This window comes from Mycoplasmopsis iners ATCC 19705, from assembly GCF_000701805.1.
GTDB lineage: Bacteria > Bacillota_I > Bacilli_A > Mycoplasmatales > Metamycoplasmataceae > Mycoplasmopsis > Mycoplasmopsis iners.
The window spans coordinates 57,672-115,342 of sequence record NZ_JNJW01000001.1 but is presented as its reverse complement, the minus strand read 5'-3'; the positions used below and the strand labels follow the sequence as shown (position 1 = coordinate 115,342).

The window sequence follows — 57,671 nt, the reverse complement described above, 5'->3', positions numbered from 1 at the left end:
CCATCTTCCAAAATATTGCTAAACAAACCAATGGTAGAGGTGGCGGTTCACCTGTTGTAGCAATGGGTAAAGTTGATAATTTAAGCAACTTAAAAGAAATTGTTATTAATAACTTATAATGCGTAAATTAGCTTTAGATTTAGGAACAAAAACATGTGGATTTGCCATTAGCGATGATAACGCTATTATTTCCACAGGTTTAAAAACAATTCGCTTCGAAGAAAACGATTTCGAAGCAGTAATTCAAGCTATAAAAGACATCAATGTCAAAGGTGACATTGATGCTTTAATTTTAGGATACCCATTAAGAAGCAATGGAAGCAAAAGCGAAAGAACAATAATGGTTGATGAATTTGCTCAAAAATTAAAACAAATTTTTGACCAAAAAGTCTATTTAGTAGATGAATATGGTTCAACAATCAAAGCACAAAATATTTTAAAAAGCGCAAAATTATCAATCCAAAAACGCAATGAAATTAAAGATACATTGGCAGCAAAAATTATTCTGCAAGACTTTTTAGATTACGGCGGAATGGAAGTTAAATAATGAACAAAGATGTAATTCGTATAATTTTACTTGTGTCAATTTTTGTTGTAATGGCAATTGGTGCTATTGTTTATTTAACAATGTTTGTCAAAGCAAAAAAAATTAAAAGAAAATTAGTAGATGAAGAAATTAGACAAGCCAATGAAGCAATTGATAGACTAAGAGGCGAAGATTTAGAGCCAATTCCAATGGAGCTAAAAAATATTTTAAAGCCAAATATTGACGATTTAGATTTAGATAACATTGTCAATACTTCATACATTAATCAAGCCGAAAATAACTTGTTTATAGGTCAAAACGTTGAATATGAATATGCGATAATGCAATATTTAGGCTATGGCAAAAACTACATTTTCAAAAGCGATTTTAATGGCAAACTTTGAAATCAAGCTGTATTAACCTATCCAAACTGTTTTAAAAAACCTGTTGAATTTATAAACGAAGAAGAAATTAAGCAAGGTAAAAAATTCAATTTAATTGTTGCTATCAATAGCCAAATTAGCAATTATGAAATATTTGAAAATTATTACAACAATTTGGCAACAAAAGGTATGTTAATTGTTGTACAAAACAAAATCACCAAAGGTGATTTAAGATTGCTTGCTAAACATCTAAAAAATGAAAAAATAATTTATGAAATAAGCCAAATAAAAAACAAATTTTTATACATCGTTAAAAAATAAATTTATTTATATACATAAATAAAAACTATAAGTAAAATAATAACAATTAACAAAAGGAGTCAAAATGGCAAATAAAGATACAGAAAGAATTGTTTTAACTCAGGAAACTTACGATAAGTATAAAGCCGAATATGATAATTTAATTTTAGTTCAAAGGCCAGCTGTTCAAGCTGAATTAAAAGAAGCTCGTGCACAAGGTGACCTTTCAGAAAACGCCGAATATGATGCTGCTAGAGATAAACAAGCGCAAATTGAAGGTAGAATTCTTGAACTTGAAAAAATCTTAGACAACGCAGATGTTTATGAAGCGGTTGTTAATTTTCAAACTGATGCTGAAAAAACAGCAGGTATTGGTGCGACAGTTACCTACTTAAATTTAGAAGACAATAAAAAATACGTAGTAACAATTATGGGTAGCCACGACAGCAATCCTTTTGAAAACAAAATTTCTAATGTTTCGCCAATTGCATTGGCAATTATGGAAGCAAAAATCGGTGAAACGATTGAAGTTGAAGTACCTAACAAATACTCAATTCAAGTGTTAGACATCGAATACAAATAAGACTATTTTATAGGCTTATTTTTTAAAACTATTTTTTAAGGAGTTGAAATGATTATTGGAATTAGTGGCATGATTAGTAGCGGAAAAAGCACATTAACAGAAAGATTAGTAAAAGAATATTCAAATTCAATGATGCTTGCTGAATTTGGTGAAAACGATGAAGTTTTTAACACATTTTTAAAATGATTGTATGAGAAGAAACCTAATTTAACCATTGGTTTTCAATCTTATGTTGTTGAAAACCATACCTCAAAATTAGCTGAATGTGTTGAAGATTTCAAAGCAAAGGGTTATAAATTCAAGACTAACCATTTATTTTTAGACCGTTTTAGTATTGAACATTATATTTTTGCTAATGTCAATTTAAAACCAAAGGGTGAAAAATATTTAAAAGGCTATGATGCGCTTTTTTCACATTTAATAACCGAGGATGAAACTCCTGATTTAGCAATTTATTTAGATATGACTTTTGAAACTTTCAAAAATCGTCTTTTTACTAGAGGTAGAGAAGTTGAAGTTGAAAACTGAACTTTAAATGAAAGTTATTTCAAAGAGTTATATGACTTATACAAACCATTGTTTTTAAAACAAGCTAAAAAATATAATCTTGATTATGTTGTAATCAACACAGATAATTTAACAGAAGAAGAAGTTTATCAAGAAGCTAAAAAAATTATTGACAATTATGATTTTTCAAACAAAAAACGTTATAAGGAGTAAAAATGATAATTGCAATAAGCGGAATGATTAGTGCGGGCAAAAGCACTTTGGCTAAAGGCTTAAACAACTTTTACCAAGATTCAATTTTGTTAGAAGAATTTCAAAAGGATGATCAAGTTTTTAATACATTTTTAAAATGATTGTATGAAAAACAACCAAATATTGACATCGGCTTTCAAGCTTACATTTTAGAAAATTTATCTCATAGCTTTGGCGAAACTATGAAACTATTTAACCAAAAAGGCTATAAAAAAGAGAAAAACCACATTTTTTTAGATCGCTTTAATTTGGAACATTATATCTTTGCTGTTGCCACATTAGCTAATAAAAAACCTAAATATTTAAAAGCTTTTGATGCGATGTTCAACGAAATCTTTGATGTTAAAGAAAATCCAGATTTGGCTATTTTTCTTGATATTTCATTTGAAACATTTACTGAAAGAATTTTTGCTAGAGGAAGAAAAGAAGAGATTGATAACTTCGAAATTAATAAAGCTTATTTTCAACAATTGCATGATTTGTACAAGGAACTTTTTGTTGCTTTAGCTCAACGTTTCAATATTCCTTACAAAATAATTGATTGCAACAATAAGACTAATGTTCAAGTTTTAAGTGAAGCAATCCAAATTATTGAAACATTCAATTTTGCAAAATAACTTAGGAAATTATTATGATAGACAAAAGAATTACAAAAGTTTTATACAGCCAAGAAGAAATTGAAGACAAAATCAAAGAATTGGCAGTTTGAGTAAATGCCACTTATCAATTTAGTAAAGATTTAATAATTGTTGGATTGCTTAAAGGTTCAATTCCCTTTTTAGCACAATTAATTAAAAATGTAAATGTGGATCACAAATTAGATTTTATGACAGCTTCATCATATTTGGGTGGCCATCAATCAACTGGAAGTGTCAAAATTATTATGGATTTAGCCAATGACATAGAAAATAAAGACATTTTGGTTGTTGAAGATATTATTGATTCAGGAATTACCTTAAACAAAATTAAAGAATTATTATTAGCAAGAAAGCCTAAAAGTTTAAAAATTATTACTTTGCTTGATAAACCAATTAATCGCAAAGTTAATTTACAAGCAGACAAAAGCGGTTTCATTGTGCCTGATGTTTTTCTTGTGGGATTTGGCTTAGATTACAAAGAAAAATTACGCAATTTACCTTATATCGGTATTTTTAACCAAGATTACCTAGATAAAATGGATTAATTATTACTCTAAAGCTTGTGTTTACTAGCATTAGTTTTGAGGTAATTTTTATTTTTGCCTAAATATTTAAGAGCATCATTTACCTTATAGTTCATTTTTGCCAAAAGTGCTATGAAAAAGTTATTTTAGCAATTTAATAATTATCATTTTTTAACAAAACATGGTTATTAATGGCTGGTAATAGAAAAATCCTAGATGAACTACCATCCAGGATTTAAAGCAGAAGTTTTTTTCTAAAAGCTTAATTAACTTTTAGTTTCACATAAACTGTGCTGCCACTTTTTTTGACTTCGACATAATTATTCAATGGACTTTTGTTTAGGTCTTTAGCTTTAATCTTTTTGTTTAAGCCAAATTTTTCAAAATTAATTTTATGTTTTTTAAAATATGTACCTAAGCCAGCAAATAAAACAAAACCATTTTTTTCTTCTGGTATTGTGCTAAAAGCTTCTTTTAACATATCTAACAAACCATTTTTGTCTTCATTTTTAGGATTTTGTACGCCAGTATCATTATGTTTTAATAAACCAATATAAAGCTCTTTTGATGCTTTAGCAAAAGTAAAAGATTTACTAAGCATTTTTATAAAAATTTTTTGAACTGTTTTTCCATATTTGCTAAATTTTTTCTTAATGTTTTCTGCTGAATATTCAGGAAAACATTTAACAAATTCTCCAAAGAAAACGCTAAATGGAAAAAGTGTTTCGTTTTTGCGTAATTCGGTCATTTTACTTAACACTTTATTAGTTAAACTAATAATTTCGTCTTCTACGGTCAATTGTTTTTCATCATTTTTTGTTTCTTCTTTTGTTTCTTCAACAATTAGATTGTTTATTGATTTAATGAAATAAGCACTTTCAACTTTTTTTAATTTGAAATGCTTTTTTAAATCAGCAGATTCAAAAAATGATTGAACTCTTCTGTTTGATGCGCCATAGTTTTTAGGTGAGAAATCACGCATTTCTTCTTTTAAGCTTTGGATAACTTGTGAAAAATCTGCATAGCCTTCATTATCTTTTCTTTGGTTAATAAGTTTATTTACCGTTAAAATAAGTTTTTGGAATTCTGCTGATGTTTCTTTTGTCGCAACAGGATTAGAGAGCTTTGAAACATTAATAAAATGGTCAAAAAAGTTAATATACGATGGGTTTAAACGCTTGTCACCAGCGCCTATGATATGTTTCCCATGTTTTTTAAGTGTTTGAACTAAATATGAAAAGTCATTGTCACTTGACGCAATACAAAATCCATCGATATGATCATTTCTTATTTGTTCCATAACATCTACGGTTAAATTGATGTCAGTGGAATTTTTGCCTTTTATTCTAACACCAACTAAGTTTAAGTTAATGTTGAAATCAACTAACATTTGCTTTTGAGTTTCAGTTAAATTGCTAGAAAAATAAGCTGCTGAATACAATAAGTCATAATCGCTTTTTAATTCTTCAATTACTCTTGTAATGTTATCTTGAGTATTAAAGTTATCGAAATCAATAAAAAGGGCAACTCTCTTTTTATCTGAAATCATTGAATTTCCTTTTTTAAAAAATTTTACTTATCGTTTTCAAGACTACATAAAACGAAAAATATAGTAATAAAAACAATAGCAGGATTGGAGTTAAAAATAAATCCATGAAAATTTTATTAATTTTTATTTAGTTTTGATACAAGAAACAATAACTCTAGTTAATTAAAAATTTTTTAAGCTTTTTTGGCATTTTTATTCTTAATAGTTGATGAAGTTTTTGCTTTTTACTAATCACTTTTATATTTAGTTTTAATCTTAGTTTTAATAATTAATATAAAATTAAAACATGAAACTTTTTAATATTAAATCAACAGAAATGCGTATAGCTGAAAAAACTTTAAAAAAGATTAATGATTATGAACCTTTAATTTCTAAATTATCTGATCAAGAATTAAAAGCCAAAACTGAACAATTCAAAATTAGAATAGCAAACGGAGAACGTTTAGATAAATTGCGTCCTGAAGCTTTCGCGGTAGCTAGAGAAGCGACTAAGAGAATTTTGGGCAAAAGACCATATGATGTACAAATGATTGGTGGTGTTTTATTAGACCTTAGTTCTGTTGCAGAAATGAAAACTGGTGAAGGTAAAACAATTACTTCGATAGCTCCTGTTTATTTAAATGCTTTAAGTGGCAAAGGCGCAATTGTTTCAACAGTTAATGAATACTTAAGTGAACGTGATGCTTTAGAAATGGGTCAAGTCTTTAACTTTTTAGGCTTAACAGTGGGTATAAATAAAGCACAAATGGATCCGAATGCTAAGCGTGCAGCTTATGCTTGCGATATTACTTATTCAGTCCATTCAGAATTAGGTTTTGATTATTTAAGAGATAACATGGCTCAAACAATGGCTGAAAAAGTACAAAGAGGCTTGCACTTTTGTTTAATTGATGAGGCCGATTCTATATTAATTGATGAAGCAAAAACTCCTTTGATAATTTCAGGGGGAGAAACTAGTGATACACACTTGTATTTTTCAGCAGACCAATTTATTCGTACATTAAATGCTAATGATTATGAAATTGATGAAGAATCTAAAGCTATTTCATTAACTTATAGCGGAATTGAAAAAGCTAACAAATTTTTCAATATCAAAAACTTATATGACATTGAAAACTCAGAAATTGTTCATAGGGTTCAAAACGCTTTAAGAGCACATAAAGTTATGAAAAATAATGTTGAATACATTGTTAGAGATGGCAAGATTGAATTGGTTGATGCATTTACCGGACGGATTATGGAAGGTAGAGCTTATTCAGAAGGCTTACAACAAGCATTGCAAGCTAAAGAAATGGTAAAAATTGAGCCTGAAACTAAAACTTTAGCAACAATTACTTACCAAAACTTTTTCCGTATGTTTACTAAGCTTTGTGGTATGACCGGTACTGCTAAAACAGAAGAACAAGAGTTTATTGACATTTATAATATGCGTGTAAATCCTGTTCCAACTAATAAACCAATTCAAAGACAAGACTTAGATGACGCAATTTTTGGTAATTATGAAGCAAAATGAATCGCAGTAACTGAAAAAGTTAAAGAGTTATATACTAAAGGTCAACCAGTTTTAATTGGTACAGCACAAATTGAAGATTCAGAAATCTTACACCAGTTCTTAAATCATGCTGGGGTTCCTCATACGGTTTTAAACGCTAAACAAAATGCTTCAGAAGCAGAAATTATTTCTCAAGCGGGTCAAGTAGGCGCTGTAACCATTGCTACAAACATGGCTGGTCGTGGAACTGACATTAAGCCTTCAAAAGAAGCTTTAGAATTAGGCGGCTTATATGTTATTGGAACTGATCGGGCTGAAAGTCGGAGAATCGATAACCAACTTAGAGGTCGTTCGGGGCGTCAAGGAGATCCAGGAGTTTCAAAATTCTTTGTTTCTTTAGATGATCAGCTTATGCAAAGGTTTTCAAATTATGAAGAATTTAAACAAGCATATGCTAAAGAAGGCAATAAAGAAATAACCAGTAAAAATTTACAATTTGGCTTTAAACATGCGCAAAAGAAAATCGAAGGTTTCAACTATGACAGTCGTAAAAATGTGCTTCATTACGATGATGTTATTAGACAACAAAGAGATTTATTTTATGCACAAAGAGATTTAATATTAATTAGCAATGACATCAGTTTTATAGTAAAAAGAATGATTAATAATGTGACAAACAACATTGTTAAATATCAAATGTTTAAAAATAAAAATGGTGGTTTAGATTACGAAAAATTAATTAATTATCTTAATGATAATTTCATGAAATGAGCTAATGAAGAGCAAAAATTTGCTTTAAAAGAATTAAGAAAAATTCATGATTCAAATTTATCCGAATTTATTAATGAAAAATTATTAGCTTATTACGCCGAATGAGAAAAAAATGCCATTGTAAATACTGATAAAGAATATGCTTATGCAACTCAAAAAAATTATGTTCTAAACATTGTTGATAAATATTGACAAAATCACATTGATGCTATGGATAAGCTACGTTCAAACATTAATCTTGTTCAATATGCTCAAAAAAATCCTTACCAAATGTATACTGAAGAAGGTACGAAAATGTTTTATCAATTGCTTGATGATATAGCATATGATTCAACTAAGGCAATCTTAAATGATCGTTTAGGTAGGGTTTCATTAATCCCACAAGAAATTCGTCAAGACCCATTATTCCAACAATTATCAAAAGTTCTTGTTTTAAGTCATTATAGTAATGATGATGAGAAAGAAAAGTATTTATTAGACATGTATAATAATTTAAAGCAATCACAACAAAATCAACACGAACAAACTTTACAGCCAGAAGCTCAAGTGGAGAAGCAAAATAACTAAAAGCACTATAAAAAAGGCTAAAAAGAGAAATTTATTATCTTTTTTATTTTTTATTAGAAAAATTTGAACTATTAAGCAGTTTTAAAATTATTTAACTATAAAAAAGTCTTTGAAGATTAAAACATAATATAATTAGAAAAATGTAAAGAGAGGAAAAATTATGGCAAATAAAGTACTTGAAACTGAAGTTGAAAAAAAAGAAATCAAGAATTACCACATCACTCCAAAAAAAGATAGTGATGAATGACAAGTTAAAGGCGCAGGAAACGAAAGAGCTACTAAACTTTTTGCAACTCAAAAAGAAGCAATTGCTTACGCTAGAGAATTAGCTAAAAAAAGAGCTGGAACTGTGTATATCCACGGTGAAAACGGTAGAGTTAGAGACACATTGTCATTTGCTAACAAAAAAACTACAAAATAATTAATTATTGTCAAAATAAAACATGAAGAAATTAGTAAATGGTCTCATTTATTGTGTGGAAATTGTAATATTTTTTGCAATATTAACACCAATACTTTATTTTACCTATAAGACTAGCGTTAATTTCTTCGTTTTTTTTGTGCTTTTAGCTTATCTTTTAAATATCACAATTTCTTTTATTATTTTCAGTCAAACAAGAAGTGAAGCCTCTAAACTTTCTTGGCTTTTAGTTTGCATTCTCTTCCCTTTATTGGGCCATGCTTTTTACTTTACATTTGGAAGCAAATACAAAAATAAAAAAGAAAAAGCATTGGTTAAACAAGGAAAATTTAACTTAAATACCTATGAAACAGCTTTAAATGCTAAAAGTCCATTTCCAGAAAATATGGAATATTTTACCAAGTTAAATAAAAGTTTGTTTTTAGATGGCAACTATCATTTTTATCAATATACAGGTGATTATTTTGCTAATTTATATAGCAATTTAAAACAGGCTAAGAAACATATTTATATGGTTTCTTACATCTTAAAACAAGGTGAAATGCTTCAAGAATTATGTGAAATACTTTTAGAAAGAGCTAATGCCGGAGTCAAAATTTACTGATTAATAGATGATTTTGGAGTTACTTTAGTTAATAAAAGAAAATACTTTAGCAAATTACTAAAAAATGGCAATGTGGAAATTATTTTTATTTCAAAAGTAATTTATCCATTTATTCATGCTCAAAATTTCTATCGTAATCACCAAAAATTTTATATAGTTGATTCTCAAATAGTCTTTTCAGGTGGTTGCAATTTAAGTGATGAATATGTCGGCTTATCAAAAAAATATGGCGACTGAATTGATTTCAATTATCATTTAACAGGCAATGCAATTAATTCATACATTTTATTCTTCTTACGTTCTTGGGAATTATGAAGCAAGAAAAAAACTAATTTAAATTTAAACCCACTTGACGCTTTTGTCTATAAAACAAGTGAAAATGGAACAAGCAATTCTCTTTTAACTTTTGATTCACCTGTTTATGACACAAGCTATCTAGAATATAACTTATTGGGTTTAATTACTAAAGCTAAAAAATCAATCAAAATTGTTACACCTTATTTTTCAGTTCCTTCCTCGTTATTTAACTCTTTAAAAACCATTTTATTTGCTGGTATTAAAGTTGAAATTTATTTTCCAGAATACGCAGATAAAAAAATAATTTGAAACACAAGTTTAAACATGATGCTCAAATTAAAAAAATATGGTTTAAAAATTTATTTCTACAAAGATAGTTTTATTCACTCTAAATGTGGGATAATCGATGATTCAATTGCCTTTTTTGGTTCATCAAACATGGATATGCGTTCAATGTATGCTCAATATGAATTAATGGATATTATTACTGGCGAAGGCGTAAAAGAAGTTGCCAAAATTATTGATAATTATCACAAAAATTCAATTGACTATGATCAATCAAACACCAAATTTGAAGCACGTTTAGTTAAGAAAATTTTCTATGAAGCAATAAGACCATTGGTGTAAAAAATTAACATTTTTTCTAAACTATTGTTTAGAAACATCATTATCGTAATAAGATAGTGATGTTTTTTATTGTGTTTTAATTAAGGTTTATGTGTTTTTTAGAAACGTATTTCATAAACAAAACTAAATCTTCTGAACTTTTTTGCCTCATAGGTTTATAAGCATTATAACTGTGTTAAAGTCAAGGGCTTATAATTGCTTATGTGTTTTCTACTTTGTTAGATTTTTTTTAATAAATTAGCAAAATAAATAAATCATTATTATAAATTAATAATTAATTTAAAAGAAAAAACAATAAAAAAATATTTTTTTCCTTTTATATCTTGCTTAATTTTTAAAAAATTAGTTTTAAGTTTAAAAAAACTATAATTTAGTTAGATGGTTTTGTAAATTTATAACTATTTATATAAATCATTTATTTAAATTTATTATAACTATGCTTTAAATTAGCAGGTAAAAGGGGTTTATTATGAACGTTTGAAATAAGAAAATTTTAAATGGCATTGTTGTGGCTTCTCCACTTTTATTAACAACTATTAGCGCCAACATTGAAAATACTAATTTGAATAATTCAACTGAATTACAAGAAATTGATGATGATATTTTCAAAATAAGCGATGATAGATTAGAAAAAGGCATTAATATTTTATTTAAAGTTGATAGACAAGCAATTTTAAGTAGATTAAAATCTAACAATAACGAAGATATAAAAAAACAAATATTGGCAGATTTTAAAAAAATAATTGATACTACAAGAATAACATTGCTAGAAACTTTATTGGTTGTAGATGTAAAAGTATTTAACAGAAATGAATTGGAGAATTTAATAAAAGAAATAAAGAAGCTTAAATATATTTCAATCGTTATTCTTGGTGATGTGGTAAAACACAAATTTACACTTTCAAACTTTAAGCAAGAAGGTTATATACCTAGCGATATTGATATTATCACAGGAGAAAACACAAATCCTCCTGGAGGAGAACCTCCAAGACCAAATCAAATTAAAAGTTTTAATCAACTATTAGAGAAGGTTATTTTCGATGATCGTGGATTGCGTAGAAAATACCTAAAATATAAAAGAACTGTAGATTCTAACATTAATGAATTTGGCTATACTTATTTAATTTTGCCAGATCATTTAAAACCAACATTTAACAATTTTTGAGATAACTATTCTTTGGAATGATTGCGAAATAACCCAAAATTTGCTAATTATTATGGCACTACGAATTTTCACAAACAAAAAGAACTTTTTGGTGAAATGTTAGATTTATTGGGTGTGAAAGAAAAATTTGATAATGATATTGATTTGTTAGATCTTAAATTGAATACAAAAGTTAAGTATGATTCTAATTTTAATGTCGCCATTATGGAAGCATTAGAAAAGGAAGGTTTTAAAAAATGACTTAATAAAGAAGATTATTATAATTTATTAGATGTTTACAATGTAAATGACGAAAAAATTAATATAGACAATCTAACATATCATGCATTAATGGTATCAGGATTTTTAGGTTCATCTTTTGGTGTTGATAAAACCGCAAAAATGTATTTAGAATACATAAACAACCCAAATGAAAAGATTAATTATTTTGAATATTTTAAAAAAATGGATAATTTGATAAAGACAAAAAATGTTAAATTATTTAATCACTCATATTCAATTGGTTGATTAACAAATACAGCAATTAAATTTTTTGAAGCTGTTTTTAATGAAACAATAAATAGTTTAGGGATAATACATATATTTGCTAACGGGAATTTGCTTGAGGAGAAAGAATTTTTAAATGAAGATTATTATTCACGTTCTACTCATTTTACAGATGGATCAATATTTGTAGGTAATTTAACTAAGTTAGAAAACAAATATAAACCCCATCCACACGGAATATATTGAAGCTTTATAGAGCAAACAACATCCAAACCATTAGTGACTTTCCCTTCAAAATTTTCAATAGGAAAATATTTGTATGAAGATAATACTGAAGATGAAGCAATAATTGATGGTACAAGTTTTTCAACACCTTTTATATCGGGCTTAATTTCTCTTTGATTGAAAAATAAAAAAATTCAAGGAACTATAAAAAATTGGGAATTCAACATGCCTGCTGTAAAAAGCGTGTTGATGTCTTCGTTATCTGTTAAACAAATTGATTTAAGGAGAACGTCACACTGTAATGAAAATGGTCTTTATCGTTATGTGGGGGCTGGTATACCTAACTATAATAAAATGTTGTTAGCTGCAGAAAATTTAAAATTTTATACTGGTCAAGAATTGTATAAGAAAGATATAATAAGTTCTTCTTTTCTTCTGAAACCAGGCAAAACAATTAAGTTAGCTTTATCTTCTACTGTAAATAAGCCAATTTCAGCTAATGAAAAAAATATTGATGAAATGTCCAAATTTAATAGGGAATATGCCAATCAATTATTCAAAAACAAAAAGAGAAAAGGTTCATATTCATTATTGTTACAATGATTTCACAATGGTAAGTGATATAATCTTAGAAAATCAACTGATAAGTTTTCATTAGATAAATTAATAACATATCACAATGGTAGTATTGAAACATTAAAATTAAGATATGTTATTAAATCAAATTTTGATGATAGTACATTAATCAATAATTTTAATGACAAAATATGTATTTCATATTTGGAGACAAATGAATAAAAATATAAAACTAATTAACTTATCCCTAATATCATTTGGTACAGTATCTTGTATTGGTATAGCTTCTAATTGCGCAACGATAAACGCTAACCAAACAAATAAAATTGAATGAGACAATTCACATTCAAGTGGAATTGATAAAAATTTATACACTGTGCCAGAAAGTAATTTTGCTGATTTCAACTACGATAATAAAAACGATGATGAACACTTGCTACAAAATTACACAAAAATTGTTTTAATTAATACCAATCCTTTAAATTGATATGAAACGCAAAATTATTTAGATACTTTTTTAGCCAGAATAGAAGAACTAACAAAAATACGACCTTTTGTCTATTCTAATACATCAAAGTTTGGTTATGATTTAAATCGGCTTTGTGACAATTATGAAAATGAAGAGGTATTAAATGCTAATTCTGAAAATCGTATTCCTTATATTGAAATAATTATTAATCATTCTAAAGATAAAGATTTGACAGAATTAATTGAAGAAATTAAAAATTATGATTTCATTGAAAAAATTTATTTAAACATAAATGATTTATCAAAAAATATAAGCAATGATCAAATTATAATAGGTGATAAAAGCAAAGTTGTAATAGGCAAAAAGAGACTATTAATGGATCCAGCTTGATTCGCTCCCAGATATAGATGAACGCCTTTTTATACAAAACTAAAATTAACTGATGAGAGCATAAAAAAGGGAAATTTGTACGAGTTGATTAAAAAAATAAAAGGCGTTGTTTCAGGTAATAAATTGTTTAAGATTTTGAATTCTGGATATATTTTGATCTATGAAATTGACATGCAAAACAAATTAGATAAAAGCGAAATTGAAAAAATTTCTGAATTTAATGAAATTGAAAAAGTTTTTCCAAACCGTTACAATGAAAATTATTTTAACTTTATTTTTCCAATAGTTGAATTGTGCGAAAAAAATTAATTTTAAAAGCAAACTTAAATGTTTGCTTTTAAATATTTCAATTTTTGGATGTTTGTTTGGTTAAACCGTTTTTTTCTATAAATTAGTTCAATAAGTCAATTTGATCAATTAAAGCCTTAAAGTCAACTTGTTGTTTGATTTGGTCATTAACTTGTTTGTAAACAATACGATTATCTTGATCTAAAATAAACATTGATCTAGCCATTAAGTGATTTTCTTTAATTAAAACACCTAATTGTTTAGCCACTGAATGACTGAAATAATCAGAGAACATTTCAATATTTTCAGTTTGATGTAAGTTTTGGTAATCACTTAAAGCAAATGGTAAATCCATTGAAAAGGTAATGTAATCAAATTTAGGAAATTGTTTTGCCATTTTAGATAATTCTAAAACTTGCATTTCGCAAACAGAAGTATTGCTTGATGGAAATGTTGCTAAAATAGCATACTTGTTTTTTCTCACAACTGGTGTTTGATCAAGTGAGCCTGCTTTAGCACCAATTAATTCAATTCTGTCACCAATTTCCGCGTCAAAACCAACTAATGTCACTTCGTTAGTTCCCATTTTAATTTTTTTCATAGTATCTTTCTCCTTATGTATTGTTATCATTTTAATAAAAAAATCTCTTTTTTAAGAGATTTTTTCTAAATTTATGCCTTTTTTCTTCTGATAACTTTTTTTCAGAAGGTAAACAATAAGGCTAAAACAGGTAATAGAATGGTTAGCATTACAGCAAAAATGTAAATTTTCATTCACATTTTGTTACGTTCTTTTTTAGCTTGGGCTATCTTATCATGAATTTCAATTGCTTTTTCGTCAAGAAAATCATAAATATCATTTAATCTTTTTTTGTCAAATAACATTATAAAAATGTAAGAAGCGACAATTATTGCTAATGTAGAGCCACATAAAATACATAACAAAATTGTGTTGCCAAATGTTTTATCTAAAATTTGTCTTCACTTGATATTAATTCTTACTAAAGTCTCTTCATTGCCCAGTTTTCATTCATTTGAAGCATATAAACCATAAACAATTAGAGTAAATAGACCTAAATAAGTAATAATAAATACAAGTAATCAAGTTAAATTAACACCTTTTAAACTTAATCTGCGATAAGCCAAATAAAATGTATTATTAGTTGAATAATCACCATTAATTAAAGAATTACGATAAGTTTGAATTGCCTTAGTCCACTTCATTTTATCAACTAAATTTTTAATACCTAAAACTAAGCCGATAAAACCAAGTGTGGCAAAAATTACTAAATAACCAACATATCTTTCTTTAAAAACACCTTGTTTAGTATAAGCTAAAATAAATAAAATCATTGAAGTCAACATAATTGTAAATCAAATTGACATCATAATAATTTTGATTCTTCATTCAGTTCTAATTGCTTTATAAATTCGCGGTGAGATTTGATTTTTAGGATCACGAACTACTTTGGTGTTTTCATTAGCATAATTAAAATCTTGCCCGTTTCTTATTAATTCGACAGTTTGCGAATCTTCAATAGGTTTATATTTTTGTGAACTCATCTTTCCTCTTTTGTAGTTTAAAAGTTATGTTTTACATTATATATTATATAAATTTATTTATTATTTTTTTGCTTTCAAATAATTAATAATTCGCTAATTTGGCTATTTTATAGGCTTTTTAATCAAAATAAAAAAATTTCAATTTGTTTTGATAATTAAAAAAGTGTGTATAATAAGGGCGTTAAATTTGAAAGGAATACTATGCAACAGTTAAACTTAACTCACAATCAAACAGTTAAGAACACAGTGTTTGCCACTGGTATTTTTTCATACAATTTTATTAACCCTATGATTAAGATGACCATTTGCAAGAACATCATTATGGTTAATAAGAACATTTACTTTTTTCAAAATAATTAATAATTTTCACTTTAATTAAATTAACTAAATAAACATTACTCAAAAATTTTCATAAGAAACTTCCTTAAGATTAAACAATATCATCCTTAATTTAACAACCAAGCGATGTTTAAAAAATCTTAAAACAAGGTTAAAAAATTAAATTTAACACTCAACAGAACATTAACAAACCTATTAAATATTAAATTTATATATAAGTAATATAATTTAAACATGTTTTTATCTTTTTAAAGCATAAATTAAAGCATAAAAACATATTGTTAATTTGTTCACAATAACCTTAATCAAGGCATTATTATTTTTAGCTACTCAAATCATTTTTTACTAATAATGCGTTGATTAAGTAACTTTATGAATTCAAAAAAAACTAGGAGACAAAATGACAAGAAAAAGAAAACTATTGATGGCACTACCATCATTAGCAACGGGGGCATCATTACTGTCATTAGCTGCTTCTTGTGGTACATCAGCCACAGTTGTAAGCAAACAGCAGTATGCTACTTCCTATAATGCAATTTACAAACCTTTAGCTTACACTTTTGATGCTACAAACCAATATGGTGGATATAACGCAGGAGGCTTACGACAAACTTTCTCTGTTTCGTTAGTTAGACTTAAAGGTTTAAATGGTGCAGTTACAGCCAACTACCAATCAACAGTTCAATTACAAAACGGTACAACTGACGAAGAAACTAAAACTTATATTGTTAAACCAGTGTTTGTTAAAAAATCATTGGATGCAGTTAAAGCAATTGTGCTTACTTTAAAAGATGGCACAGTTAAAGTTTATGATAACGATAAAGCTGAAATTGAACCAGAGGCAGATACAACAGTTACAGCTACAGTAGATGGTCAACAAACAGAACTTAAAGCTTATTCAAAATTGAACGTTAGACTCGAATCAGCTGATAGCGGTTCGATTAACAACCCACAATTTGAACTTGATTTAGATCAAACAACCAACATGCAAATGGTTATTAGAGAAGGCATTAAATATGTTGACAATAACGGTAATGACACCGGTTACACAGTTCAACCAAAAGATTTCTACTTAACTTGATTAAGGACAAAATTACTTTCTACAGGTTATAGACTTGCCAATGGTGGTACAGCTGCACTTGATAACTGAATTAGAGACAACTTATTAGAAGAAGGAAATGTTTCTTTCAGTAAAGATGAAGAATATCCAAATGAATATCTTTATGGAATTTATGGTATTGACGCAGCTAAAATGACTAGTGAAGATAGTTTCTTAACTAAAGTTACTAATCAAACTATTAGAGAACAATTAGGTTTAGCAGAAGATGCAAAAGCATTAACATTCTCAACGATTGATAATACTCAAACTGTAAGTTATGGTGATTTATTCAGAAAATTAATTTTAACTGACAAAACATTATTGCCATTATCATCACAATATGTTGAAGCAGAAAATGCTAAACTTGCTAAAGTTGTTGCTGATTATAAAGCAAATCATGCTGGTGTTGATTTAACTCAAGAAGCTAATTTAACAGATTTAGGTAAATATGCTGTAAGTCAAGGTATTAATATTTACAGATATACTGATCTATCAGTTGCTGCTGATCCAGCTATTGAAAAAGGTACATTAGCTTTAGGTAAATTCTTAGCTAACTATGACGCAATTGATCACTCAAGCGCTGCTTACCAAACCGGTCTTTACTGACATGGTGTATCTTCAAGATCTTCATTATATTCAGGACCATACTATGCAAAAGGTTATGGTAATTTATCTCAAACATATATTAAAAACTCACACTACTATGATGAAAAATTCGTTAACAATCAAAACACAATTAACAGCATTGTTTACAAATACCAATCAAACGAAGTAAAACCAAACATTTATCAAACTAGAATTCTTCAACAATATTCAAATAATGAACTTATTAGAATTGGTTTTAGCCAATTAAATGACAAGCAAAAAGAAGAAGTGCTTAGAAACGAGAGTAGATATGGACTTAGATATTCTCAAAGTCTAAATAAAACTCAACCTTACTACCAATCAATCCTACTTCCTTTCGCTTACAATGCCGGAGAAGAGCAAGGCGAAAATTACTACTACTTCAACGACGCATATTCATTATTAATGTGAGGTAAAACCAGAGCACAATTGGCTAAAGGCTTAGATGATGGTTCATCATTCTTAAAAGGTAATGGTTTAAGCTTTAGAACAATAATTAATGCTGCGACTAACTATTCATATTTAGCAAATAAAGCAACATCAGGTGTGGAAACTGCTTACTTAGGTAATGTGGCACTTGACTCATCAATTGGTGGAAGTGACCAAAACACAACAACAGGTGCTAAAACCCCAAGAGAAGTTATTGACGAATTAAACCAATTCTTTGCTATTGATAAAGATGGAAACAAAATTAATTTTGCTTCATCAGGTGACGCTAAATACACAATTTCAACAAAAGAAAATATGGAAGCAGAACTTAAAGCAAAATATGAAGTTGATAAAGCTAAATCAGCAGTCTTTGAACAATTAAAAGCTGAAATGAAAAAATTATTAGATGCCTTCTATGAAGCAAATCCATCATTAGTTTCAAAAAGCAATGGTCAAAAAGTTTATGAACCAATTAAATTCAAATTATGATACCCATGATCAAACTTGGGTGACAACTTAAAATCAGCTAGTGAAACATTAACTAGAGTATTAAGTGAATTGGATTCAAGAATTGTTGCTGAAGTTGATTGAGAAAGAGATCCAGCCAAAAATAGAGCTAGATGATTAAATGGTTCATCCTACGGTTCAAACGGTTCAACAAGATTAGCTTGAGGTTATGACTATGATTCAGTAGGTTCAGGTATTGATGGTTTATCATGAAATGGTCAATTAATTCCTACATTAACCTACCTTTATGCTCATAAAGACGAACCATCAGTTGCTAACAATTTCCCTGAATTAATTAAAGCTGCAACAGCACTTATGGCTTATGAGCAAACTAATCCATCGCACTGAGATGTTCCGGTAGCGGATCTTTACAAAATTGAAGGTAAAATTTGATATAGAGGCTTTTTAGCATTAATGGAAAACAAAATTGAATGAAGTTCAACTATAAACAAATACATTGTTAATGATGCTGAAGGTGTTGTAAGAGAAGGTGAACACGCTGAAGATGGTCAAGATCCTTATGGATGATCAGCATTATTCTGATTCAAATACACCAAAGATCACACCAACCAAGAAATGATTAATTTATTAAAGGAAATTACTACACTTTACGGTTATGACTTTATGACAGCTAATAAAGCATCAATTAATGAATTTAGCCCAGTGTTAATTAACAATAATTTCGAAGCACCTATCATGTTAGATTTATCTGCCGATTATATTCAAGATTGATCAATTAGAAAATAGTAAAAATTACTATTAATCTTTCATAATAAATAATTAATGTTTAAATATATTTTACAGAGAATAGCCATGGCTATTCTCGCCTTATTTATTATTTCCTTTTTCGTTTATGTTTTAGTGGCAATTTTTGCTCCGGACCCTTCACAAGATCTTGCGCAAGAATTGTTTGAAAAAGCTAAACGTAGCGGAAAAACATTTGAAGAGATAGTAGCCGAAATTCAAGCTAGAAACGGCATCAGGTATTCATCTTATGCTGCTGATGGTACATTGGTTATCGGTGAAAAAATCCCTGTGATAATTAGATACTTAACTTATATGGGTCATTTCTTTAAAGGTGAATTTGGTATGCCAATTAAACCAGAAAACAACCCTAACCCAAGTGAATATTTATCTATGGTTGATTTATTCTTCAAACCACTTAAATATACTTTGATCATCACTGTCCCTTCTATGGCTATGTCACTTATTGGTGGTATAACCATTGGAGTTTTCGCAGGATATAAAAGAGGCAAATTATTTGATAGTGTTTCAAACATTATTGTATTAATCTTTGTAGCTGTGCCTTCATTCATTATTGCGCCTTTAGTTATTGCTATTGGTGTAAAATTTGGCATTTCACCTGTTGTTAAAGAACTTGACGAAAACAGCTTTTCTGTAGTCTTTATTTCATACTTGCCACCTATTTTAGTTATTACAACCGGCTCATTAGCTGCTTATGTAATTAGTACTAGAAATATGGTGATTACTGTTTTAACTTCTAACTATGTCTTGATTGCTAAAACTAAAGGTTTAAGCGCTTCAAAAATTTTCTTTAGATATGTTTTAAGAAACATTTCAATTCCATTATTTGGTTTAATCTTTGGTTCATTCCTTGGATTGCTTAGTGGATCAGTTATTATTGAACAATACTGAAACGTTAAAGGTACTAGCCAGGTTATCTTAAGAGGTTTCTCAACTGGTGAATTAAGTATCATTATGTTCTCGACAATCTTCTTTACAGCAATTGGTTTAGCAGCAGCGATTTTAACTGACCTTGCTTATGTAGTTCTTGATCCAAAAATTACCTATACATCTAAATCAAAGAAAAATTACACATTATTTTTCAAAGCTTATCTTGAAAGAAGAAAAATGGCAAAAGAATATTTTGCTAACCAAGCGAAAGGAGCTAATTAATGTCATTAAATGCTAGTGAATTTAATCGTAAATATAAGTTAAATACAGAATTAGCTTCGAAAATTAAATTAAATCAAGATGATAGCAAAAAACAAAATGGTCAAGTTGCTGGAAAACCTAAAAAATTATTAGTTGAAATATTCAAAAGATTCTTCACTAACCCTGTAGTTGTAATTGCTTTATTAGCCTTTATTGTTGTATTATTAATGTCAATTTTAGTACCTGTATTTTCAGCAAAAGAAGGAATTTTGCCAGCTGAAAGAATAAGCGACTTTGCTTATACAGATAACTTACCTTCAAAATACTCACCATATATAACTAAAGTTATGGATGCTAATAACTCTATTTATCGTACCTATATGAATTTGAGAAGTCAAGATGCTGAAACTGTTAAGATTTTTAATCAATATGGCTTAAGTGATATTAAAAGATCAACATTAGGCAATCAATACATCTTGACTTATAATGCTTTTGATTTTTATAAATTGAATGCTTTAAATGGTCAAATTGCTTTATGAAAAAAAGAAGGCATTCAATACACTTCACAAATGATTGCTGATTATTGAAACACTTTAGGCTTCAATACTATCTTAGGTACTACAACAGAAGGTTTTGATGTTTGAACAAGAACATGATATGCAACTTGAAGAGCTATTAAAATTGCTTTAATTGTTGCCTTAGTTCAAGCAATTATTGGTATTTCAATTGGTGCATATTTAGGTTTCAAAGCCGGTTCGTGAATTGATACTTTAGTAATGCGTTTAATTGACATCTTTGAATCAGCGCCAACTTTAATTTGAATCTTAATTTTCTTAACAGTATTTGGCCCAACTCAATGAACTTTAATCTTCACTTTATCATTAGTTGGTTGACCAAGCTTTGTTGGTATTACTAGAATGTACGTTATCACAGTTAAAAACGAAGAATACATTGCGGCAGCTAAAGCAATTGGAGCCAAAACTCGTCGCCAAGTATTCGTTCATGCTTTACCAGCTGTTATTGGTAAATTAGCTTATTCATTTGTAAGAAGCATTCCAGGTATTATCTTATGAGTTGCTTCATTAGCATTCCTTGGTTTCTTCAAAGAAGCAAATGATACCAACTTAGGTCAATTATTAATTAGTGCTTCAAATGAAACAAGCGCCAACATCTGAATCTTAGTTCTTCCGGCCTTAATTTTATTAACATTATCACTTTCATTATCATTTGTTGCGTTAGGACTTCACGATGCTCTTGATCCAAGAGTTATGTCGAAGAGAAAGAGAAAATAATGAGTAAAAAATCACAAAAAATTGTTGAAAAGACTTATAAAAAAGTCGATTTAGGAAAATTTTGAGCAAACAGTAATTTGGGTAAAAATTATTATGTTCAAATTCTTGAATATAAAACAAAAGATAGTGAACAGTCGTTAAATGACGCTAACTTAATTGAAGAACGCCGTGAATTATTAATCAAATTACATGATGAAAATGTTAATGAATTAGCTTATGAAAAAGCTTTAAAAGCAAAAGAAGCAGAAGAAAAAATTGCTCAAAGAAGAGCAGAATTGGTCAAAGCACATTCAGAAAATATTCAACAATTAATTAATAAAGCCAAAGCTGAAGAAATCATTGAAGAAGTGATTGAAGTTGAAGTTAAAGAAGAAGCTAACAAAGAAGTTATTGAAGTTCAAGAAGCTTCAATAACAAAAACAAAAATCACAGAAATTGAAAGCAAATCAAAAATAGGCTATCGTGCCAACAAAGTTTATAACTCAATTAGAACTGCTCCATTAGCTAACGACAAAATTTTAGAAGTAAGAAACTTACACGTTTCTTTCCCAGCTGGTTGAAAGAAAACAATTCACATTGTTAGAGGTATTGATCTTGATGTTTATAAAGGTCAAATCGTTGGTTTAGTTGGTGAATCTGGTTCAGGTAAATCAGTTACATCAAAAACCTTAATCAATATTAATCACAATGGAATTGTTACTGCTGACCAAATTCAAATTGATGATTTAGAATTAACTAAATTAAAAAGACAAAGTTCATGACAATTTATTCGTGGTAAAAAAATTGGTTATATACCACAAGATCCATTAACTTCATTGAACCCAACTAGAACAATTGGTAAACAGTTGTTAGACGCTTTAAACACAAATCCAAATTGAGCAAGTCAAACATATACTGCTAAAAAAGCCTATTTAATAGGCTTATTGAAACAATTCGGTTTAAGAACTGCTGAAAAAATCTTTAAATCATACCCACACACTTTATCAGGTGGTATGAAGCAACGTGTTGTTATTACTATGGTTGTTGCTTTAAAACCAGATGTAATTATTGCTGATGAACCTACTACTGCACTTGACCCAACTGTTCAAGCTTCTGTTCTTTCGTTATTTGAAAGTATTCGTCAACAATTTAATATTTCAATTATCTTAATTAGCCATAACATTTCAGTTATTGCTAAATTCTGTGATTATATTTATGTAATGTACGCAGGTAAAATTGTGGAAAGAGGTACTAAAAAAGAAATTTTCACTCAACCTGCCCACCCTTATACTTGAGCTTTAATTTCTGCCATTCCAGAAACAAAAGATGAAAAACTTTATAACATTAAAGGAACCCCGCCTGACATGGCAAACTTGCCATTAGGAGACCCGTTCGCACCAAGAAACGATTACGCATTAGAAATCGACTTTATTAAAGAACCACCATTAATCCCTATTACCAAAACACATAGTGCTGCTACTTGATTATTACACCCAGAAGCACCAAAAGTAACATTATCTGACGATTTAATTAAACGTTTAAAACTATTTAAGAAAGCATTTAAGGAATATGATGAATAAAGACAAAAAAGTAATTTTATCTATTGATAACTTAAAAAAATATTTCGTAAATCAAGGTTTTATTAACAAAGCTGTTGATGGAGTATCATTCGATGTTCATGAAGGCGAAATCGTTGGTTTAATAGGAGAATCTGGTTCAGGTAAAACTACTGTTGGTAGAACATTGCTTAGACTTTATGATGATTTTAATGGTTTCGTTAGATTAGACGGCGAAATTGTTTCTGGTAAAAAAATATCAAATAAGCTTAAGAAATTCTTACATAAAAATATTCAAATGATCTTCCAAGATCCACATGCTTCATTAAATAGTCAACAAAACGTTTTCTCAATTTTAAAAGAGCCACTTTTAGTAAATGGCATAATCAAAAATAGAATTAGAGATATTTTTGCTGATTGAATGAAAGTTAAAGAAGTCTTTAAATACGACTTCCAAATTAAAGCAATGGAATTGGAATTAACTAACCTTAGAGAAATTAATCGTTTAGCTGATCCGCTATTTACAAGTTGAGAACAAAAACTTAAAAACTTTAAATTCGATCCTGAACTTGGTTTTGATGACAATTTCAATGCCTTCTTTAGTTATTTAGATGAAAAACAAATTGTTGAAAGCTCAATTATTAATAATATGTATTCAAACACTACTAAATTGCTTGAATACTACTATGAAAAACAAAAACAATACCGTGAAAAACAAATTCCGCAAATTTGATTGAACTTAGAACAAGCTGAAACCAACTATAAAGAAAGTCAAAAATTAGCTAAAAATTCATTCAATATTTTGAACAAAAAACGTGAATTACACAGCACCAAATTAGCTTTAAAACAGCTTAATAGGAAAATTAGACAACACATTATCGGTTCACAAAATGTTATTAATAATTTTGTTATTGAATCGAAAAATGAAAAGTCTTTAGTTAACATTTCACGTTTAATGGCTGGTGATTTAAACTACTATTTATACAATTTAAAAAACGAAGTTTTATTTAGTAAAAGAGCTAATGTTTTAAGCTTAATTAAAAAACAAGTTAAATATTTAAGCTATGAACAAATTCGTGAATTGATTAACGATTTAGATAAATATATTAAAAGATTCTATGAGACACAATTAATGTCGATTAATTATCAAAAAAATGTTAAAGCATTAATTAAACAAACAGTTAAAGAAAACTTTAATTTTGATTATCAAAATTATCTTAAATTATCACAAGATAAATTTGACGAATTAAATAGTAAAAAAGTTGAATTAGAACAAGAAATCGCTCAATTAAGCAATGAAATTAAAGCAAGTGAACAGCCTGCTATTACCATAGAAGAATTACAACAAGTAAAACAAAATTTACAAGATGTTAAGAATTCATATCTTGATGATCGTAGAGCATATTTAGTGTCATTTAAAACAAAAATTAAACAATTAGATGACCAAATTAAAGCTCAACAAAAAAGATATAAAGAATTAGTTGACTTGCAAACTTTCTGTAATAAAAGATTTGACACTATCAAAGCGGAATACTTCAAATTTATTGAAGAACAAATTAAAAATAATCCAAACCAAGACAATAAAACAATTCACACAGTTACTAATTCTTATAAATCAGACTTAGCAATTCGTGAAGACACTTTAAAATCATTCCACATTGAGAAAAAATACTTACAAAAAGATATTGATAACATTTACATTCTTTTAGGTGTTAATTTTGCTTGAGTAGAGAAAAACTTAAAAGAACATGTTGATGGCAAAGGTGGCTATAAAAAAGCTAAATGAGATGATGTTTATTCATTCTTTAATAATCCATTGTCAATTCCTTTTGCCAAATTAAAAATTTCTAACTTACTTTATAAAATAACCATTTATAAAGCATTAGAAGATGTTGGATTGCTTAAACAATTTGCTTATCGTTATCCACATGAATTCTCAGGTGGTCAATTACAACGGATTGTTATAGCCCGTGCTTTAATTACCGAACCAAGAGTAATTGTTGCTGATGAACCTATCGCATCACTTGACATTTCAATTCAAGCTCAAGTTGTTAACTTATTAAAAGATCTTTGCTTAAAGAAAAATATTGGTTTAATCTTTATTGCTCATGATCTTTCGATGATTGAATACATTGCTGATAATGTTCAAATTATGCACTTGGGTAAAATTGTTGAACATGGTAAAACTGAAAAGATTTACACTCAACCATATCACCCTTACACAATTAACTTATTTAAAGCAATTCCTAAAATTTCTAATGCCAATGAAAAATTCCAAAATGTTTCATTTGATTTAGATTACTTAGAAGAACAACAATTCCCTAACATCCCATATAATCATGAAATTGAAGCAGAACATTTTGTTTATGGTACAAACAAACAAGTAAAAAAATGAGTAGCCAATGTTAAAAAAGAACATGAAAATAAATAATTTGTTTTCTTAGTTTTAATCCGCGTAATGCGGATTTTTTTATTGTTTTAAAGCCGTTTTGCTAAAATAAGACTATGATAAAAAAAATGTGCATTAAAGTTAAAGATTCATTAACCAAAGGTAAAATTATTTACACCATATTAGCCTTGTTTATAGCCATTTTAATTTCCTTAACTGCTTTTTTTATTTTAAAAAATAAAGCAATTAAAGAGGGCTCAATTAATAATGGGGCTAATAAAACTTTGGTAATTGACCCTTTAATTGCTTTTGGAATAACATTATTGCTTTTTGGGATTTTGGCACTAATTTCTAGCTTTGGCTTTGGTAAGGAGTTTTTCAAAACCAAAGATGAACGTAAATTACATCGCTTAAAAGTAAAAATTCAAGATGAAAAAAATAAAAACAATCCTGAATTAGCTCATCGAATTTACATTAAAGATTTAGAAAAACAGAAAAGCAAGCTTGAAAACACAATTAATAAAACAGTTGCTAAACCAAATCGTTTTCTTTATTATTTATTAATTACTCTTGGCTCAATAGCTATGCTAGTTGCAATAATTCTTTCATTTGCCTGATAAATTAAACAAAAATATTTGTTTATTTGTTGTGTTGTGCTAAAATATTTTTACTGCCCGAGTGGTGAAACTGGCAGACACGCTAGACTAAGGATCTAGTGGGGCAACCCGTGCAGGTTCAAGTCCTGTCTTGGGCACCATATGTGTAAAATCTACCGAGAGGTAGATTTTTTGCTATTTAAATCAATAAACCTAAAATTAATCTAAATATAAATATCAAATTAATTAGAAGATAATAAAATTAGTTTAAATAAGAACAGGTGTAAATAATGAACTGAAAAAAAATATTTAAATTAGGCACTTTAACATCACTGGCAGTTGCTCCATTAGCGACTTATTCATGTATTGTTAAGCAAGATAGAAAAGAAAATGTTGAATTAATTTTTGTTAATTCTCAAGATCAAACAATTATTAAATTGCCATTAAGATTAAAGAAAACTGAATTAGAAAATTATGATATTTCAACATTGGTTCCTAATGGTTTTGCTTTAAGTGATGAAGCAGAAAAAATTGTTGATTTTAGCTCAAATAAAACAATAAAAATAGTTGTTATTCAAAAAGAAACACCTTCTGAAAATGACGATAAAGAAGTTGATGATAAAACAAGCAATATTCCTGAAGATAATAATAAAGAAATTAATTTGCCAATTGATTCAACCCCAGAGCACCCAGAAGTTCCTGAAAAGCCTAATGAACCAATTTCTGAAACAAATAATCCCGATCCTTCAATTGATAATGGTTCAAATGATGAATCGATTGATAACCCTGATAATGAAACCGTTGATGAACCAAGAGATAATTCAATAAGAACAGCGGCTGAATATTATGAAGTTCATCCGGAAGCTAATCGCTACAATTATGGCGAACCTGAATATTTCAAATATGACACCAATTTGCAATATTTAGAATCTATTAAAAATAGAACATTTTCATTTTTAACTGTTTTCGATAATGACACAACAACAGCTGGCACAATTTGAATGCTTGATTATAAAAAAATAAGTGATAGAGAATATAAATTCTTTTTCGGAACAAATCATCACGTTGCTGTTGAACTATACAGCTCAAATGATTATGAAATCTACAAACAACCTAATCGCGAAAATCAAATAACATCAATAATTTTTGGTATTAATAACAATATTTCCGACGCAAATGGTAAATCATATAATTTTTATAGAATAAATGATGTTAACAAGTTCCCAAGAAATTTCTTTTTAGCCCGTAATTTTATGAAAGATGAAGTTTATTCTAAGCATGATCGTTCATATTATGCCGATTTTGCTGTAATTGAATGAGATGTGAATTTCAATGAATGAAACTTGAGAAATCCCGATGCTCTAGCAATAGCTAAAAGACTTTTAACAGGTATTGCCGAAATTGATAAAACACTTGAAAAAGTTAAAACTAATAAATTATCAATGAATGACCAAAAATTACCATATGCTTCATTAGACTATTCTTCGGTTTGAGAATTACGCAACAATATAATTGGTTTGAATGAGAAATCAGTTAATGAAATTACAACTTGAAATAAAGCAGAGCAAGTTGACAAATTTATCACAAAGTACTATGAATATGGCGAAAACGAAATTTATAATTACTATTATAAACCCCATGCCATTTATGCTTATGGTCATCCTTTAATAAAAACATCAACTAACACAGTTGTTGGTACATTCTATAATGTTATGGATCAAGATTTTAATACATTAGATCGCTCTGATTGAATTAGTCATAAACAATATTGATTATTAATGAATGAGTTACATAACGCTGCTGTTGCTGATCATGGCAATCAGTTTAATGGTGAAGATCTACCATATTATTATGGAATGGCATATCAAAGTTCCCAAAGAACCAAAATTCATGGTGGTGCTAGCGGATCATTAGTTATTAATCAAGATGGTTTGCCAATTGGAGTTTTGTTCGGTTCATTAAAAAGTGATGCAATTGTTTATCTTAATGATGAAAATAAATGAGAAACTAATCATACTATGTTAATAGCGCCATTTAGTCAAGAGGTACCAATGTGAGGTACAACTGGAATGATTTATCCATTTAATTTAATTGATGGTCGCAACAAAACGAAATATCAATATCAAAAGACTTCATATAAAGAAAGATTAATTGAAGTCTATGGCGAAAATTACACCACAGCTATTTTTGCTTAATTGCTTAAAATAGCTTTTTTATAGTCTAATTAGACAAAGGAGAATTATGTTTTTTTTACTCAATAAGCCAGCTGGAATAAGTTCATTTAAAGCAATTAATGATTTTGCCAAAAAACAAAATATCAAAAAAATCGGGCACACTGGCACATTAGATCCATTTGCAACAGGTTTATTACTTTTAGCCACTGACGAAGACACCAAGTTAATTTCATATATTGAAAATAAAACTAAATCATATATTGCAACTATTCAATTTGGCTTGCAAACAGACACATATGATTTAATGGGTGAAATTATTAATCAATCAAACAAAAAAATTACTAACAAAGATGTATCGTTAGTTGAAAGTTGACTATTAGCACAAAAAAGCCAAATTCCGCCTATTTATAGTGCTAAAAAGATTAATGGTACAAGAAGTTATCAATTGGCTCGTGAAAATAAATCTGTTGAATTAAAGCCCCAAAACATTGAAGTAAGCCAAGTAAAAGTTCTAGCTTTTGACGAAGACAAACAACAATTACAAATTGCTTTAACAGTTTCAAATGGCGCATTTATTCGTTCGTTAGCAAATGATTTGGCAATTTATTTAAATACTTTCGGCCACTTAATTGCTTTGCAAAGAACCATGATTTCTAATTTTGATATTTCATTATTAAATAATAATGAATTTGTTAAAATTAATAGTGCACCCGCTTTGAAATTAGATTTTTTACCTTTAAAAAAGCGCGAAATTTCTAGATTGAAAAAAGGGCTTAATTTAATCAAAAAATTACAATTTAACAACCCAATTGATTTATTTATTATTGATGAGCAGTTGCCTAATGAGATTTTAGGTATAGTTAAATATGCTCATGGTGAAATTAAAGTTCAAAAACTTTTCGGTAATAAATTAATCGATTATTAAAGGATAATTTATGAACGAAGAACTCAAAAAAGACCTAAAAACCAATATTAAAATGGCTGCTTTCGATGTTGATGGAACCATTTTGCCATTTGGTAATCCAACTTTCAGTGATGGCATTAAACAAATGTTTAAAGATTTGCAAAAAAATGGAATATATTCAATTATTTCAACTGCCAGAGAATTTATTACTATCGGAAACTTATTAACCCAAATTCCGGAAGCTAACTATTTTATAGGCGCCAACGGTATGTTTGTTTACGATATTCAAAAAGCAGAAATAATTTACGAAAACGCTGTTAAATTAGAACATATGGCAATTTTATATGAAGCTTTATTTGGCAAAGACAGCTTCGCTAATTATGATCCAAGTAAAAAATTTGCTGACTTAGAAAGCTTTACAGTAACTGATTTAAATTGATGTTATCATTCACCAGGAATTAATAAAAATACATGATTTTTAACTCCACATCAAGCTAAATTGGTGCCAATGGATTTTGCTAAAATTGATCCAAAACACATTCATATCATTACTTTAGGTTCATACAACCAAGAAGCGACTAATAGATTAGAAGCATATATAACCAAAGTTATTCAAGAAAATAATTTACCACTTGAAGTAAGTTCAAAATGAAACAAAGGGGTTTTTGTTACTCCGGTTGGTGTAACTAAATTTAATGCTTTAACTTGATTAGCTAAACATTTAAACTTAGATGCTAAAAAGAACTTAATCACTTTTGGCGATAGCACTAATGATTTTGAAATGTTAAAAAATGCTGCTTTTAGTGTCGGTTTAGGCGAACATGAACCATATATTAAAGAAATTACTAAAATGCATGCATTGCCAGTTGAAAAAGACGGAGCATATTTAGCTCTTAAAGAATTAGGCTTAATTTAATTACATAAAAAGCACGATTGAAATCGTGCTTTTATTTATAATTAAATATACTATAGACATTAAAATAAAAAATAAGGAGGCATAATGTCAAAATATACAAAATTAGCCACAAGATTAAAAGAATACATGGCAATTGAAGCGATTAGTCGTTATGAAGAACCAGTTGCGCAAGCCTTAAAACAAAACACACAAAGCCCTAATTTAGAGCACTACAGAGATGGTTTTGGTTCATTAATTATTAAAACAAAAAGCAAACCAAATACACCTAAAATCATGATTGCAGCTCACATGGATGAAGTGGGTTATTTAGTTAGATCAATTGAAGACAATGGTAATTTATTATTATCTGTAGTTGGCGGAATTTGACCAGCCGCTGTTATTGGAACAAAAGCTAAAGTTGTTAAAAACAGTGATCAACAAGCTATTTATGGAATTTTTGGACATACATCAATTCATATTATGGGCAGAGAAAATGTTTCTAAAGTGCCAACAACTAAAGAATTGTATGTAGATTGTGGTTTCAAAAATAAAGATGAAGCAATAAAATTTGGTATTGAAATTGGTGATAGAGTTTATATGTCAGGCGAAGCTATTGACATGCCAAATGATTTAATTGCTGGTAAAGCAATGGATAATCGTGCTGGAGTTACGGTTATTGACTTTTTGGCAAATACTGTTAAAGATTTAGATTTACCAAATGAAACATACATTGTTGGTACAGTACAAGAAGAAGTTGGAACAAGGGGTGCTAAAACTTCTGTTTCAATTATCAATCCTGATGTAGCATTTGCAATCGACACAGGTGCTTCGCACGATACAACAGGAGCACCAAAAGGTACTCCAAAATTAGGTGATGGTGTTGCTTTATTAATGCAAGATTCGCAAGTTTTAACCGATCCAAAATTAGTTGAAATCTTAGTTGAATTAGCTAAAAAACACGACATTCCTGTTTATAAATATATTGCTGAAGGTGGCGGTACAGATGGATGTGAATTGCAATATGGCCAAGGTGGAGTTCCTACTATTACTTTATCAATTCCGCAAAGATACTTACACTCACCAATTGGCGTTGCATCACTTAGAGACATTCAAGCAACATTGGATTTAATTACTGAATTTGTTAAAGTTTTTGACAATGAAATGTTAAAAAGATTAAAAGGTTTATAGAAAATTAAAAACTTTAAATGGCACAAACTAATAAATGGTTTGTCCATTTTTTTTATGTTTCTCACTTGCTAGTATAAATAAAATTATGATATAAAGACAATATTAATTTTGTTAAATTTAATGGGTGTTTTTATAAAATAATTTTTCCAAAAAGTCTATTTCATAGCCTAATTAGAAAAATAAAGAAAAAACAGACAAATACTATCTGTTTTCATACTCTTTCAAAATTTCTAATAAAGAATTTATTTTTTCAATAAATGGTTCGTATGGAAAATGTAAAACATCTTGCGCATTAACTCAAAGTATAACTAAGTAATTTACAAAGATTCTATTTTTTAAAACTTTTAAATAATCATAGTCTTGATAAATAGTTAAAAAATACTGTGTATGAACGTCATCTAAAGCGGAAGCCTCTATAAAATAGGCTAATTCGAAATTAACATCTCCCATTGTTGAATATTCTCAATCAATTATTCATAGCTTATCTTTTGAATCTAAAATCATGTTGTTTAATCAAAGATCATTATGCAATGGTCATTTATTTTGATTGTTTTTTAAAAGTTCAAAAACAAAAGGTTTTAAGTTTTCAACAATTGCTAAATTAATGTTTTTTTGCTTAAGAATTTCTAAATATTTTTCAACTCTTGCTTGATGGTTTGATTTAGGAAAATTTAATTTTGAATTATGAAGTTCTTTAAGGTTTAAAGCGATTTGTTTTAAGTTTTGAGAGTTTGGTTTTGGTACTTGACCTTCAATAAATTTTCAGATTAATTCGGTATTAGAATTTTTAATTAATTGTGGCACAAAATCGAACTGTTTAAGCAACTCATAATTTAAATTATGATTAAAACCAGTTTTTACTTTTTCTTGTATAAATAAGTCATTATCTTTAAAACTTTTATTAGTATGACCAGTGGTTATTTCTATTTTCATAATCTTCCTTTAAAGCATTTTTTACTTTTATTGTATTATTATTAGTAATTATAATAATAAATATAAATTAATGGTGATAATATGGACAAATCAAAAATTCGCAATTTTTCAATCATTGCCCACATCGATCATGGCAAAAGCACTTTAGCTGACAGAATTTTAGAATTAACTAACACAGTTAGCCAACATGATATGGATGATCAATTTCTCGATCAGATGGATTTAGAAAGAGAAAGAGGAATCACAATCAAGTTAAATGCAGTACAAATTAAATATAAAGATTATATTTTTCACTTGATTGACACTCCTGGACACGTTGATTTTACCTATGAAGTTTCTCGCTCATTAGCAGCTTCGGAAGGGGCACTATTACTTGTTGATGCTACACAAGGTATTGAAGCCCAAACTTTAGCTAATGTTTATTTAGCTTTAGAAAATAATTTAGAAATTATTCCAATAATTAATAAAGTTGATTTGCCTTCTGCTGATATTGAAAGAACTAAGAAAGAAATTGAAGAAGTTATTGGTTTATCAACAGAAAATGCAGTTGCTATTTCTGCAAAAACCGGTTTTAACTGCGAAGCAGTTTTAACAGCTATTGAAAATTATGTTCCGCAGCCAAAGAATGCTGATGACAATGCACCATTAAGAGCTTTAATTTTTGATTCATACTTCGATGAATATCGTGGCGTAATTATGCTTGTGAGAATTTTTCAAGGTAAATTGCACACTGGTGAAAAATTCAAATTTATGTCAAATAATCAAGAATACCATGTAGCTGAATTAGGGGTTAGAAATCCTAAAGAAACTAAAAAAGCCTTTTTAGAAGCTGGAGAAGTTGGTTGAGTTGCCGCAACAATTCGTGATGCTAGAGAAGTTCATGTGGGTGATACAATCACCACAATTGATAATCCGGCTTTAGAACCTTTACCAGGCTATAAGAAAAAACAACCAGTTGTTTTTACAGGTTTTTATCCAGTTGATACCAGAGATTACATGGAACTTAAAGAAAGTTTAGAAAAAATTGCTTTAAGTGATAGCTCAATAACTTGAGAACAAGAAACTTCAAAGGCTTTGGGTTTTGGTTTTCGTGTAGGTTTTTTAGGTATGCTTCATATGGAGATCTTGCAAGAAAGGCTTAATAGAGAATACAAAATTGGCATTATTGCTACATCACCTTCTGTTGAATACAAGGTTCATATGACTAATGGTGAAGTAGAAATGATTTCAAACCCATCTTTATTGCCTGATCGTACTTTCATCAAATATATTGAAGAACCATATATTTTAGCAACGGTAATTTTACCTTCAACATACATTGGCAATATTATGGAGCTTTGCCAAAACAAACGTGGTATTTACAAAGATTTAGAATACATTGATGACAACCGTGCTAAATTAATTTATGAAATGCCTTTAGCAGAAATAGTAATTGATTTCTTTGACCGTCTTAAAAGTTTATCAAAAGGTTATGCATCATTTGAATATGACGTAATAGGCTATAAAGAAAGCGATTTGGTAAAAGTTGATATTCTATTGAATAAAGATAAAATTGATGCTTTTTCAATTATTACACAAAGAGATTTGGCTTATCCAAGAGCTAGAGATTTATGCGAAAGATTGAAAGCTGAAATTCCAAGACAAAACTTTGAGGTGCCCGTTCAAGCAGTAATTGGCAATAAAGTTATTGCTAGAGAAACAATCAAAGCTTATCGTAAAGACGTTACTGCTAAACTTTATGGTGGTGATGTAACTAGACGTCAAAAATTATTAAAGAAACAAAAAGAAGGTAAAAAGAGAATGAAAATGTTAGGTACTGTCGAAGTGCCACAAGAAGCATTTTTAAACATCTTGAAAACCAACATTGACAACAAAAAATAAGTAAAAAACGGCAAATTAAACTGGGACACGGAATATGGGCAATTCATATTTCGTGTTTTTTGTATAGGAGAATATATGAGACAGCTTAAACAACATGAATGACTTGAACTTTTTTCAAGTTATTATGATTATAAAACCCGAGTTTCCAAGTTAGAAATTTAGTATAAAAAACGAATACTTCTATTTTATAGAGGTATTCGTTTTATATTTTTAACATTTAATTATTTAGTTCTTTTTAAAAATGCTCTCATATCAATTCATTCATTTTGATTTGGGAATGAACCAGAATTAATAAAGTATTTATAAACATCATTCATTTTTTCTTTGTTGGCTTCAAAACCTTTGTCATCATCTTTATATTCAATATCCCTAGTAATAATATTAAATTTATTTGAAAGTGGGAAATTTTGAATATCTACAAAACTTTTAATTTTGTCATCATTTCATTTTAATTCAGTTTTTAAAAAAGTCATTGTAGATAAAATAGTTGTTGTGGTAGCTTGAAGTCCATATAACTCTGTTTTGGAATGTTTATTGCTATCAAAAAGAATTGATTTATTATTTCTTAAATTAGTAAAATCAACTGCCAGCATGTTTTCTCAAGCAATTTGAGAATTTAAAATTAGTGCATAATCATCGCTATTTTCTCCTAATATCATATTGATATATTCAACTGATTGTTCGATGTTATAAACTGGATGTAATTTAAAGAAATAATTGTATTCACTTCTTGGGTACAATTCATGCACCTTATTGAAAAATGAACGAATTTCATCTAGAGCATATTGTTGGTAACTTAATCTTCAACGACCATCTTTTTCGTTGTGTCTAAATAATGAAGACCCCATAAATATAAGGTTTTTCTTATTTGGATCGTAATTATTTTGACCTTTTACAATAAAGTCTAAAAATGTTTTGTTTTCTAAATTATTAACTTTATTAAATTGTTCAATAAACTTTTCACCAATTTCAGGGAAATATGAATAAAAAGCGGTTGGAGTTAAAGGATATTGATTAATATTCAATTTAGCTCACCCAAATCCTTTATTTTCCAAATCTTGATTAAGGGCATCAATATATGACGAATCTAAATTGTAAATTTTAAATTTGTCAGTTAGAGTTAAAAAATATCTCCAGTCTAGTGTAAGATTTTCATTATTTGAATTTTGAAACTCTATTCATTTGGCGATTAATTCTTCTTTACTATAGAAAGTTTTTTGTTTTTCAACTCAAGTCAAATATTTATCACGAATAAATTTATAAGGTTGAGCATTACCATCACTTAAAATAACTATTTTATTAGCTCTTTTAATAATTCAGTCACGAACGGTTTTATCCATTCCAATTAAAGAAATATCAGGGATGTAGAAATCAAACTTAGAAACTCCTGAGTCTAAATATTCTTTCAAGTAATTTTCAATTTCACTTACTGTTCTAGGGAAAACAAGATAATTTGTATCAGAAGAAGGATCCAAATACTTAGTGTTTTCAAAAACTTCTAATTTTCCATTTTGCTTCAAATGTTTATCGCCATATGAATTTAATAAATAATTCAAATTAAATCTTTGATTAGTGGCATCAAGCTCACGATTTTCATATTGTCAAACATTGTGATCAATCAAAAACATGTTCTTATTTGTTATTGATTGATCATTTTTTGATAATTCAAGTTGTCCAACAAGTTGAATAAAACTTGAAATAAAATATTGAGCAGCATTTCTTGAAACAAAGATTGAAGGAAATTCATTAGTTGCTGAATCTTTTAAGTCATCAAAAAATGGTTCAAAAATTAAATTTTTTTCATAAATTATATTTTCTACCGGATTTGTTGGTTTAGTTTGATTGCCTGTAGTCTTGTTGCAATTAGCAGCAACAAGAGGTAAAGATAAGCTAACAATTAAACTTGATAAACAAAAAAACTTTTTCATTTTATACCCCTTATTTTTATTACTTTCTTTTCTTTAATTATATATATATATAATCAAGTAGAAAAGGTTAAAAATTATAAAAATGAGCTTTAAACTAGGAAATTTAGGGTAAAAAAAGTTATTTTTAGAGAAACAATCAAAGCTTATCGTAAAGACGTTACTGCTAAACTTTATGGAGGTGATGTAACTAGAAGACAAAAATTATTAAAGAAACAAAAAAAGTAAAAAGAGAATGAAAATGTTAGGCACTGTCGAAGTGCCACAAGAAGCATTTTTAAACATCTTGAAAACCAACATTGACAACAAAAATAAGTAAAAAACAGCAAATTTTTATGTATTTCGCTGTTTGTTAATTGATTAAAAAGCCTATGAAACAGTCTTTTTGGTCGTTTCAATCAATTCACATTAAAGGAGAATATAAATGTTGAAAAAACTTTAGCATGTTTTGTTAAAAAAGTGGCTAATGCTAAATTGTTCGATGATTTTGTTTTTGTTTTAGCAATTTCACAATTTAGCAAAATTTTGGAACATGAAAATCATGGTTCAATTGTTTTACTTGATTTTTTTAAATTTGATCTTATGTTAGTTTCATTAATCAGTGATTGAACAATCAAGACAAATCTTTCAAACAGCTACGGTCTAAGTTAATTGAAATTAAAATTAATTTGCAAATTAATATAATATAACCAAAATTAATACTAATATATAATAATACACATGAAAAAACATCAATTCAATTTAGTTTCTAAATATCAACCAGCGGGTGATCAACCACAAGCAATTAAAGAGTTAGTTGACAATATTAAAAATGGAGTTAAAGCTCAAGTTTTAAAAGGGATAACTGGCTCAGGTAAAACTTTTACTATTGCTAATGTAATTAAAGAATTCGATCGTCCTATTTTAGTTTTGTCACATAATAAAACTTTAGCTTCGCAACTTTATACAGAATTAAAAGGCTTTTTTCCAAATAACAGAGTTGAATATTTTGTTTCATATTTTGATTATTATAGACCTGAATATTATCATGTGGCAAGTGATTCATATAGTGAAAAAGTATCACAAACTAATGCTGAATTAGATGCAATGAGATTATCAGCAATTAACTCAGTTTTAACACGTAACGACACAATTATTGTGGCTTCGGTTTCAGCAATTTATGGCGCTTTAAACCCTGAATGATATCAAGAGAACTTTTGAGATATTGAAGTTGGTATGCAAATTAAGCGGGAAGAATTTTTAAGACGATTAGTTATTATGCAATACCAAAGAAATGAGTTAGATTTACCATTAGCTTCATTTAGCTCAAAAGGCGATACTGTTTTTGTTAGACCGCCAGATGATGATAGCTACATTATCAGAATTGAATTTTTTGGTGATGAAATTGACAATATTGCTTTGGTTGATCCTTTATCAAGAAATGTTGTCGAAAAAGTAAATCGTAGAATAATTTTCCCTGCTAAAGCATATACAGTCTCAAGAGATATTATTGAAGAAGCTTGTGAAAGAATAAAATTCGAATTAGATGACCGAGTGGATTTTTTTGAAAAAAATAACAAATTATTAGAAGCACAAAGAATTAAAGAAAGAACTGAAAAAGATTTAGATTCTTTAGATCAATTCGGTGTTTGTTCAGGGATTGAAAATTATTCATTATACATGGACAGAAGAATGCCAGGGCAAAGGCCTTATACCTTATTAGACTATTTTAAAGGCAAAAATCCGATTTTAATTATTGATGAATCACACATGATGATGCCACAATTAGCTGCTATGTACCGTGGTGATCGAGCTAGAAAAGAAACTTTGGTTGAATATGGATTCCGTTTGCCTTCTGCTCTTGATAATCGTCCCTTACAACTTGAAGAGTTTGAAAGTGCTTTTGATTTTCAAACAATTTATATTTCAGCTACTCCCGCTGAATATGAACTTGATAAGACCTATGGAGTTATTACGCCTTTATACATTCGTCCAACAGGTTTATTAGATCCTTTAATTGAAGTTAGAAGTACAAAAGGTCAAGTTGAAGACATTTATGACGAGTTACAAAAACAAAAAGCTAAAAAAGAAAGAACCCTTGTTTTAGCAACAACCAAAAGATTAGCAGAAGAATTGACTCGCTATTTCTTGGAAAAAGGCGAAAAAATTGCATATATTCACTCGGAACATAAAACTTTTGAGCGTAATACCATTTTAAGAAAATTAAGAGTCGGTACTTATGACACGGTTATTGGAATTAACTTATTAAGAGAAGGAATTGACTTGCCAGAAGTTAGTTTAATCATTGTGTTAGATGCGGATAAAGAAGGTTTTTTAAGATCAACAAATAGTTTAATTCAGATAGTTGGTCGTGCAGCGCGTAATGCCAATGGTAGAGTAATTATGTACGCAGATAAAATAACTCAAAGTATGCGCGAAACTATTGAAGATAACGAATTCAAGCGTAAATTACAAATTGAATACAATCTAAAACACAATATTATTCCCCAAACAATCCAAAAACCCATTCCAGAACCTATTCGTGACAATAATGACTTAATTAATGATGTTCAAACATTCTTAAATACAGATGAGAAGAAAAATAAAACCAAATTAAGCAAACAAGAATTAATTGCAGAATTAAGAAAACAAATGAATCAAGCATCAAAAGAGCTTGATTATGAAAGAGCAATTGAACTTCGTGACACAATTTTAGAATTAGAAGCAAATTAAACAAAATAAGAAGAAACGGAAAATAATATGGCAGCAAAAGAAGAAATAATTATTAAAGGTGCTAGAGAAAATAATTTAAAAAATGTTTCTTTAAGCATCCCTAAGAACAAATTAATTGTCTTTACCGGCTTAAGTGGCTCTGGTAAATCGTCTTTGGCTTTTAATACAATTTATGAAGAAGGACGTAGGCGTTATGTTGATAGTTTAGGCAGTTATGCCAGAATGTTTTTAGGTGGGACAAGTAAGCCTGATGTTGATTCGATTGAAGGTTTAAGCCCTTCAATTTCAATTGAACAAAAAACTACTCATAACAATCCACGTTCAACTGTTGGCACAGTAACTGAAATTTACGATTATTTTAGATTGCTTTTTGCCAGAATCGGGATTCCATATTGTCCAACTCACAACATTCCGATTACCACGCAAACTAATAAAGACATCATCAATTCGATTTTTAAATTACCTGAAGGTTCAAAACTTTATATTTTAGCTCCAATTGTTGATGGAGAAAAAGGCACATTTGCTAAATTAATTGAAAAATTAAGAAAAGAAGGCTTTTTAAGAATCAAAGTTGATGGCGAAATTAGAAGTTTAGATGAGCAAATCGATTTAGAAAAAAATATCAAACATACAATTGATATTGTGGTTGATAGACTAGTTTTAAATGAAGAAAATCACAATCGGATTGCTGAAGCAATTAATGTTGGTATTGAATATAGTAAAGGTTTGATTAAAGTTGAAACAACAGATGGTTTTTCAAAAACTTTTTCAAAATTACATTCATGTTTATATAAAGATTTTGAAATGCCAAATATTGAAACTAGACTATTTTCATTTAACTCGCCTTTTGGAATGTGTAATTCATGTAAAGGACTAGGTGTTGATTTAAAAGCTGATTATGATGCTTTAGTACCTGACAAATGAAGAACAATTAATCAAGGTGCTATCAAAATTTTTGAAAATACTGTAGGAACACAAAATTTAGAATGACAAGAATTTGAAATTTTGTGTAAATATTACAATATTGATTTAAACACTCCAATAGAAGATTTAAGCGATGAACAAATTGAAATAATTAAATATGGTTCTAAAGAAGAAATTGACTATGTTTTAGTTTCAAGTAGCGGCAATCGCGTAAGAAGAAATAAATATATTGAAGGAATTTTAAACAAAATTGAACGCCAATATATGGATACAACAAGCGAAAAAATCCGTGAATGGTTGAAACGTTACATGGGAACTTTTCAATGTAAAGTTTGTCATGGCTCACGTTTAAATGAATATGCTTTAGCGGTCAAAATTAATAATTTTAATATTAATGATTTTGCTCAAATGAGCGTTCATGATGCTTTAATTAATTTAGAAAAACTTAATTTGACTGATGAAGAAAAAACCATTTCTGCCTTAATTACTAGTGAATTAGTTAATCGTTTGTCATTTTTAGAAAATGTTGGTTTGAATTATTTAACTTTATCTAGAAATGCTGAAACTTTATCTGGAGGCGAAAGCCAAAGAATCAAATTAGCTACTCAAATTGGTTCAAATTTAACTGGTGTTTTATATGTTTTAGACGAACCTTCAATTGGTTTGCACCAAAGAGATAATGATCGTTTGATTGCTACTTTAAAAAATATGGTTAATATAGGTAATACTTTAATTGTTGTTGAACATGATGAAGATACTATTAAAGCTGCAGATTATATTGTCGATATAGGCCCAAAAGCCGGAATCCATGGAGGCGAAGTAGTTGCTCAAGGCAGTGTTCAAGATATTATTAATAATAAGGCATCTATTACTGGTCAATATTTAAGTGGCGAAAGAAAAATTGAAGTACCAAAAAGTCGTCGCAGTGGCAATGGCAAAGTATTAGAAATTCATGGAGCTGCTGAAAATAACTTAAAAAATGTTGATGTAAAAATTCCATTAGGTAAATTTATTGCTGTGACTGGATTAAGTGGAAGTGGTAAAAGTACCTTAATTAATGATATTTTGGTCAATGGACTAACCAAATATTTATCTAAAAGTGCTACAAATGTTAAAGTTGGTAAATTTAAAACTTTTAAAAATACTCATTTAATTGATAAGGTTATTCCTGTTTCACAAAGTCCAATTGGTAGAACTCCAAGGTCAAATCCGGCTACTTATACAAGTGTTTTTGATGATATTCGCGACATTTTTGCTTCAACTGAAGAATCAAGAGTTAGAGCATATCAAAAATCAAGATTTTCATTTAATGTACCAGGTGGAAGATGTGAAAAATGCCAAGGCGATGGTTCAATTAAAATAGAAATGCACTTTTTACCAGATGTTTATATTACTTGCGATGAATGTGATGGCGCAAGATACAATCGTGAAACATTAGAAATTAAATATCATAATCGCAATATTTCAGATGTCTTAAATATGACAGTTGATGAAGCAATTGAGTTTTTCCAAGCTAGAGCTAATATTGTAGCTAAACTTCAAACCTTACATGATGTTGGTTTAGGTTATATTAAATTAGGTCAATCTTCAACAACTTTATCTGGTGGTGAGGCGCAAAGAGTTAAATTAGCTACTTACTTGCAAAAGAAAGCAACTGGAAAAACATTGTTTGTTTTGGACGAACCAACAACTGGTTTACACTCATATGATGTAGCAAACTTATTAGAAGTTTTGAATAGAATCGTTGATAGTGGCGATACTGTTTTAGTTATTGAACATAATTTAGATGTAATTAAAACAGCTGATTATATTATTGATTTAGGGCCAGAAGGCGGAATTAATGGTGGAAAAATTATTGCTACAGGAACTCCTGAACAAATAGTTGCTAATCCTAACTCATGAACTGGCGTCTATTTAGCTGAATTATTAAAACAAAAATAATTAAATATCCTTAAGTGGATATTTTTTTGTGCAAAAAAATCGCCTAGTAGGCGATTCTTAAATTTACCAATTAGACTATGAAACTGACTTATCGGTGAATTTATTACTTTAATTAAAAAGTCATTTTACCATAGTGAGTTAATTTTTTAGTTCAACACGGATCATAAGGAATATTATAGATTTTGCAAAACTCTTTTGCTCATGTATCTCATTGTGTCAATGAAATAGACATTAACATGCCATCATTTGGCTCCGTTAAGCCAGCATTTACAATTAAATAATGTAAAAAACTGTGTTCTTCAATTGAAACGACTAATGACAAGCCTTGAGCATAATGTTCCTTATCACTCTGTAAAAAAGCGCCAGAGAGAAAAATTTCTTCAATGTGGTGACGGTGATATTTTCAATTACCATTAACTTTGTAATTTTTGCCAACAATATTAGAAATTTTTAAATCTTTGTAAGCAGTTGGTATTTGATTATATTTTTTTAGAAGTTGTTCAACAACTTTAAAATAGTAATTTACATATTCATTATTCATTAATAACCACCTAAAAGTTCTAATAAATAAATTATATTAAAGAATATTCAATGTTTCAGTAAACGTTGGGTGTGTGTAAATAAAGTTTTTTAATTCGCTAAATTTAATTTTTTGTTTAATAGCTAAAGCTAAAAGATTAATTATTTCACTAGCTTCTTCTAGCAAAATTGAAGCTCCAATGATTTGATCGTTTTTGTCTAAAAGTACTTTAAAAAAGCCGTTTAATTCACCAATAACATGTGATTTGGGAATTTTGTTAGCTAGAATGTTTTTGACAACATATTCAATATTTTGTTCTCTGGCTTGTTTTTCATTTAAACCAACTCTAGCGAATTCTGGAGAAATAAACGTTGTTTGAGGAATTAAGTATCTATCTTTTAGTGAATAATTACTATTTTGGTTTAATAACTGTGGCAAGATAATTCTCGAATCATCTAATGAAATATATGTGAAAAATGGTCCACCTTTTACATCACCAAGTGCAAAAATATTTTCTTTTGTTGTTTGTAAAAAATCATTAACTATTATTTCTTGTTTAGCATTAGTTTCTACATTCACTTTATCTAAGTTTAAATTATCGGTATTTGGTATTCTACCAATTGAAACTAATATTTTGTCATAAACATCTGTAAAAATGTCGTTTTCAACCATATAGTTAACTTTGGTTTTTGTTTTATGTTTAATTAATTGTTTTAGTTGCGCAGAAAATTTTATTTCAATACCTTGTCTGTTTAAGGCTTCTAAAATTTGTTTTTTATCTTCTTCATCTTCATTAATTAATCAATTATTATCATGTTGCAAAATTGTAACTTTAGTACCAAAATTAGCAAAATAAGAAGCAAATTCTAAACCAATAAAACCAGCACCAATAATCAATAATCTTTTTGGTAATTTTGCTAAATTCAATGCTTGTTCACTATAGATAATATTTCTTTGATCTTGATCTTCATTTAATGTTAATTTACGAATTTTTGAACCTGTATTAATAATTATTTTATTAGCAATCAATTCTTGATTATTAACTCTAACAGAATTATTTCCGCTAAATTGTGCTTGCCCAATATAAATATCTACATTTTCTTTATTGGCTAAAACATTGTAATTTGCTTGATTTAAAAATTTAACAAAATTTTGCTTATGGTTCAACGCTTTTTCATAAGCTTTTTGGTTAACTTTTCATTTAATATTTTGATTTTTGTATGTTTTATTAAAGATTTTAGCTTGGTAAACAAAAGCTTTACTTGGTAAACAACCAACGTTAATACATGTACCGCCAAACATTAAAGGATCTTTTTCAATTATTGCTATTTTATAGTTATTTGGTAATTGAGCTGCAATAGTTTTACCACCTTTGCCTCAACCAATGATTATCAAATCGTATTTTTGATGCATTATTCCTCCTAAAAATACAAAAAGCTATTTTTTGTTATAAAAAAGCTATTAAAAACAACTTTTTGATTAATAGGCTTATTTTAACAAACAAAAGACTAGAAGTTTGACAAAAGCTAAGAAATTTAACAAAAATCCTAATTTATTGTTATTTTTATAGTAAAAAAGCACTTTTTAATTTAATTTAATGTAAAAATTTATGTTAATTAAAAATGCAAAAAATGCTTTTTACTTATTTTTTTAATAGAAAAATTAACTTTTTTGCTAATTAAAGGCACTATATTTAATATTAAAGCATAAATATATAATAAAAAACCTTATATAATATAAGCAGGTTAATCACTTATTGGATTGACCTATTTCAAAAAAATCTTATTCTTACAAGGAGAAATTCGTGAGTAAAATCAACGTTTATAGTGAAATTGGTGTGCTAAAAGAAGTTTTAGTTCACACCCCAGGAGACGAAATTAGGCGTATTGCCCCAAGTCGTCTTGATGAATTATTATTCTCAGCTATTTTGGAACCAAGTGCTGCTATTCAAGAGCACAAAAGTTTCTTAAAAATATTACAAGATCGTGGAATTAAAACCATTCAATTATCAGATCTTGTTGCTGAAACATATAAACATTATGCTTCAGAAGCAGAAAAAGAAGCATTCATTGAAAAATATTTAGATGAAGCTACTCCTGTGCTTTCAAAAGACATGAGAGCAAAAGTTAAAAACTACATTTTATCAATGCAAGGTGAACCAGTTAAAATGGTAAGAACCATGATGGCTGGTGTAAGCAAACAAGAATTAAATGTAGAATCAGAAGTAGAATTAATTGTTGACCCAATGCCTAACTTATACTTTACCCGTGATCCATTTGCATCAGCAGGTAATGGTATTTCATTAAACAACATGAAATACGTTGTTAGAAAAAGAGAAACAATTTTTGCTGAATTCATTTTTAGCATTCACCCAGAATACAAGAAAACACCTCACTGATTTGACCGTTTAGACAACGGAAGCATCGAAGGTGGAGACGTATTCATCTACAACAAAGATACATTAGTAATTGGTGTTAGTGAAAGAACTAACAAAGAAGCAATTATCACAATTGCAAAACACATTCAAGACAACAAAGAAGCTCAATTCAAGAAAATCGTTGCAATTAATGTGCCACCAATGCCAAACTTAATGCACTTAGATACATGATTGACAATGGTAGATAAGAACAAATTCTTATACTCACCAAACATGTTATCAGTATTAAAAGTTTGAGAAATCGATTTATCTAAACCAATCGAAATGGTTGAAACAAACAAACCATTAGCTGAAGTATTAGAAAGCATCATTGGCGAAAAACCAATTCTTATCCCTATTGCAGGTAAAGACGCTACACAATTAGATATCGATATCGAAACACACTTTGATGGTACAAACTACTTAACAATAGCTCCAGGCGTTGTTGTTGGTTATTCAAGAAATGTTAAAACAGAAGCTGCTTTAAGAGCTGCTGGTGTTACAGTTCTTTCATTCGAAGGTAACCAATTATCATTAGGTATGGGTTCAGCTAGATGTATGTCAATGCCATTAGTAAGAGAAGATGTTAAATAATTTCAATTAATAATAATTTAATCTCTATTCACTTATAAAGACAAAAGACATTTATTTAACTTTTTGTTAAATTGCAAATTTATAAGATAAAAAAGGAGAAATATGCCAATTAATTTATTAGGCCGTAGTTTAGATTCAGCATTAAACTTCACAACAGAAGAAGTTAACTATGTTTTAGATTTAGCTATGGATCTTAAAAGATCAAAACAACAAGGTTTACATGTTAACAACCGTCCATTAGTTGGAAAGAACATTGTTATTTTGTTCCAAAAAGACTCAACTAGAACACGTTGTGCTTTTGAAGTGGCTGCAGCTGATTTAGGTGCTTCATGTACTTACATCGGACCAGCTGGTTCAAACTTTGGTAAAAAAGAATCAATCGAAGATACAGCGGCTGTTTTAGGTCAAATGTATGACGGTATTGAATTCCGTGGTTTCAAACAATCAGATGTTGACGCTTTAGTTAAATACTCAGGTGTTCCAGTTTGAAACGGTTTAACCGATGCAGAACACCCAACACAAATGTTTGCTGACTACATGACTGTTAAAGAATTCAAAGGTGACTTAAAAGGCAAGAAAATTGTTTTTGCCGGTGACATTAAAAACAACGTTGCTCGTTCATTAATGATTGGTGCTGCATTCTTCGGTATGCACATCGTTCTTTGTGGTCCAAAAGCACAATGAGACATTGTTCAAAATGGTCCAGAACACAAAGCTGTTTATGAAGCAACACAAAAAATCTTTGAACGTAATGGTGGTTCAGTTTCATTCTCAGACAACAAATTAGAAGCTGCTAAAGATGCAGATGCTATTTACACAGACGTTTGAGTATCATTAGGTGAACCATTCGAGTTATTCGAATCACGTATTCAAGAATTAGGCGCATTCCAAGTTGACATGGACATGATTAAAGCAGCTAAAGATGATGTTATCTTCCTTCACTGCTTACCAGCATTCCATGACGATCACACAATTTTCTCAAAAGAAATCAAAGAAACACTTGGTGCAAAATACCCAGTTGTTGCTACTGGTGCAATGGAAGTTACTGACGAAGTATTCCAATCAAAATACAACAAATCAATTCAACAAGCTGGAAACCGTATGCACACAATTAAAGCTATTATTTTAGCTACTTTAGGATACTAATTAGACTATTTTATAGACTAATTAAGGAAATAAAATGTCAAAAATTGTTATTGCTTTAGGTGGAAACGCCTTAGGAAACAATCCTGAAGAACAAAAAGAATTAGTTAAAGTTCCAGCCAAAAAAGTTGCGGAATTAGTTAAAGAAGGTCACCAAGTTTTAGTTGGCCATGGTAATGGTCCACAAGTTGGTATGATCTTTAACGCTTTCGCAGATGCTAAAAAAGTAAATGAAAAAACTCCTTTAGTTCCATTTGCTGAAGCAGGCGGTATGAGTCAAGGATATATTGGATATCACATGCTTACTGCTATTTCAAATGAATTAATTAAAGAAGGTATTACTGACAGAAATGTACTTTACTTTTTAACTCAAACAATCGTTGATGCTAAAGATCAAGCTTTTGCTAACCCAACTAAACCAGTTGGTCCATTCTATGCTACAAAAGAAGAAGCAGAATTAAACAACCCTAACTCAACAATCGTTGAAGATGCTGGTAGAGGTTATAGAAAAGTTGTTCCTTCACCAAAACCATTAGACGTTGTTGGTATGAAAGGTATCAAAAAAGCATTCGACGAAAATAACATTGTTATTGCTGGTGGTGGTGGTGGTATTCCTACTATCATTAACGAAGACGGCACACTTAAAGGTGTTGACGGTGTTATTGACAAAGACTTTGCTCTTGCTAAAATTGCTTCTAAAGTGGAAGCAAACTACTTCATTATTTTAACTGCTGTTGACTATGTATTTGTTAACTACAACAAACCAAATCAAAAGAAACTTGAAACAGTTACAATTAGTGAATTAGAAGAATATGTAAAAGAAGGTCAATTCGCTGCAGGAAGCATGCTTCCTAAAGTTCAAGCTGCTATTGCCTTTGTTAAAGAAAACAAAGACAACGTAGCAATCATCGCTTCATTAGAAAAAGTTAACGAAGCAATTAATGGTACATCAGGTACTAGAGTAATTAATGGTTAATAAATACTCTTTAAATTAAAAATTAACTGATTGCCTTTGAAAAAGCTTATTTCGTCAAAGGCAATAATAATATCAGGAAATAAGCAAATAGTCATTGGGACTTGAGAAAAATCATTCACAAGGAAATTAAAAATGAACAATACTCAAGAAACAAAGTTTGTTCAAGAACCTAGCAAACAAAAGAAAATATCATTCTTTTCAGCTATGCTTATCGTTATCGGTGGGTCAATTGGTGCTGGTATTTTCTTCAAATCAGGCGGTGTTCTTAGCAACTCACAAGGAAGTATAGTTCTAGCAGCTTTTGCTTGAATTATTGCTTCATTAGCTGTTGTTACAATGGGTCTTGCTTTAATTGAAATTGCAAGTGTTAGAAATGACAACTTATCACTTATTAGCTGAACCAAAATTTTTAACGGCAGAATAATTTACAATGCAACCAAAAACTTCATGGTTTACATCTACTTACCATTGACATACTTCTTTATGCCTTTATATGTAATTATGTCATTACAAGATGGTATGGGCGCATTGCTTAATAAAGCCGCTGTATTCGGCACACAAGCAGACTGATTAATTTGAACTGTTATTTCATTAGTTATGTCTATTTACTTCTTAACCGTTCCAGCTTTATGATCAAAAGTTGGTGACATTCAAAATAAAGTGGTTACTTACATTAAATTCATCCCATTAGCATTCGTTGCTATTATTGGTTATGTATTAAAAGCTACTGGATCATCAGACGCAGTAATCACAGCTTCAACTAATGGTACCAAAGAATTTGGTGATGCCATTAAAGCTGGAAGCAGTTTAACTGAACTTTACGGAATAGGTGCTGGATTAGGTATGTTCTTGGCTATTTCAGCTATCTTCTTCGCATATGATGGCTTCTATGTAGCCGCTGGTATTTCATCAGAAATGAAAGAACCTAAAAAAACACCTATGGCTTTGTTATTAGGTTTATTAATCACCACAGGTATTTACTTATTAATTGCTATCTCAATGTCAATTAATGGTGGATCATTCTGAGATATGCAAAGTGCAATGGCTAAATTATTCAAGAACGAAACAGCAGCAAGAATCATTTTTGGTATTATGAATATAGCTATTGCTATTGGTGTTCTTGGAATTATTAATGGTTTCTCAATGTGAGCACCTCGTTATGTGGAAGACTTAATTGCTGAAGGTGAAGTTCCATTCTGAAGACACTTCTACAAAAAACTTAACCCTAACAAACCTTTAGTTGGTGTTATTTATTCATTAGTTCTTACAATACCTGTTGTTCTTGTATTCACCTTAATTGGTGCTTTAGCATATCTTCCAAATATTGCAGATTACGGTGGATATTCACAAGATGCAAGATACTCAATGGCAAGATTATATGCTTTTGCAGACTTAATGGCTAACTGAACAGCATTATTCACATTTGCATTTATTGCTTGTGCTATTGCTGGCGCAATTAAAAACAAAAAAACTAACAGAATTCACATTAACCAAACAGTTAAAGGCTTCAAAGTATATGCTTACATTTCATCAATCATTATCTTTGCTGCTTTAGCTGTTACAGTTCTTGTTCCTATTATTGACATGTTCTTATTAGCTGGTATTGCTGATAAATCATCAACAGCATTTACAGACACTGTTGTTTCACGTGTTATGTTAGTTCTAACATTATTTGTTTATGTTGCTCTTAGCTTCTTACCTCTTGTTATTGAAGATGCACTTCACAAAAAACAATATGGTTCACTTAAAAAATATGAAGAAGAAAAAGCTAAAATTTTAGCTGCTAAATAATCTTCAAAAAAGAACTAAAAAAGCATGGTTAATCCATGCTTTTTCTTTTTGATTTCTGAGCTTTATTTACCGAGTTTTCAAGTTGGAGGCTCAGGAAAGTTAAAGAAAAAATCGCCAAAGCGATTTTTACTATTTTTCCAAATTGTAGAACGATTTTACGCCATTGAATCTTGCTGATGAGCCTAATTCTTCTTCAATTTGTAATAATCTATTGTATTTAGCAATTCTATCACTTCTTGATAATGAACCGGTTTTAATTTGGCCTGTATTTAAAGCAACAGCTAAATCAGCAATAGTTGCATCTTCAGTTTCACCTGAACGGTGTGAAACAACTGCAGTCATATTGTTTAATTGAGCTAATTGAATTGCATCCATGGTTTCAGTTAATGTACCAATTTGATTTAATTTGATTAAAATTGAATTCATGGCTTTTTGATCAATTGCTTTTTGTAATAAAGTAGGATTAGTAACTGTTAAGTCGTCACCAACAATTTGTACTTTTTTGCCAAATTTTGCTGTGAATTTTTCAAAGCCGGTTCAATCATTTTCAGCAAAACCATCTTCAATAGAAATAATTGGGTATTTTGCTATTAAATGAGCGTAGTATTCCAATAATTCATCGCTCGAAAATTCTAATTTTGTTCCAACTAAGTTTTCAAAGCCAGTTCTTTTTTCTTCAATAGCTTGTTTTAATTTTTTGAATGTGTAAATTCCTGTTTCTTCGTTATAAAATTCACTTGAAGCAGCATCCATAGCAATAGCAATTGCTTTTTCGCCGCTTGTTGCAGGAACATAACCAGCTTTAACAATAGCTTCAACTAAATAGTCTAAAACTTCTTCATGACTTTTAGCATTTGGCGCAAATCCACCTTCATCACCTACTTGTGTACCATGACCATGTGATTTAAGAATTTTAGCTAAATTGTGGAATACATGATTAGCCATTTGTAATGCTTCTCTAAATGTTTTAGCACCAACTGGCATAATCATGAATTCTTGAAAATCAACTGTATTTGAAGCATGCGCTCCACCATTTAAAACATTAAGCATTGGTAATGGTAATAATGAAGCATTTGTTCCACCTAAATATCTATATAAAGGTAAGCCTAATTCATTAGCAGATGCATGTGCGTTTGCTAATGAAACTCCTAATAATGCGTTAGCACCATATTTACTTTTATTTGGTGTGCCATCTAATTTAATTAATAATTCATCTAATTCTCTTTGGTTTAATGATTCAAAACCAATTAATTGTGGAGCTAAATGAATATTAACATTGTCAACAGCAGTCATTACACCTTTACCACCGAATCAATTTGATTCATATTTTGTGCCTTTATCTCTTAATTCAAGAGCTTCTTTTGAACCTGTTGAAGCACCTGAAGGCACGTTTGCAAGACCGTATCCACCATTTTCGGTTCATAATTCAACTTGAACTGTTGGATTACCACGCGAATCTAAGATTTCTCTTGCAATAATTTGTTTAATTGCAGACATTTTTTCCTCCTGTGAAAATAACTTTTATATTATATTATTTTTTTATTTTGGTTATTTTAAATAACACATTTTTTGTCTTGTTTTCATATAATTTAATCAACATGAATAATGACAATGTGAAAGAAAAAATAACATTAATTCTAAATGAATTGAATATTAAAAATTATGAAATAAAACTTTTTTATAGTGGTTTTCATAATGAAACTTATTTAATTGAAACACCAACTGACAAATATCAATTAAGAATTCCGAAAAATCAAATAGTCAACTATAAAGATGAAGAAATAATTTTAAAACAATTACCTGACTATTTATATTATGAAAATGGTTTGATAGTTAAGAAATGATTTAATGGCAAAGAGATTAGTCAAGTTAAACTTACTAAAAAAATACAAAAAAGAGTAATTAAAGAACTATTAAAATTTCAAAATCTTGAAAGCAAGCAATTATCGACTTTCAATTGAGATTATTATGGTTTTATTTCTGATCAATTTAACCAAATTAAACAAAAATATTCTAATATTAGCAAATACAGAACCACTCATGGCGATTTAAATTGCAAAAACATTTTAATTAATAAAAAGCAAATTAAATTTATTGATTTTGAATGAGTTAAAAGAGCACATCCTGCATTTGACGCTGCTTGCCTAATAAACAATTTGAATTTTAATGAAAAAATAGTTTGCAAAATGTTCAAAATAACTGAAGAAACATTAAATGATTTTATTTATTTAACTAAATGTTTTGACCAAAAAGCCTATGAAAAAGTTTATGGCAACTACAAGTTTCAAGCAGAAAAATTAATTAAACTAAATGGTGGATTTAGCAACAATTGCTTTAAATATAATGATTTATTTATTAAATATAAAAGGAATAATGGGTTTGCTTTTTTAGTTAAAAATTATGAATTAAATGGTTTGGATTATACACTTTACACTTTGTTTGAAGATGATGAAAAAATTATTCAAAAATTCGCAAAGTTAAAAGATTTGAAAATCAACAATAAAAGCCTTGCCAAAGTTGCACAAATAATTAAACAATATCAGCAATTAAATTTAGCAAATCTAAAAGAAACTTTTGATATTCGTTGCCAAAAGTACTATGAAAAAGTTAAAAACAACAAAATAATTGTTGATAATTTTACAGAAAATGACATCGCTAAAATTTTTTCTTTTATCAATAAAATGACAAAAGATGTTTTTAGTCATTGCGATTTAAATAATCAAAACATTCTGTTTAATCAAAATGGAGAAATTAAAATAATAGATTGAGAATATGCTTCTTTAAACCATAAATATTTTGATTTAGCTTCTTTTGTTTCTTCATTTAATTTAAAAGTGAAAAAAGAAAAATTTTTACTTAAAAGCTTTGATAAAAATTACAACTGAAAAGAATATTGCCAAATAAAAGTAATAGTGAATTTTTATTACTTGATGTGATCTTTAATCTTAGAAGACGGTTTTGATATAAATATCAATTTAGATAATTGTCTAAAAAATTTGCATTGAATAGTAAATGAACCATAATTAACTAAAATCACTGTTTTATTGCTAAATTAGTCAATTTGATAGCGCTATGTTTCCCATTTATCTTTTTCTATTATAAAGTGCTAAAATATAATTGTATCAAGAATTGATATGCGGTAATAGTGTTAAAGGAACATTATTATTGGAAAATTCGCAAGAAGTTTTATAAATTTTATTCTTGCAATATTAAATAGATTAATTCATTCTATTTAATTTATTGTGTGAGTTAAATCACATTTCTATATTTTTTATATTTTGTATAACTTTTAACTTTATAAATCGAATTTTATAAAAGGCTAACAAAGATTATCCAAGAACATAATTTAATAGTACCCGTAAATTAAATTGAATGTTTCAATCCCTAAAATAATCGCGAGAATAAATTCTCGTTTGCCTTTTAAGCTTGTGCCTAATGGCAGGTTTAAATGGCGTTTTGATTAATCGGTTGAATTGAAATGACTTTTTAAACCCATAAGCTTTTTACTAAACATCAGGGCCACCACCTTGATGTTTTTTATATCAGCTTTTTTGCGCTTTAAGGCCAATTGTCTTATAGGCACCATTAAGCGCACAAAAAAATCAACTCAGTTTTACCCGAATTGATTTTTTTCTTATTTAAAAAGTTTTTTTCTTATGCCAGGCACCGCAATTAATAAGCCTAGAGATAATAAAGTTGCTGTTAAAGCAATGGCAAAGAGAATTCAGTTATGATCTTTAGAATTGTCATCTCGATTTAATAATGCTTTATTAGTTTGAGTTTGATTAGCAATTTCTTCAACTTCTTTATTGCTTAATGAGTTAAGAATGTTGTTTGAATTATCAATTGCTTTTTTAATTTCTGTTTGTCTTGTTTTGTCGAATTTATTTCATTGTTTTGGTTTATCCATCGCATTATTCAATGCGTTTAATGAATCAATTAATTCTTTAACATCAACGTATTTTTGGTTAGCTTTTTGCAATTGTTTAGCAAAATCAGCTTCGTTTTCATCAAGCTTATTAACTTCATCAGTTAATTGTTTTTTAACTTCATCAGGTAATTTTGAATCTTGATAAATTTCTTCAATTAAATCTAATTCTTTTTCTAATTTAACAATTGGTGCTGCATTTTCGTCAGCTAATGCTTTATTAATTAATGTGTTTCTTGAATCATTATCAAGAAGTTTGTCAGTATAGTCCTTATTAACTTTAGCAATAAATTCAGATTCAGCCTTTTTATTAACTAATTCATCAAAGAAATCGTCGCTGCTGTTATCAATTGCTTCAACTTTATCAACTAATTTAACTTTTTCGTCATCTTTGATATTTTCATTACCTTGAATATTAGCTATTAACTCGGCTTTAGCATTCTCTTTAGCCAAATCATTGTTAAAGTTTTCACTTTCTTCATCTAATGAAGCAATATTATTACTAATTTGATCTTTTTGTTCATTAGTTAAGTTTTCATTTTGTCTAATTGCATCAATAGCATCTTGTTTTTTATCGATGTTTTTAGCCGTTTCATAGTAGTTTTCGTCATTTGGATTATTGTTTAGAACATCTTCAACCAATTTAGTTTTATCATCATTTTTTAAAGTTTCATCTTTATTGATCTTATCTAATTGGTTCAATTGATCTCTGATTTTATCGAAAATTACTACCGCGTTTTCGTTGTTGCTATCAACTGGATCTAATTCTTCAATTAATTTAGTTTTTTGATCGGCTGATAAGTCTGAATTATTAATTTCTTTGTGTAATTCTGCTTTTTTATCAATATTATGAAGTTGATCATTTACTTCAGAAGGTGTGTTTGTTTCATCAACATCAAGAATTTCTTCGACTAATTTAGCTTTTTCATCAGGGGTTAATTCATCACTAGCAACTACTTTATTAATTGCTTCTTCTTTAGCTTTGATATTTTCTAATTCGTCATCCGCTTTTTCAGAATCATTATTGACATTATGAGCTTTTTCAATTAATTTATCTTTTGATGTTTCATCTAATTTATCATTAGTTGTGATTTCATCAATTAACTCTAATTTATTGTCTATGTTGTCTAATTTTTCGTCCAATTTTTCATCATTGTGCGGAACATTAAAGACTTCATCAACCAATTTGTTTTTGTCTTCTTCATCTAAATTAGGGTTAGATTCAATCTTTTCAATTAAGTCGGCTTTTTTATCAATATTAGCAAGAGAATTGTCTAAATCGTCTTGTTTATTGTCTAAATTGGCAATTTCATCAATTAATTCAGTTTTTTCTTCATCTGTTAAATTAGGATTTTTTCTAACTTCTTCAATTGCTTCTTTTTTCTTCTCTTCGTTAGCTAATTCTTCATCAAAGTCTTTATCAGCTGGATCTAAATCTTTAAGATCATTATTAATTTTTGCTTTGTCTTTATCGCTTAATTCTGATTCTGGTGTTTTATTAAGATCTTCAAACGCTTTTTCTTTGTCTTTGATGTTTTGAAGTTCTTCATCATAAGTATTTTTATCTTCTAATTCATTCTTCTTGTCATCAACATTAGCGTTAATCACATCTTCAATTAAATCTTCTTTTTGATCAGGAGTTAAGTTTTCATTTTCTTTAATCTTGTTGATTAAGTCGGCTTTGTCAACTATTTCATCTAAGTCTTCTTTGAATTGGTCAACTTCGTCTTCATTGTTGCTGTTTTCTGGAATTTCAGTTTCTTTAATTTGGTCTATTAATTTTTGTTTTTCTTCTGGTGTTAATTGATCATTTTTATTAACTTTTTCAATTGCTTTTTCTTTAGCATATTCAAAGTTTTTGTCACCATCAAGAGCATTCTTAGCATCAATTAAGGCTTTTTCTAATTCCAATACTTCAGCAACATCTTCGTTTGAGCCTTGTTTACTGATTAATTCATCAACTTTAGCTTTAGCTTCATCATAATTAGCTTTTAGTTCTTCCGAAGCTGCTACATATTTAGGATTGTCAGGTTGGCTTAATTCATCATCAATTGCTTTGACAGTTTCTTTTAATTGACCCATAGCATTATTTAATGTTTTGGCTTGATCAACTACTTTTTTAACGTTTGCTAATAAATCAGCATTGTCAATTTCTTCAATTAAAGCAGTCTTTTGAGCATCATTAAGATGTTCAAGACCATTAATTAAGTTTTTAGCTTCAGCTTTTTTATCATTTATATTTTGAGCACCGTCAAGATTTTGGCTAGCAAGATTTAATTTATTAATTAATGAATCTATGTTATCAATGCTTAATTCAGCACTTCCGTTTTCTTTATTAGCTAAATTGCTTGCATCATTAAATGCTTCATCAAATTCACGCATTTTTTCTTTAGTTGCATTTTTATAATCAACACTATTAGGTGTATCTTGATTGTCAGCAACTGCTTGTTTAAGCTCAGCCATTTTGTTGTCTAAGGCTTTTGCTTCTTCAGTTACAGCTCTAACATCTTCAGGAGTTGTAGCTTTATCAACTTTAGCAATTAAGGCTAATTTTTGAGCATCATTAATGTTTTCTAAAGCATTAATTTTGGCAATTTCTTCAGCTCTAACTGTTTGGATGTGTTCTTTACCATTTAAGTTATTAATTGCTTCATGAACTGCATTGATTTTTTCTTCAATCTTGTCATTATTTAAGATGTCTTTTGTATCATCACTTGGTTCGTTTAGGGCTGTTTTATAGTCTTTTAAAGCTTGAATAGCATCATCATATGCTTTTCTTAAAGCTTCTTCTGAACCTGTGTAATTAATATCATTTTTAATTTTAGTTTCATTATTAAGATATGTATCAAGTGTTGCCATTGTGCCATTAACTAAGGCATTATTTGCATCAACATCATTTACATCAGCAATTCTATTTTTTTCATTGATCTTAGCAATTGCTTCTGCTTTTTGTTGATCAGTTAAGTTAGTGTAACTTGGGTTTTTACCTTCTATTTTAGCAATAGCGTTTTCTTTAGCTTTGGCAACTTTTTCATCACCATTTAAGCCATTAATTGCGCTATTAAGTTCAGCGATTTTAGCATCAATTTGATTAGCACTTAAGTTTGTGCCATTAGCTCCTAAATCTTCAGCTCTAATTGCTACTTGATTATTGTATTTAACTTGATGATCTTCATCTGCTTCAACATAGTCTGTTGATTGTTTATCAACTTCAGTTATCTCTTTGTAAGCTTTCATTTTCTCATCAATAGCTTTAGCTTTTTCAACAATATTATTAGCTTTACTTGTTGGATTATTTTTAACTTCTTTAGTTAAAGCTGATTTTTGAGCAGGATTTAAGTTAGTTAAATTATTAATTGTTTCAATTGCTTGAGTTTTTGTTGCTTCATCAGCTTTGGCTTGGGCTAAAATGTCATTAATATTTTTGTCATATTTTTCACCCTCTGTAGTATTTAATTTGGCTTCTTTAACAGAATCTTTATAAGCTTGTTTTTCTGCTGGTGTTAAATGTGTTAATTTGTCTATTTCATCATTAATGTTAGTTTTAGCTAAGTTTAATGCTTGATTTAGATAATCAGCCACTTTTTCAGCACTTAACTCTTTGTTATCAGCATTAATCAAGTTGATTAATGCTTCTTTGTTAGCAGGAGTTAAGTGATCAAAATTATTTAATTTATCTTTAAGATCACTTCTAATACCATCTAATAAGCCTTTAGCTTGATTTGCTTCATTAACTTTGGTGTCTAAAGTAGTAGCTTCATTGTTAATATCGTTGGAACTTACTGAAGTTAAATCTTTGTTGCTTAAGTCGTCTAAAGCATCTTGAAGATTTTCAAGTGCTGTGTCATAAGCGCCTTTATTTTCTTTATCTAATTTATAAACATCATTATTTTTGTAACCATCTAATTTGCCTAATTCTTCTTTAACATTGGTAATTTTGGTATTTAATGCTTCTGCTGCTTCTACAATAGTTTCAGCATCTGCTTGAGTGTCGGCATTAGCAATATTTTTCTTTAATTGTGCTTTTTGTTCTGGAGTTAGATTGTTTAAAGCATTAATTCTTTGGTTTAACGCATTTTGGTTTTGATCTCCATTTAATTCGCCATAAGGGGTTTTTAAATTACTTAATACTGTTTCAACAGCACTTAATTCTGAGTTAGCGCCATTAGTTTTATTAAGTAATGTTTGAGCTGCTGATAAAGCATTATCATAAGCTTGTTTTTTATTAGCATCTGCTAAAGTATAAACAACGGCTGTTTTAGCATCTTTGTTTTGATCATTTTCAACAGCTTTTTTGGTTAAAGCGGTTAATTCAGTTTTAACAGCATTGCTTAATTCTTTCATTTTGGCATTTAATGTGCTTGCTGTTGTGCTACGTGCTTGAATTGCTTGGCTTGAAGCAGCTGATTTTAAATCTGTTTTATAAGCTTCTAATTGATTGTTATTTAAATAAGGGTAATTAGTTGTTGCATCGGCAATGGCTTTTTCAATTTCTGCTTTAAGTTGAACAGCTTTAACTTCTTCAATAGTATTAGCTCTATTTAATTCATCTAATAATTCTGCTTTTTTATCTTCTGGAACATTATTATTAATGTATTCAGTAACTTTATCTTTTTCAACTTGTAAATTTGATTTAAAGCCAGTTAAGGTAATAGTTCTTGTGCCAGTTGAAACAACTACTGGGTTTTGTGCATCATTATTTGAGTTCAATGTTGCTTTGGTTGAAGCAATTTTGAATGTTATATCTAATGTACCATTATCATTGTTTGGCAATAATTCAATGCTGCTTAAATCACCTTGAACATCTAAGTTTGCTGGGTTGTTAAAGGCTTTAATAGCTTCTTTAGCAACTTTACTTGGCAATTGATTTCTATCAATTGCATCAGCATCACTTTCATTAATAGTAAATAAATTGTT

41 protein-coding genes, 1 tRNA gene and 2 pseudogenes (2 of these 44 cut by a window edge) are annotated in these 57,671 nt (G+C 28.8%); 35 read left to right on the top strand and 9 right to left on the bottom strand.

What is annotated here, in order from left to right:
- The 7 genes from alaS to hpt form a co-directional block, all read left to right on the top strand.
- On the top strand, positions 1-119 hold the 3' end of the coding sequence (gene alaS, locus T395_RS0100455; protein WP_245599321.1) for an alanine--tRNA ligase. 2,500 nt of this gene lie to the left of the window's left edge; the window shows 119 of its 2,619 coding nt (coding positions 2,501-2,619); its start codon lies off the left edge, out of view; it ends in the stop codon at positions 117-119.
- Positions 119-547 carry a Holliday junction resolvase RuvX gene (gene ruvX, locus T395_RS0100450; RefSeq protein WP_029512549.1) on the top strand — a complete coding sequence of 143 codons (429 nt, stop codon included), beginning with the start codon at positions 119-121 and terminating at the stop codon, positions 545-547. Before alaS ends, ruvX begins: the two co-directional genes overlap by 1 nt.
- Positions 547-1,230: a BC85_0335 family putative methyltransferase gene (locus T395_RS0100445; protein WP_029512548.1), complete on the top strand. Its 684-nt coding sequence runs from the start codon at positions 547-549 to the stop codon at positions 1,228-1,230. Before ruvX ends, T395_RS0100445 begins: the two co-directional genes overlap by 1 nt.
- 64 nt (positions 1,231-1,294) lie before the next feature.
- Entirely contained in the window at positions 1,295-1,792 is a 498-nt protein-coding gene (gene greA / locus T395_RS0100440; RefSeq protein ID WP_029512547.1) for a transcription elongation factor GreA, read from the top strand.
- Positions 1,793-1,840: 48 nt separating this feature from the next.
- The gene (locus tag T395_RS0100435; protein ID WP_029512546.1) at positions 1,841-2,512 is read left to right on the top strand and encodes a deoxynucleoside kinase; all 672 of its coding nucleotides are present in this window, start codon (positions 1,841-1,843) and stop codon (positions 2,510-2,512) included.
- Positions 2,513-2,514: 2 nt separating this feature from the next.
- Positions 2,515-3,168, top strand: a complete 654-nt coding sequence (locus T395_RS0100430) for a deoxynucleoside kinase (protein ID WP_029512545.1) — start codon at positions 2,515-2,517, stop codon at positions 3,166-3,168.
- Between the two features lie 14 nt (positions 3,169-3,182).
- Positions 3,183-3,734 carry a hypoxanthine phosphoribosyltransferase gene (gene hpt, locus T395_RS0100425; RefSeq protein ID WP_029512544.1) on the top strand — a complete coding sequence of 184 codons (552 nt, stop codon included), beginning with the start codon at positions 3,183-3,185 and terminating at the stop codon, positions 3,732-3,734.
- 241 nt (positions 3,735-3,975) lie between these two features.
- On the opposite strand, the gene T395_RS0100420 is transcribed toward hpt, so the two are convergent.
- A complete protein-coding gene (locus T395_RS0100420; RefSeq protein ID WP_029512543.1) occupies positions 3,976-5,262 on the bottom strand; it encodes an NYN domain-containing protein in 1,287 nt (428 codons plus the stop codon).
- Positions 5,263-5,548: 286 nt separating this feature from the next.
- On the opposite strand from T395_RS0100420, the gene secA reads away from it, so the two are divergent.
- From secA to T395_RS0100395, 6 genes and pseudogenes are all read left to right on the top strand, one after another.
- Positions 5,549-8,092: a preprotein translocase subunit SecA gene (gene secA, locus T395_RS0100415; protein WP_029512542.1), complete on the top strand. Its 2,544-nt coding sequence runs from the start codon at positions 5,549-5,551 to the stop codon at positions 8,090-8,092.
- A 160-nt stretch (positions 8,093-8,252) separates the two neighbouring features.
- On the top strand, positions 8,253-8,513 hold the full coding sequence (locus T395_RS0100410; protein ID WP_029512541.1) for a DUF2188 domain-containing protein: 261 nt from the start codon (positions 8,253-8,255) through the stop codon (positions 8,511-8,513).
- Positions 8,514-8,535: 22 nt separating this feature from the next.
- Positions 8,536-8,781 (top strand): annotated as a pseudogene (locus T395_RS03735) (PLDc N-terminal domain-containing protein); the annotation flags it as partial.
- A 42-nt stretch (positions 8,782-8,823) separates the two neighbouring features.
- Positions 8,824-10,041 (top strand): phospholipase D-like domain-containing protein, encoded by a 1,218-nt coding sequence (locus T395_RS0100405; protein ID WP_245599319.1) that lies wholly within the window; start codon positions 8,824-8,826, stop codon positions 10,039-10,041.
- A gap of 469 nt (positions 10,042-10,510) precedes the next feature.
- Positions 10,511-12,715: a S8 family serine peptidase gene (locus T395_RS0100400; RefSeq protein WP_029512539.1), complete on the top strand. Its 2,205-nt coding sequence runs from the start codon at positions 10,511-10,513 to the stop codon at positions 12,713-12,715.
- A complete protein-coding gene (locus tag T395_RS0100395; protein WP_029512538.1) occupies positions 12,708-13,661 on the top strand; it encodes a hypothetical protein in 954 nt (317 codons plus the stop codon). The genes T395_RS0100400 and T395_RS0100395 overlap by 8 nt, the downstream gene beginning before the upstream one ends.
- An 82-nt stretch (positions 13,662-13,743) precedes the next feature.
- Here T395_RS0100395 and T395_RS0100390 read toward each other — a convergent pair whose 3' ends face one another.
- Positions 13,744-14,241 (bottom strand): redoxin domain-containing protein, encoded by a 498-nt coding sequence (locus tag T395_RS0100390; protein ID WP_029512537.1) that lies wholly within the window; start codon positions 14,239-14,241, stop codon positions 13,744-13,746.
- 71 nt (positions 14,242-14,312) lie between these two features.
- On the bottom strand, positions 14,313-15,203 hold the full coding sequence (locus T395_RS0100385; protein WP_029512536.1) for an MSC_0882 family membrane protein: 891 nt from the start codon (positions 15,201-15,203) through the stop codon (positions 14,313-14,315).
- 201 nt (positions 15,204-15,404) lie between these two features.
- On the opposite strand from T395_RS0100385, the gene T395_RS03615 reads away from it, so the two are divergent.
- The 12 genes from T395_RS03615 to T395_RS0100325 all read left to right on the top strand — a co-directional run bounded on the left by T395_RS03615 (position 15,405) and on the right by T395_RS0100325 (position 31,070).
- On the top strand, positions 15,405-15,563 hold the full coding sequence (locus tag T395_RS03615; protein WP_156933058.1) for a hypothetical protein: 159 nt from the start codon (positions 15,405-15,407) through the stop codon (positions 15,561-15,563).
- 379 nt (positions 15,564-15,942) lie between these two features.
- Positions 15,943-18,948: an OppA family ABC transporter substrate-binding lipoprotein gene (locus tag T395_RS0100375; protein ID WP_029512535.1), complete on the top strand. Its 3,006-nt coding sequence runs from the start codon at positions 15,943-15,945 to the stop codon at positions 18,946-18,948.
- Between the two features lie 36 nt (positions 18,949-18,984).
- A complete protein-coding gene (locus T395_RS0100370; protein ID WP_029512534.1) occupies positions 18,985-20,118 on the top strand; it encodes an ABC transporter permease in 1,134 nt (377 codons plus the stop codon).
- Positions 20,118-21,389: an ABC transporter permease gene (locus T395_RS0100365; RefSeq protein WP_029512533.1), complete on the top strand. Its 1,272-nt coding sequence runs from the start codon at positions 20,118-20,120 to the stop codon at positions 21,387-21,389. The genes T395_RS0100370 and T395_RS0100365 overlap by 1 nt, the downstream gene beginning before the upstream one ends.
- Positions 21,390-21,841: 452 nt before the next feature.
- On the top strand, positions 21,842-22,948 hold the full coding sequence (locus T395_RS0100360; RefSeq protein WP_245599323.1) for an ABC transporter ATP-binding protein: 1,107 nt from the start codon (positions 21,842-21,844) through the stop codon (positions 22,946-22,948).
- Complete coding sequence (locus T395_RS0100355) at positions 22,938-25,355, top strand: ATP-binding cassette domain-containing protein (RefSeq protein WP_029512531.1); 2,418 nt, start codon at positions 22,938-22,940, stop codon at positions 25,353-25,355. The genes T395_RS0100360 and T395_RS0100355 overlap by 11 nt, the downstream gene beginning before the upstream one ends.
- A gap of 74 nt (positions 25,356-25,429) precedes the next feature.
- Positions 25,430-25,933: a hypothetical protein gene (locus tag T395_RS0100350; protein WP_156933057.1), complete on the top strand. Its 504-nt coding sequence runs from the start codon at positions 25,430-25,432 to the stop codon at positions 25,931-25,933.
- 52 nt (positions 25,934-25,985) lie between these two features.
- Positions 25,986-26,070 (top strand) — tRNA-Leu (locus tag T395_RS0100345).
- Positions 26,071-26,199: 129 nt separating this feature from the next.
- Positions 26,200-28,104: an MIP family Ig-specific serine endopeptidase gene (locus tag T395_RS0100340; RefSeq protein WP_029512529.1), complete on the top strand. Its 1,905-nt coding sequence runs from the start codon at positions 26,200-26,202 to the stop codon at positions 28,102-28,104.
- 46 nt (positions 28,105-28,150) lie between these two features.
- Positions 28,151-29,008 carry a tRNA pseudouridine(55) synthase TruB gene (gene truB / locus T395_RS0100335; RefSeq protein WP_029512528.1) on the top strand — a complete coding sequence of 286 codons (858 nt, stop codon included), beginning with the start codon at positions 28,151-28,153 and terminating at the stop codon, positions 29,006-29,008.
- Positions 29,009-29,018: 10 nt separating this feature from the next.
- Positions 29,019-29,903 (top strand): YcsE-related riboflavin metabolism phosphatase, encoded by an 885-nt coding sequence (locus T395_RS0100330; protein WP_029512527.1) that lies wholly within the window; start codon positions 29,019-29,021, stop codon positions 29,901-29,903.
- An 84-nt stretch (positions 29,904-29,987) separates the two neighbouring features.
- The gene (locus T395_RS0100325) at positions 29,988-31,070 is read left to right on the top strand and encodes a M42 family metallopeptidase (protein WP_029512526.1); all 1,083 of its coding nucleotides are present in this window, start codon (positions 29,988-29,990) and stop codon (positions 31,068-31,070) included.
- Positions 31,071-31,271: 201 nt separating this feature from the next.
- Here the strand turns inward: T395_RS0100325 and T395_RS0100320 are convergent, their stop codons facing one another.
- Positions 31,272-32,003 (bottom strand): phosphotransferase family protein, encoded by a 732-nt coding sequence (locus T395_RS0100320; RefSeq protein WP_029512525.1) that lies wholly within the window; start codon positions 32,001-32,003, stop codon positions 31,272-31,274.
- An 81-nt stretch (positions 32,004-32,084) separates the two neighbouring features.
- Here T395_RS0100320 and lepA point away from each other — a divergent pair, with 81 nt between their 5' ends.
- A complete protein-coding gene (lepA, locus tag T395_RS0100315) occupies positions 32,085-33,884 on the top strand; it encodes a translation elongation factor 4 (protein WP_029512524.1) in 1,800 nt (599 codons plus the stop codon).
- Positions 33,885-34,105: 221 nt separating this feature from the next.
- On the opposite strand, the gene T395_RS0100305 is transcribed toward lepA, so the two are convergent.
- Entirely contained in the window at positions 34,106-35,812 is a 1,707-nt protein-coding gene (locus tag T395_RS0100305; protein ID WP_029512523.1) for a polysialyltransferase family glycosyltransferase, read from the bottom strand.
- Between the two features lie 114 nt (positions 35,813-35,926).
- Between T395_RS0100305 and T395_RS03730 the strand changes: the two are divergent.
- The 4 genes and pseudogenes from T395_RS03730 to uvrA form a co-directional block, all read left to right on the top strand.
- A pseudogene (locus tag T395_RS03730) lies at positions 35,927-36,128 on the top strand (elongation factor 4); the annotation flags it as partial.
- A 140-nt stretch (positions 36,129-36,268) separates the two neighbouring features.
- A complete protein-coding gene (locus T395_RS0100295) occupies positions 36,269-36,460 on the top strand; it encodes a hypothetical protein (RefSeq protein ID WP_029512522.1) in 192 nt (63 codons plus the stop codon).
- Between the two features lie 69 nt (positions 36,461-36,529).
- Positions 36,530-38,521, top strand: a complete 1,992-nt coding sequence (uvrB, locus tag T395_RS0100290) for an excinuclease ABC subunit UvrB (protein WP_029512521.1) — start codon at positions 36,530-36,532, stop codon at positions 38,519-38,521.
- 27 nt (positions 38,522-38,548) lie between these two features.
- Positions 38,549-41,386, top strand: coding sequence for an excinuclease ABC subunit UvrA (gene uvrA / locus T395_RS0100285; protein ID WP_029512520.1), 2,838 nt, complete (start codon positions 38,549-38,551; stop codon positions 41,384-41,386).
- 112 nt (positions 41,387-41,498) lie between these two features.
- Here the strand turns inward: uvrA and T395_RS0100280 are convergent, their stop codons facing one another.
- Positions 41,499-41,927: a hypothetical protein gene (locus tag T395_RS0100280; protein ID WP_051617743.1), complete on the bottom strand. Its 429-nt coding sequence runs from the start codon at positions 41,925-41,927 to the stop codon at positions 41,499-41,501.
- A gap of 36 nt (positions 41,928-41,963) precedes the next feature.
- Complete coding sequence (locus T395_RS0100275; RefSeq protein ID WP_029512518.1) at positions 41,964-43,319, bottom strand: dihydrolipoyl dehydrogenase family protein; 1,356 nt, start codon at positions 43,317-43,319, stop codon at positions 41,964-41,966.
- 391 nt (positions 43,320-43,710) lie between these two features.
- Here T395_RS0100275 and T395_RS0100270 point away from each other — a divergent pair, with 391 nt between their 5' ends.
- From T395_RS0100270 to T395_RS0100255, 4 genes are all read left to right on the top strand, one after another.
- On the top strand, positions 43,711-44,916 hold the full coding sequence (locus tag T395_RS0100270) for an arginine deiminase family protein (protein WP_029512517.1): 1,206 nt from the start codon (positions 43,711-43,713) through the stop codon (positions 44,914-44,916).
- A gap of 102 nt (positions 44,917-45,018) precedes the next feature.
- Complete coding sequence (gene argF, locus T395_RS0100265; protein WP_029512516.1) at positions 45,019-46,062, top strand: ornithine carbamoyltransferase; 1,044 nt, start codon at positions 45,019-45,021, stop codon at positions 46,060-46,062.
- A 34-nt stretch (positions 46,063-46,096) separates the two neighbouring features.
- Complete coding sequence (arcC, locus tag T395_RS0100260) at positions 46,097-47,035, top strand: carbamate kinase (protein WP_029512515.1); 939 nt, start codon at positions 46,097-46,099, stop codon at positions 47,033-47,035.
- Positions 47,036-47,167: 132 nt separating this feature from the next.
- Positions 47,168-48,826 carry an APC family permease gene (locus T395_RS0100255; protein WP_029512514.1) on the top strand — a complete coding sequence of 553 codons (1,659 nt, stop codon included), beginning with the start codon at positions 47,168-47,170 and terminating at the stop codon, positions 48,824-48,826.
- A 129-nt stretch (positions 48,827-48,955) separates the two neighbouring features.
- Here T395_RS0100255 and eno read toward each other — a convergent pair whose 3' ends face one another.
- The gene (gene eno / locus T395_RS0100250; RefSeq protein ID WP_029512513.1) at positions 48,956-50,323 is read right to left on the bottom strand and encodes a phosphopyruvate hydratase; all 1,368 of its coding nucleotides are present in this window, start codon (positions 50,321-50,323) and stop codon (positions 48,956-48,958) included.
- A gap of 101 nt (positions 50,324-50,424) precedes the next feature.
- Here eno and T395_RS0100245 point away from each other — a divergent pair, with 101 nt between their 5' ends.
- The gene (locus T395_RS0100245) at positions 50,425-51,849 is read left to right on the top strand and encodes a phosphotransferase (RefSeq protein WP_029512512.1); all 1,425 of its coding nucleotides are present in this window, start codon (positions 50,425-50,427) and stop codon (positions 51,847-51,849) included.
- 611 nt (positions 51,850-52,460) lie between these two features.
- Here T395_RS0100245 and T395_RS0100240 read toward each other — a convergent pair.
- A protein-coding gene (locus tag T395_RS0100240) for a GA module-containing protein (protein WP_029512511.1) crosses the window boundary here: on the bottom strand, positions 52,461-57,671 show its 3' portion. Its footprint extends 4,074 nt past the window's final position; 5,211 of the gene's 9,285 nt are visible here — the last part of the coding sequence; its start codon lies off the right edge, out of view; the stop codon is at positions 52,461-52,463.